The organism is Streptomyces sp. (assembly GCF_035563135.1).
Taxonomy (GTDB): Bacteria; Actinomycetota; Actinomycetes; order Streptomycetales; family Streptomycetaceae; genus Streptomyces.
Window position 1 is genome coordinate 1 of record NZ_DATMVN010000020.1, and the last position, 47,415, is coordinate 47,415.

General features: G+C 71.3%; 39 protein-coding genes and 2 tRNA genes. 12 read left to right on the plus strand and 29 right to left on the minus strand.

Annotation, left to right across the window (positions count from 1 at the left end):
• The first annotated feature begins 182 nt into the window (after positions 1 to 182).
• Both hisN and VN520_RS01045 read left to right on the plus strand, forming a co-directional pair.
• Positions 183 to 983, plus strand: coding sequence for a histidinol-phosphatase (gene hisN / locus VN520_RS01040; protein WP_325744898.1), 801 nt, complete (start codon positions 183 to 185; stop codon positions 981 to 983).
• Positions 984 to 1,109: 126 nt separating this feature from the next.
• The gene (locus VN520_RS01045; protein WP_325744899.1) at positions 1,110 to 1,511 is read left to right on the plus strand and encodes a cyclic nucleotide-binding/CBS domain-containing protein; all 402 of its coding nucleotides are present in this window, start codon (positions 1,110 to 1,112) and stop codon (positions 1,509 to 1,511) included.
• A gap of 105 nt (positions 1,512 to 1,616) precedes the next feature.
• On the opposite strand, the gene VN520_RS01050 is transcribed toward VN520_RS01045, so the two are convergent.
• Positions 1,617 to 3,071 (minus strand): catalase, encoded by a 1,455-nt coding sequence (locus VN520_RS01050; protein ID WP_325744900.1) that lies wholly within the window; start codon positions 3,069 to 3,071, stop codon positions 1,617 to 1,619.
• Between the two features lie 176 nt (positions 3,072 to 3,247).
• Between VN520_RS01050 and VN520_RS01055 the strand changes: the two genes are divergently transcribed.
• Positions 3,248 to 3,667, plus strand: a complete 420-nt coding sequence (locus VN520_RS01055; RefSeq protein ID WP_325744901.1) for a Fur family transcriptional regulator — start codon at positions 3,248 to 3,250, stop codon at positions 3,665 to 3,667.
• A 219-nt stretch (positions 3,668 to 3,886) separates the two neighbouring features.
• Here the strand turns inward: VN520_RS01055 and VN520_RS01060 are convergent.
• The 4 genes from VN520_RS01060 to VN520_RS01075 all read right to left on the minus strand — a co-directional run bounded on the left by VN520_RS01060 (position 3,887) and on the right by VN520_RS01075 (position 9,364).
• Positions 3,887 to 3,960: transfer RNA gene (locus VN520_RS01060), tRNA-Met, on the minus strand.
• Between the two features lie 93 nt (positions 3,961 to 4,053).
• A complete protein-coding gene (locus VN520_RS01065; RefSeq protein WP_325744902.1) occupies positions 4,054 to 6,120 on the minus strand; it encodes a tetratricopeptide repeat protein in 2,067 nt (688 codons plus the stop codon).
• Positions 6,121 to 6,332: 212 nt separating this feature from the next.
• Positions 6,333 to 6,406 (minus strand) — tRNA-Met (locus tag VN520_RS01070).
• Positions 6,407 to 6,448: 42 nt separating this feature from the next.
• Positions 6,449 to 9,364: a UPF0182 family protein gene (locus VN520_RS01075; protein WP_325744933.1), complete on the minus strand. Its 2,916-nt coding sequence runs from the start codon at positions 9,362 to 9,364 to the stop codon at positions 6,449 to 6,451.
• 127 nt (positions 9,365 to 9,491) lie between these two features.
• Between VN520_RS01075 and VN520_RS01080 the strand changes: the two genes are divergently transcribed.
• On the plus strand, positions 9,492 to 10,061 hold the full coding sequence (locus tag VN520_RS01080) for a PPA1309 family protein (protein ID WP_325744903.1): 570 nt from the start codon (positions 9,492 to 9,494) through the stop codon (positions 10,059 to 10,061).
• Between the two features lie 21 nt (positions 10,062 to 10,082).
• Here the strand turns inward: VN520_RS01080 and VN520_RS01085 are convergent, their stop codons facing one another.
• The 4 genes from VN520_RS01085 to VN520_RS01100 form a co-directional block, all read right to left on the minus strand.
• Positions 10,083 to 11,189: a YlbL family protein gene (locus VN520_RS01085; RefSeq protein WP_325744904.1), complete on the minus strand. Its 1,107-nt coding sequence runs from the start codon at positions 11,187 to 11,189 to the stop codon at positions 10,083 to 10,085.
• Between the two features lie 165 nt (positions 11,190 to 11,354).
• Positions 11,355 to 11,525, minus strand: a complete 171-nt coding sequence (locus VN520_RS01090; RefSeq protein ID WP_325744905.1) for a hypothetical protein — start codon at positions 11,523 to 11,525, stop codon at positions 11,355 to 11,357.
• A gap of 127 nt (positions 11,526 to 11,652) precedes the next feature.
• Positions 11,653 to 12,114 (minus strand): molybdenum cofactor biosynthesis protein MoaE, encoded by a 462-nt coding sequence (locus tag VN520_RS01095; RefSeq protein WP_325744906.1) that lies wholly within the window; start codon positions 12,112 to 12,114, stop codon positions 11,653 to 11,655.
• 109 nt (positions 12,115 to 12,223) lie between these two features.
• On the minus strand, positions 12,224 to 13,366 hold the full coding sequence (locus VN520_RS01100; RefSeq protein WP_325744907.1) for an SDR family oxidoreductase: 1,143 nt from the start codon (positions 13,364 to 13,366) through the stop codon (positions 12,224 to 12,226).
• Between the two features lie 191 nt (positions 13,367 to 13,557).
• Between VN520_RS01100 and VN520_RS01105 the strand changes: the two genes are divergently transcribed.
• Both VN520_RS01105 and VN520_RS01110 read left to right on the plus strand, forming a co-directional pair.
• Positions 13,558 to 15,018: a zinc-dependent metalloprotease gene (locus VN520_RS01105; RefSeq protein WP_325744908.1), complete on the plus strand. Its 1,461-nt coding sequence runs from the start codon at positions 13,558 to 13,560 to the stop codon at positions 15,016 to 15,018.
• Positions 15,015 to 15,560: an NUDIX hydrolase gene (locus tag VN520_RS01110; RefSeq protein ID WP_325744909.1), complete on the plus strand. Its 546-nt coding sequence runs from the start codon at positions 15,015 to 15,017 to the stop codon at positions 15,558 to 15,560. Before VN520_RS01105 ends, VN520_RS01110 begins: the two co-directional genes overlap by 4 nt.
• A gap of 118 nt (positions 15,561 to 15,678) precedes the next feature.
• Here VN520_RS01110 and VN520_RS01115 read toward each other — a convergent pair whose 3' ends face one another.
• From VN520_RS01115 to VN520_RS01130, 4 genes are all read right to left on the minus strand, one after another.
• Positions 15,679 to 16,434, minus strand: coding sequence for an AIM24 family protein (locus tag VN520_RS01115; RefSeq protein ID WP_325744910.1), 756 nt, complete (start codon positions 16,432 to 16,434; stop codon positions 15,679 to 15,681).
• An 18-nt stretch (positions 16,435 to 16,452) separates the two neighbouring features.
• On the minus strand, positions 16,453 to 17,133 hold the full coding sequence (locus tag VN520_RS01120; protein WP_325744911.1) for an AIM24 family protein: 681 nt from the start codon (positions 17,131 to 17,133) through the stop codon (positions 16,453 to 16,455).
• 11 nt (positions 17,134 to 17,144) lie between these two features.
• Positions 17,145 to 18,776, minus strand: coding sequence for a TerD family protein (locus VN520_RS01125; RefSeq protein WP_325744912.1), 1,632 nt, complete (start codon positions 18,774 to 18,776; stop codon positions 17,145 to 17,147).
• A 106-nt stretch (positions 18,777 to 18,882) separates the two neighbouring features.
• Positions 18,883 to 19,506, minus strand: a complete 624-nt coding sequence (locus tag VN520_RS01130; protein ID WP_325744913.1) for a M48 family metallopeptidase — start codon at positions 19,504 to 19,506, stop codon at positions 18,883 to 18,885.
• Between the two features lie 181 nt (positions 19,507 to 19,687).
• Between VN520_RS01130 and VN520_RS01135 the strand changes: the two genes are divergently transcribed.
• Together VN520_RS01135 and VN520_RS01140 are read left to right on the plus strand one after the other, a co-directional pair.
• Positions 19,688 to 20,833 carry a ThiF family adenylyltransferase gene (locus tag VN520_RS01135; RefSeq protein WP_325744914.1) on the plus strand — a complete coding sequence of 382 codons (1,146 nt, stop codon included), beginning with the start codon at positions 19,688 to 19,690 and terminating at the stop codon, positions 20,831 to 20,833.
• A gap of 61 nt (positions 20,834 to 20,894) precedes the next feature.
• Positions 20,895 to 22,319, plus strand: coding sequence for an AarF/ABC1/UbiB kinase family protein (locus VN520_RS01140; RefSeq protein ID WP_325744915.1), 1,425 nt, complete (start codon positions 20,895 to 20,897; stop codon positions 22,317 to 22,319).
• A gap of 375 nt (positions 22,320 to 22,694) precedes the next feature.
• On the opposite strand, the gene VN520_RS01145 is transcribed toward VN520_RS01140, so the two are convergent.
• From VN520_RS01145 to VN520_RS01160, 4 genes are all read right to left on the minus strand, one after another.
• Entirely contained in the window at positions 22,695 to 22,997 is a 303-nt protein-coding gene (locus tag VN520_RS01145; protein WP_414719746.1) for a hypothetical protein, read from the minus strand.
• A 383-nt stretch (positions 22,998 to 23,380) separates the two neighbouring features.
• Positions 23,381 to 23,578: a hypothetical protein gene (locus VN520_RS01150; RefSeq protein WP_325744916.1), complete on the minus strand. Its 198-nt coding sequence runs from the start codon at positions 23,576 to 23,578 to the stop codon at positions 23,381 to 23,383.
• A 184-nt stretch (positions 23,579 to 23,762) separates the two neighbouring features.
• Entirely contained in the window at positions 23,763 to 24,104 is a 342-nt protein-coding gene (locus VN520_RS01155) for a DUF3140 domain-containing protein (protein WP_325744917.1), read from the minus strand.
• Positions 24,101 to 24,343, minus strand: coding sequence for a DUF2945 domain-containing protein (locus VN520_RS01160; protein WP_325744918.1), 243 nt, complete (start codon positions 24,341 to 24,343; stop codon positions 24,101 to 24,103). Before VN520_RS01160 ends, VN520_RS01155 begins: the two co-directional genes overlap by 4 nt.
• Positions 24,344 to 24,563: 220 nt before the next feature.
• Here VN520_RS01160 and VN520_RS01165 point away from each other — a divergent pair, with 220 nt between their 5' ends.
• Complete coding sequence (locus VN520_RS01165) at positions 24,564 to 24,704, plus strand: hypothetical protein (protein ID WP_325744919.1); 141 nt, start codon at positions 24,564 to 24,566, stop codon at positions 24,702 to 24,704.
• Positions 24,705 to 24,930: 226 nt separating this feature from the next.
• On the opposite strand, the gene VN520_RS01170 is transcribed toward VN520_RS01165, so the two are convergent.
• The 4 genes from VN520_RS01170 to VN520_RS01185 form a co-directional block, all read right to left on the minus strand.
• Entirely contained in the window at positions 24,931 to 25,290 is a 360-nt protein-coding gene (locus tag VN520_RS01170; RefSeq protein ID WP_325744920.1) for a hypothetical protein, read from the minus strand.
• Positions 25,287 to 25,655 (minus strand): WhiB family transcriptional regulator, encoded by a 369-nt coding sequence (locus tag VN520_RS01175; protein WP_325744921.1) that lies wholly within the window; start codon positions 25,653 to 25,655, stop codon positions 25,287 to 25,289. Before VN520_RS01175 ends, VN520_RS01170 begins: the two co-directional genes overlap by 4 nt.
• 169 nt (positions 25,656 to 25,824) lie before the next feature.
• Positions 25,825 to 26,151 carry a hypothetical protein gene (locus VN520_RS01180; protein WP_325744922.1) on the minus strand — a complete coding sequence of 109 codons (327 nt, stop codon included), beginning with the start codon at positions 26,149 to 26,151 and terminating at the stop codon, positions 25,825 to 25,827.
• A 167-nt stretch (positions 26,152 to 26,318) separates the two neighbouring features.
• A complete protein-coding gene (locus VN520_RS01185; RefSeq protein ID WP_325744923.1) occupies positions 26,319 to 28,541 on the minus strand; it encodes an ATP-dependent DNA helicase UvrD2 in 2,223 nt (740 codons plus the stop codon).
• Positions 28,542 to 28,727: 186 nt separating this feature from the next.
• Here VN520_RS01185 and VN520_RS01190 point away from each other — a divergent pair, with 186 nt between their 5' ends.
• On the plus strand, positions 28,728 to 28,985 hold the full coding sequence (locus VN520_RS01190) for a mycoredoxin (RefSeq protein WP_325744924.1): 258 nt from the start codon (positions 28,728 to 28,730) through the stop codon (positions 28,983 to 28,985).
• Between the two features lie 65 nt (positions 28,986 to 29,050).
• Here VN520_RS01190 and nudC read toward each other — a convergent pair whose 3' ends face one another.
• From nudC to VN520_RS01215, 5 genes are all read right to left on the minus strand, one after another.
• Positions 29,051 to 29,998 carry an NAD(+) diphosphatase gene (nudC, locus tag VN520_RS01195; protein WP_325744925.1) on the minus strand — a complete coding sequence of 316 codons (948 nt, stop codon included), beginning with the start codon at positions 29,996 to 29,998 and terminating at the stop codon, positions 29,051 to 29,053.
• Between the two features lie 44 nt (positions 29,999 to 30,042).
• Positions 30,043 to 31,437 carry a dipeptidase gene (locus VN520_RS01200; protein WP_325744926.1) on the minus strand — a complete coding sequence of 465 codons (1,395 nt, stop codon included), beginning with the start codon at positions 31,435 to 31,437 and terminating at the stop codon, positions 30,043 to 30,045.
• A gap of 10 nt (positions 31,438 to 31,447) precedes the next feature.
• A complete protein-coding gene (locus VN520_RS01205; protein WP_325744927.1) occupies positions 31,448 to 35,044 on the minus strand; it encodes an ATP-dependent DNA helicase in 3,597 nt (1,198 codons plus the stop codon).
• A 60-nt stretch (positions 35,045 to 35,104) separates the two neighbouring features.
• Entirely contained in the window at positions 35,105 to 38,467 is a 3,363-nt protein-coding gene (locus VN520_RS01210) for an ATP-dependent DNA helicase (RefSeq protein ID WP_325744928.1), read from the minus strand.
• A 311-nt stretch (positions 38,468 to 38,778) separates the two neighbouring features.
• Entirely contained in the window at positions 38,779 to 39,378 is a 600-nt protein-coding gene (locus VN520_RS01215) for an MGMT family protein (RefSeq protein WP_414719747.1), read from the minus strand.
• A gap of 117 nt (positions 39,379 to 39,495) precedes the next feature.
• On the opposite strand from VN520_RS01215, the gene VN520_RS01220 reads away from it, so the two are divergent.
• Positions 39,496 to 42,249 (plus strand): lysylphosphatidylglycerol synthase domain-containing protein, encoded by a 2,754-nt coding sequence (locus VN520_RS01220; RefSeq protein WP_325744929.1) that lies wholly within the window; start codon positions 39,496 to 39,498, stop codon positions 42,247 to 42,249.
• Between the two features lie 131 nt (positions 42,250 to 42,380).
• Positions 42,381 to 43,979: an alpha/beta hydrolase gene (locus VN520_RS01225; RefSeq protein WP_325744930.1), complete on the plus strand. Its 1,599-nt coding sequence runs from the start codon at positions 42,381 to 42,383 to the stop codon at positions 43,977 to 43,979.
• Positions 43,980 to 44,292: 313 nt separating this feature from the next.
• Here the strand turns inward: VN520_RS01225 and moeZ are convergent, their stop codons facing one another.
• The 3 genes from moeZ to VN520_RS01240 all read right to left on the minus strand — a co-directional run bounded on the left by moeZ (position 44,293) and on the right by VN520_RS01240 (position 47,336).
• Positions 44,293 to 45,471, minus strand: coding sequence for an adenylyltransferase/sulfurtransferase MoeZ (gene moeZ, locus VN520_RS01230; RefSeq protein ID WP_325744931.1), 1,179 nt, complete (start codon positions 45,469 to 45,471; stop codon positions 44,293 to 44,295).
• A gap of 84 nt (positions 45,472 to 45,555) precedes the next feature.
• Complete coding sequence (locus VN520_RS01235) at positions 45,556 to 46,383, minus strand: spherulation-specific family 4 protein (protein WP_325744932.1); 828 nt, start codon at positions 46,381 to 46,383, stop codon at positions 45,556 to 45,558.
• Complete coding sequence (locus tag VN520_RS01240; protein WP_325744936.1) at positions 46,371 to 47,336, minus strand: NAD-dependent epimerase/dehydratase family protein; 966 nt, start codon at positions 47,334 to 47,336, stop codon at positions 46,371 to 46,373. The genes VN520_RS01235 and VN520_RS01240 overlap by 13 nt, the downstream gene beginning before the upstream one ends.
• Positions 47,337 to 47,415 lie beyond the last annotated feature (79 nt).

Below are 47,415 nucleotides of genomic sequence, written 5' to 3' on the forward strand. Positions count from 1 at the left end.
GCGGGGAGCGCCGGGTGCACGGAGTCCGACGCGGCTTCTCGCGCCGAGGGCACCGCCGCCTCCCGCCCCGGGAGCCCGCGCATCAGCGTCGACGCGGCCGGGGCGCTGTCAAGGGCCAGCGCATCGCGGGCGCCGCCCGGGTCCGTGTAGCCCGGTCGGGTGGCTGTGGATACTGTGACGGCATGCCCGATTACCACGATGATCTGCGCCTGGCCCACGTACTGGCGGACGCTGCCGACGCGGCGACGATGGACCGGTTCAAGGCTCTGGACCTCAAGGTCGAGACCAAGCCGGACATGACTCCGGTGAGCGAGGCCGACAAACACGCGGAGGAGCTGATCCGGGGGCATCTGCACCGGGCCCGTCCGCGCGACGCGATCCTGGGTGAGGAGTACGGGATCGAGGGCAGCGGACCACGGCGCTGGGTCGTCGACCCGATCGACGGCACCAAGAACTACGTACGGGGCGTCCCCGTCTGGGCGACGCTGATCTCCCTGATGGAGGCGGGCGAGGACGGCTTCCAGCCGGTGGTGGGCGTGGTGTCCGCCCCCGCGCTGAACCGCCGCTGGTGGGCGGCGAAGGGCGCCGGTGCCTTCTCCGGCCGCAGCCTGACCTCCGCGACGCGGCTGCACGTGTCGAAGGTCGAGAGGATCGCGGACTCCTCGTTCGCGTACGCCTCGATGACCGGCTGGGAGGAACAGGGCCGGCTCGACGGCTTCATGGAGCTGACACGGGCCTGCTGGCGCACCCGGGGCTACGGGGACTTCTGGCCGTACATGATGGTCGCCGAGGGGTCGGTGGACATCTGTGCGGAGCCGGAGCTCTCCCTGTGGGACATGGCGGCGAACGCGATCATCGTCCAGGAGGCGGGCGGACGGTTCACCAGCCTGGACGGGGTCTCCGGTCCGGGCGGAGGCAACGCGGCGGCGTCCAACGGGCTGCTGCACCACGAACTGCTCGGTTACCTCAACCGGCGTCACTAGGCGGCGTCCGCCCTCTTGTTGAGGCCCCCTGCGGGTGCGACTCTGGGAGCCCCCCACTTGTGAACTTGTGAACCGGCTCACGAAGGCCGCTCCACAGCTCACGTCCCGAAGGAGGCGGCTCCCCAGATGCTTGTCCGCGACGCCATGAGCACCCTGGTCCTCACCATCGGCCCTGCCCATACGCTCCGTCAGGCGGCCCGGCTGATGTCGGCCCGACGTGTCGGAGCAGCTGTCGTCCACGACCCGGACACCTGCGGGCTCGGCATCCTCACCGAGCGCGACATCCTCGACGCGATCGGCTCCGGGCTGGATCCCGACACCGAGACCGCGTCCGCCCACACGACCACCGACGTGGTCTTCGCCACTCCGGTATGGACCCTCGCGGAAGCCGCGGAAGCCATGGCGCACGGCGGCTTCCGGCATCTGATCGTGCTGGACGGTGACGGCCCCGTGGGTGTCGTCTCGGTGCGCGACCTCATCAGGTGCTGGATACCGGCCGGAAGGCGTGCCGCCGGCCTGGTCGCCTGACTCCCCTGCCCCTCCGAGCCGCGGGCGCCTTCCGGCCCTGCCGACGCCGGTGGGCCGGACCCCCCGGAAAACCCGGGGGGTCCGGCCCACCGCCGACGACAAGGGCTACTGGCCGCGCAGGGCCTGGACCGCGACCTCCAGCCGCTTGCCGAAGTCTCCGTCGGCCTGACGGAAGTTGTTGACCGCGCGGTCGGCGATGTCGTCGCGCGAGACCTTGGAGATGAATCCGGCGAGGTTGTCGACCAGCCGGACCTTCTCGTCCTCGGACATGAGCCGGTAGAGGTTGCCGGCCTGCACGAAGTCGTTGTCCTCGGCGTGGACGGGCGCCTCGTGGTTGCCCGTTCCGCCCGTGACGGGGACGGGCTGCCAGAGCGGCCGGTTCGTCTGGACGGGACCGCCGAAGCTGTTGGGCTCGTAGTTCTTCGACCCCTTGTGCCGGCCGTCGTACAGATAGCCGTCACGGCTGTTGGTGCGCGCCTCGGTGGCGTGCGGGCGGTTCACCGGCAGGTGGTCGGCGTTGATGCCGACGCGGTAGCGGTGGGCGTCGCCGTACGCGAAGAGGCGGCCCTGGAGCATCTTGTCGGGGGACGGGCCGATACCGGGCACGAAGTGCGCCGGGCTGAAGATCGACTGCTCGACCTCGGCGAAGACGTTCTCCGGGTTGCGGTTGAGCTCCAGCTTGCCGATCTCGATCGGCGGGTAGTCCGCGTGGGGCCACACCTTGGTCAGGTCGAACGGGTTGAAGCGGTAGGTGGCCGCCTCTGCCGCCGGCATGATCTGGACCTGCACCGTCCAGGACGGGAAGTCACCGCGCTCGATGGACTCGCGCAGGTCGCGCTGATGACTGTCCGGGTCGACGCCGGAGAGGCGGACGGCCTCCTCGGTGGTGAGGTTCTTGATGCCCTGGTCGGTCTTGAAGTGGTACTTGACCCAGAAGACCTCGCCGGCCTCGTTGTTCCACTGGAAGGTGTGCGAGCCGAAGCCGTCCATGTGGCGGTACGAGGCGGGAATGCCGCGGTCACCGAAGAGCCAGGTCACCTGGTGCGTGGACTCGGGGGACAGCCCCCAGAAGTCCCAGACGTTGTCCGCCTCCTGCGACCCGGTGTACGGGTCGCGCTTCTGGGTGTGGATGAAGTCGGGGAACTTGATGGCGTCCCTGATGAAGAACACCGGGGTGTTGTTGCCGACGAGGTCGTAGTTGCCCTCTTCGGTGTAGAACTTCAGCGCCCAGCCACGGGGGTCCCTTGCCGCGTCCGCCGAGCCGAGGTTGCCCGCCACGGTGGAGAAGCGCAGGAAGGTCTCGGTCTGCTTGCCGACCTCCGAGAGGAACTTCGCCCGGGTCCACTGCGAGACGTCCCGGGTCAGCGTGAAGGTGCCGTACGCACCGGCGCCACGGGCGTGCACGACGCGCTCCGGGATGCGCTCGCGGTTGAAGTGCGCGAGCTTCTCGAGAAGCGCCTGGTCCTGGACGAGAACCGGTCCACCCGGGCCAGCGGTCTCGCTGTTCTGATTGTCGGCAACCGGAGCGCCGGCCTCCGTGGTGAGCGGTCCCTGAGTCACGCGCGCCTCCTGCGTCATGTCCTGCACAGCGTTCTTCCCTGTGCAGACCGTCTTCGGCCGCAGCCTGTCCTTGGCCGATATGTCAACGATCCTACAATAGACTTCGTCTAAGTCAATGCGGCATCCAAAGTCACACCTACTCGGAACTTGCCCCTTCCACTGCTAGGCTGGGCCTCATGAGTGACCTCTTGGAACGACTTCGTGGACGCGGCTGGCGTATGACGGCACAGCGGCGCGTGGTGGCCGAGGTTCTCGAGGGGGACCATGTGCACCTGACGGCGGACGAGGTCCACGCGAGGGCCGTCGAGCGGCTGCCCGAGATCTCCCGCGCCACCGTGTACAACACCCTCGGCGAGATGGTCTCCCTCGGAGAGGTCATCGAGGTCTCCACCGACCGCCGGGCGAAGCGGTACGACCCGAACGCCCACCGCCCCCACCACCACCTGGTGTGCGGGCGCTGCGGAGCGATCCGTGACGTGCACCCGGCCGGCAATCCGCTGGCGGACCTGCCGGACGCCGAGCGCTTCGGCTTCACGGTCTCGGACGTCGAGGTGACCTACCGCGGCACCTGCCCGAACTGCGTCGCCACGGCCTGACGGGGCGGGCAGCCCCGCACCGGGCTTTCCGTTCCGGCCGTTCCGCACCGGCCGTTCCGCACCGGGCTTTCCGCGCCGGGCTTCCCGCGCCGGGCGGCGTCCGCACGGCGCGGACTTCCACGTGCCACGGATGGCCGGCCTTGTACGGGCGAGCACTCTTTGCGCGGGCATACGTCAGAGGCCCGGATCCTTTGAAGGATCCGGGCCTCTGACTTTCAGTAGCGGGGACAGGATTTGAACCTGCGACCTCTGGGTTATGAGCCCAGCGAGCTACCGAGCTGCTCCACCCCGCGTCGTTGTGAGTGCAACACTACGGCACCCCCACCGACCTGAGCAAATTCATTCGCCGGCCACCCCCGCGCAGCCGTGGACCGGCAGGCCCGTCATCACGCGGTGAGCTCCTGCTGCAACGCCTCCAGCAGACGTGCGGCCCGCTCGGCCACCTCCGCCGGCCCCAGCTCGACCGCCCTGGCGCACCAGCGCTGCCCCTCGGTGAGCTCACCACGGCGGGCGGCGAGGAGGGCGAGACGCAGAGCGGCCCGGCCGTGCCCGTCGTTGGCGGCACGGCTCCACCACAGCGCCGCCTCACGCTCGCTGCCCTCACGGGCGAGCAGCAGGCCGAGGTTGAAGGCCCCGTTGCGGCTGCCCGATTCCGCCGCCTCGCGGTACCAGCGCGCAGCGCCGGCCATGTCACCACGGGCGGCAGCGAGCATCCCGGCCCTGACCTGGGCACGGCGGTGGCCCTGCTCGGCCGCCCTCTCGTACCACTCCTCGCATTCCGTCCTCTCCGGCATCGGCTCCCCCAGCGTCGGCGGTCCCGGTGCCGGCTGGCGCAGGTCGAGGAGTCCCGCCAGCCGGAAGGCGGCCTCGGCGCTGCCGCCGCCCGCGGCGCAGCGCAGGTGGCGCTCGGCCTCGTGCTCCTTGCCGTCCTGGAGCAGAGCCATGCCCACCTGGAGTGCGGCGTCGGTGTGCCCGGCGGCCGCCGCCCGCTGGTACCAGCCGAGCGCCGCGCCTCCCTCGTCCCGTCCGGCGTACAGAATTCCGAGATTGAAGGCGGCGTCCACGCTGCCCGCCTCCGCCGCCTTGGAGAACCAGGGTTCGGCCCCGGTCGCGTCCCCTGCCTGGAGCAGCAGCACGGCCAGCGCGTTCGCCGCCTCGCGGTGCCCTGCGTAAGCGGCGCGGCGGTACCACTGCTCGGCCTGCGGTATCCGGTCCTGGGCGGCGCAGAGCAGGCCGAGGTTGTACGCCCCGTTGACGTCACCCGCGTCCATGGCGGCCCGGTACCAGCGCTCGGCGGTCTGCTGCTCACCCCTGGCCGCGTGCAGTGCGCCCAGCGCGTTGGCCGCGTTGCCGTCGCCGTCCTGGGCGGCACGCAGCCACCACACGGCGGCGCTCTCCTCGTCACCCGCGTCGCGCAGCAGGAAACCGAGGGCGCAGGCGGCCCGGGGCTCGCCGTCCTTGGCGGCGGTGAGATACCAGCGGCCGGCCTCCTTCAGCTCGCCGCGCTGTTCGAGGATGGCGCCGAGGTGCAGTGCGGCACGGCGGTGACCGCGCGCCGCGGCCTGGCGGTACCACTGCTCGGCCTCGCCGACCCGTCCGGAGTCCGGGCCCGCGACGGGACTGTCCCGCTTCACGGGCGTACCGGCATCCAGCCCCCGGCGGCCGTCACCCACGACACGGCCCAGGCCGAAGGCGTCATGCGCGTCGCCGACGGCGGTGCGCTCGATCATCCGCGCCAGGCGGTACGCCGCCTCCCGGTGCCCCTGCTCCGCGGCGGCGCGCAGCCAGCGCTCGGCGCCGGCGTCACCGCGGTGCTCCAGCAGGTCGGCCAGTGCGTACGCGCCCAGCGCGTGGCCCTGCTCGGCGGACTGGCGCAGCCAGTACTCGGCTCCGGGCTCGTCCCCGCGCTCCCGGAAGTGCCGCCCGAGGGCATGGGCCGCGGCGGCGGAGCCGGCGACAGCGGCGATACGCCACCACCCGGCCGCCTCATCCGCGTATCCCCTCTGGTGGAGGAGCACACCGAGATTGTTGGCCGCGGCCCGGTCGCCCTCCGCGGTGGCCGCGCGCAGATAGGTCTCCGCACCGTCCAGGTCACCGCGTCGCAGCAGGAGAGCGCCCAGGACGCTCATCGATGCCGTGTCACCGGCTTCTGCGGCACGCCGGTGCCGCGCCTCGGTCTCGTCCGCGTGGTCGGCGGTGTCCGTGGTGTCGGTGGTGTCGGTGCTCTCGTCGGCATCCGCGCCTTCAGTGGCGCCGGCGCGTTCGATGAGGCCGGTCGTGCCGGCGATGTCCGCGGTGAGGACGGCGGCCGCGCGGGCGCCGTCGGCGGTGTCAGCGGTCCCGGCCAGGGCAGCGGCGAATGCCGTATCTGCCGCATTTTCCGTCGTCCGGCCGCGTCGCTGCACAAACCGCCCTGTCTCCAACAGAGTTGCCCTGTCCCCCATAAATACCATCGTCGCACCACCTGTAACCCGCGTACACCTGGTATACCGCGGCCAGTGAGGTCACTTCAGCGTTTTATCGACATGCCCACAGAGAGACAAGTGAAACACGACCGAGTCCAACTCGTGCCCCGTGAACCACACTTCACTCCGACAACTTGAGAAAAGGCCTCACGGCACGACGAAGGCCCGGATCCCTTGGGATCCGGGCCTTCGTCTTTCAGTAGCGGGGACAGGATTTGAACCTGCGACCTCTGGGTTATGAGCCCAGCGAGCTACCGAGCTGCTCCACCCCGCGTCGTTGTGTTCAAACAGTACCACGACGCGGGGTGGAGATTTCTCAGCTGCCCTGGTCGCCGCCGCCCTCCGGCTTTTCGGCGCCTTCGGCGCCCCCGGGCTCGGGCTGCGCCGCCGCGGCCCTCCGAAGGGCGTCCTCCAGAGCCGTCTGGGCCTTGCCGTAGGCCTCCCAGTCCTGCTCCTTGAGAGCCGTCTCGCCCGCCGTGTACGCCTTCTGGGCATCGGCGATGGCCTGCTTCAGAGCAGCCTCCCCGGTGGCCGGAGGTTTCGTCGGCTCCCCCGGCTCGGTCGGCTCCGCCGGCGGAGTGGTCGTATCGGACTCCTCGACCCCGAAGACCGCGTTGAGTGCCTCACCGAGGCTGTTCTCGAAGACGATCTTCGACCCGTACGAGGCGGCCACCTTGCGCAGCAGCGGATAGTTCTGCGTGCCACCGCGCGTGTAGACCGGTTCGATGTAGAGGAAACCTCCGTCGAGCGGCACGGTCAGCAGATTGCCGTACTCGATGTCCGAGTCGGTGCCCTTGAGGTTCCTCACGAACTCGGCGACGTCGTCGTTGCCGTTGAGCTCGCTCTGCACCTGGCCGGGGCCCTTCACGGTGGTGGTGACTCTCAACAGCCTTATCGTGCCGTAGTCCTTGCTGGCCGCGTCCGCGTCGACCGCCATGAACGCCCCGAGGTCGGGCCGCCCTCTCGGTGTGAACGTCGTGGTCAGCGAGAACTTCTGGGCGTCCTGGCCCGGCATCTTCATGCTCAGGTAGTACGGCGGGACGGCCCCGGGTTCCTTGTTGGTCGGGTCGTCCGGCACCTGCCAGGCGTCACTGCCGCTGTAGAACTGGGCGGGGTCCTCGACGTGGTAGCGCGTGAGCAGCTCCCGCTGGACCTTGAACAGATCCTGCGGGTAACGCAGGTGGTCCATCAGGTCCTGCGGGATGTCACCGCGTGACTTCACCGTCCCGGGGAACGCCTTGCGCCACGTCTTGAGCACCGGGTCCTCGGTGTCCCACTCGTAGAGGGTGACCTTGCCGGTGTACGCGTCGACGGTGGCCTTCACCGAGTTGCGGATGTAGTTGACCTGGTTCTGCTGGGCGACGACCGCACGCTGGTTGGTGGTCAGCGAGTCGGCCGTGGTGGAGCCGAGCGTCGTACGCGAGGCGTACGGATAGCCGTTGGTCGTGGTGTAGGCGTCCACGACCCACTGGATGCGCTTGCCCACCACCGCCGGATAGGCGTCGCCGTCGATCGTCAGCCAGGGAGCGACCGCCTCCACACGCTCCTTGGGCGTCCGGTTGTACAGGATGCGCGAACCGTCTCCGATGGCTCCGGAGTACAGGATCTGCGGCTCGCTGAAGGACACCGCGTAGGCGGCGCGGTTGAAGGCGTTGGAGAGACTGACCCCGCTCCTGCCCTTGTAACTGGTGGTCTTCTCGCCGTCCTCCTCGTAGTCGAGCTCCTTCTGGGGCCCGCCGACGATGGAGTACTGCTCGGTCTTCTCACCGTAGTAGATCCGCTGCTCGTACTCCCCCAGCTCGCCGGTGGTCGGCAGGCCCGACTCCGTGAAGTCCGGGGAACCCGCCGGGTTGGTGCCCGTCGTGGTGCCGCGGGCCGCGATGGCGCCGTAGCCGTGGGTGTACGTGAAGTGGTCGTTGATCCAGTTCCGCTTGGGGAGACCGCCGAGGTTGAGCTCGCGCAGGCCGATGACGGTGTCCTGCTCCTTGCCGTCCTCACCCTTGTAGCGGTCGACGTCCAGCGTCTTGGGGAACTGGTAGTAGTTCCTCTTCTGCTGGAGCTGCTGGAAGGCCGGCGAGACGACGTTCGGGTCCATCACCCGGTAGCTCGCCGCTTCGCCCGCGGAGGCGCGGAGCTTGGCCTCGTCCGTCGTCGTGCCCTTGCCGGAGTAGTCGTCCACCTGCGCGTCGTCGATATCGTAGGCATCACGTGTCGCGTCGATGTTCTTCCGGATGAACGGCGCTTCCTTGGCCTGTTCGTTGGGCTGGACCTGGAACTTCTGCACGATCGCCGGGTAGAGCCCGCCGATCAGGACCGCCGAGAGGACCATCAGGCCGAAGCCGATCACCGGCAGCTGCCAGGTGCGCCGCCAGAGGGTCGCGAAGAAGAGCAGCGCACAGATCACGGCGATGCAGAACAGGATCGTCTTCGCCGGCAGATAGGCGTTGGCGTCGACGTACCGCAGGCCCGTCCAGTTGTCCGTGGCCTTGAAGTCACTGGACTTCACGGCCAGGCCGTACCGGTCGAGCCAGTACGCCACGGCCTTCAGCGCGACGAAGACGCCGAGCAGCACGGAGAGATGGCCCGTGGCCGCACCCGTGGCCCGCGCGCCGGGACTCGTGATGCGCAGCCCGCCGTAGAGGTAGTGGGTCAGCGCCGCCGCGATCAGCGACAGCACCACCGCGGCGAAGCCGAACCCGAGCATGAAGCGGTACCACGGCAGGTCGAAGGCGAAGAAGGCGACGTCCAGCTTGAACTGGGGGTCCTTCTGCCCGAACGGCACACCGTTGACGTACAGCAGCCATGTACGCCACTGGCCGGACGCGGAGGCGCCGGCGATCAGCCCGACGAGGGCGGTGACCGCGAGCAGCACCCACTTCTTGTACGGGGCGACGCTCATCCGGTAGCGGTCCAGGCTCTGCTGCTCCAGCGACATCGCGCTCAGCGGCGGCCGGAGCCGGTGCGCGAGCCAGATGTTCACACCGATGGCGAGGGCCATCAGCAGTCCGAAGACGAGGAACAGTCCGATCTTGGTCCACAGAGTGGTGGTGAAGACAGACGAAAAAGCGACCGACCTGTACCAGAGCCAGTCCGTCCAGAACCCGGCGAACATGACGAAGGCCATGGCGAGAACCGCCAGGACACCCAATGTCATGAGCAGGGTACGGACGCGCCGGGACGGGCGGCCGACTCTGATCCGTGGCCCGGTCGGGCCTCCGCCGCGGTCCGGCATCTGGAAAGCCAACGTGCGCACCTCGAAGTTCGCGGTCGTGTGAAGCAGGCCCAGCGATCGTAGAGCCCACCTATGCAACTTACTGAGGCTTTACCTAGTTCCCGTTCCCGGGGCACAAGGAGGCAGGATGTTGTCCATGCCCAATGTTTCCCCCTCAGGCCCTCCGATGGCCGCCAGCCCGCTCACCGTCGCCGTCCTCGAGATCGACGCCTATGCCTCAGGTCTCGGCTGGGACCAGCCGGCCCGGCTGTTCGCCCTGGTCGACACGGCCCGGCTGCGCGCCCACGAGCCGGGGCTCGCCGCCCAGCTCGGCCTCGACGACACCGCTTCCACGACCGCCGCCCTCACCCCTGTCGAGCAGGAGGAGCTCCCCGAAGGCACCGCCCTGGACGAATTCCTGGCCACGATCGCCTGGCCCGACGCCGTGGTCGGCTGCGCCATGACCGTGGAGCGCATGATGCTGCCGCCTTCCGCGGAGGCGTCCGTACCGGACGGGCTGACGGACGCCCAGCTGACCGAGTGGGTCGCCGGGCACCCTGACCGGCAGGAGGTGCGGATGACCGTGGCGGTGCTGCGGGACGGGGCCCGGGAATCCGCCGTGCGACTGCGGGAGAAGGATTCCCCGACCGAGGTCCTGACCGGCGCGGGGCTGGTCCCGGGCCTGGCCGAGGCTCTCGCGGCCACCTTCGAGTCCTGACCTCTGCGGCGGGGGCCGGCCTCAGCCCGTCGAGCAGCTCGGCAGGCCGGCCGTGTCCCCCGCGCGGATCTTCTCCAGGGACTTCTTGGCGTCGTGGAGCGTCTTCACCCTCACCAGGGTGAGGCCGCTCGGGGTGTCGGACGCCGCGGCGGCGCAGTTGTCGTCCGGGGTCAGGAAGTACCGGGCGCCCGCGTCGCGCGCGCCCACCAGTTTCATGCTGATCCCGCCGATGGGGCCGACCTCGCCCCCGTCGTCGATGGTGCCGGTGCCGGCGACGAACTCGCCGCCCGTGAGCTTTCCGGGCGTCAGCTTGTCGATGATGCCCAGGGAGAACATCAGACCGGCGCTCGGGCCCCCCACGTCGGCCAGCTTGATGTCGATCTCGAACGGGAACGTGTGGTCCGTCCCGGCCTGGATCCCGACGATCGCCCGGTCCTCCGAGGGGTTCGCGGGGTCCTCGGGGGCCTTTCGCGTGGTGAGGGTGATGTCGTGTGCGCCCTTGGGCTCCTTGCCCGCCTTCTCGGCGGCGGCCGCGGCCTTGGCCGGGATGACCGTGAAGACGACGTCCTCGCCCGGCTCGTGCTCCGTGACGAGCTTCGCGACGTCCGCCGGCTTCTCGACCGCCGTGCCGTCGACGGCCTCGATCACATCGCCCGCGTGCAGCACGCCCTCGGCGGCGCCGTCCTTGACGACCGTGGAGACCACCACCCGGGAGGTGACGGGGATCTTCAGCTCCTCCAGGGCGGCGACCTTGGCGCTCTCCTGGGACTGACTGAACTCCTCGGCGTTCTCCTGCGTCGACTCCTCCTCGGTCTTGCCGTCCGGGTAGAGGGTGTCGTGGGGCACGATCACGCTGTCGTGGGCCAGCCAGCCGTAGACGGCCTCGACGATGTTCATGTCGTAGTCCGCGCCGGTGACGCGAACCGTCGTCATGTTGAGGTTCCCGGAGGTCGGATACGTCTTGTGCCCGCTGATGTGCAGAACCGGCTCGCCACGTGCGTCGCCGAGCGTGTTCACGGTCGGACCGGGAGACATCTCCGAATACGGCACGCGAATCAGCACGCCTGCGCAGAGCAGCGCGATCAGGATGAGGGTGGAGGCGAGCATCGTCGCGGTGCGGCGTGGCATGGAACGACAGTACGGGAACGGCCTGTCAGTGCACCGTCGGGGCCGGTCCGTACGGGGCGCACGGCCGGGCGGGCCGGAGGCCCGGGGCACCGCGGTTCGCTCGCTGCGCGGACTGCGCCTGCGGGAAGCGGGGCGGAGCGGGCGACTGCGTACGGTCGCGGAGTCTCAGGCGGCCTCGGAACCGGAGTGCGACTTCTCCATCACTTCACGGAACCTGGCGTAACCGGCGAGTTCGTTGACATCGCCGCTGGTCCGGTTGCGGGCTGCCCACCCGCCCCATATCGCTGCGCCAAGAGCAGCTATGAGTGGAATCAACAGCCAAGCGAGTGCTGCCATCACGACCTCCCTACCCCGTGAGCGACCGCAATTGACGATCAGAAGATTAACCACCTGCAGAACCAACGCTCACGGCAGGGGTGCGGTTACGCAAATCGGGGCTGATGCCCCCCGGGGCGGTTTGCGCTCAGCAGGCGCCGACCCACTCCTCCGTGCCGTCGGAGAAACGCTGGTGCTTCCAGATCGGGACCTCGTGCTTGAGGTCGTCGATCAGCTTGCGGCAGGCGTCGAAGGCCTCACCCCGATGGGCGCAGGACACGGCGACCACCACCGCCAGATCGCCGACGTCCAGTTCACCCACCCGGTGGACGGCGGCCAGGGCCCGCACCGGGAACTCCGCCACCACCTTCTCGGCCACTCGGCGGAGCTCGTCGCCCGCCGTCGGGTGACAGGAGTATCCGAGGGAGCCGACGTCCTGGCCGTCGTCATGATTGCGCACCGTGCCGACGAAGAGCGCCGTGCCGCCGGCCGCGTCGTCCCCGACGGCGCGGAAGATCTCGTCGACGGAGAGCGGTGTGTCACGGATGTCCAGAAGCCGGATGGGGTCCTGGGCGGTCTGCTCGCCGGGGTGGTCGTGGGTACGTGCCATGGGGCCATCGTGCCGCACGGCACCGACATCCCGGAATAGCCCTTTCGACCGGTGGCGTGCCTGCCCGCTTGGAGTCTCCTACCAGGCGGGGAGAGCGGGCACCGTCCGCCTAGAACCGACGGCGGGCCTTGCGGGCCCGCCGGACCAGCGCCGCGGTGCCGAGCAGCGCGACCGTGGCCCCCGCCGCACCGGCTGCGGTCGCGTCCTTGCGGCCGAGCCGCCGGCCGGCGACCGTGTGGCGCCCCTCCACCTCTTCCAGGAGCGCTGCCAGGACCTCTTCGTTGGTCCACCGGGGACGCCATCCCGCGTCGTGGAGCCGGCTCACGCTGACCACCCAGGGGTGCATGGTGTAGGCGAGATCGCCGACCGGTGACGGAGTGAGACCGATCCGGTGCAGCCGGGCCGCGGCGCCGAGAGCGACGGCGGACGGGAGCTCCATGCGCCGCACTCCGGACAGCTCCTCCACCTCCTCCTGTTCGAGCCAGCCGTCACAGCCGACCGCGAACTCGCCCTCGATCTTTTCGAGGGCCGCGTACTCCAGGGCGCTCACCAGGTCGTCGACGTGGCAGAACTGCCAGGCCGGGCGCGAACCGGCGACGACCAGGAGCCTGGGGGACTCGAAGTACCGGGTGAGCGCCGTGTCCGTGCCGCCGACCAGAACCGTGGGGCGCACCACCGTGACGTTGAGGCCGGGGTGGGCGCGAGGGGCGCGGCGGCCGAGCCTTTCGATCTCCAGCAGGTCGCCGACGCCGGTGGCCTCCGCCGTGGCGCGCAGTTCCGCGTCCTCGGCGAGCGGGATGTCGTTGTCGGGCAGAGCGCCGTAGACCATCGCCGAGGTGCACAGCACCACCCGGTGGACGCCCACGGCCGCCGCCGCCGTCAGCACGGTCTGGGTACCGCGCACGTTGTACGCGGTACGGGCGGCGGGGTCGGTCTCCAGGTCGAGGTCGAGCGCCATGTGCACGACGACGTCCGCGCCACGCAGTTTCTCGGCGATGGCGGGGTCCCGGACGTCCAGGATGTGCCAGGTCGCCTCGGAGACGTCCCCCCGGCGCTCGTCGATGGCGATGACCTGCTTGACCTCCTCGGATGCGGCGAGGTGGGCGGTGAGCAGTTCACCGACGCCGCTCGCGGCACCGGTGACCGCGACGACGGGGCCGCGGCTTCGGGAAAGATTTTTCGTGGGCTTGCTTTCGGGCGAGGGGTCGGCCAGGTTTCGCGCTGCGCGAACCTGCGGATCTGGGGAACTCACCGGGCGTCTCCAGCGGTTGTCTTCAGTACGTACCCGAATGACGTGTGCGTACCAGGTGGCGTCCATCCTGCCGCAGGCCCGGAGCCGGCGGAGCACTGAGGCCCCGAGCGGTCTTCGGTGTCTACGCTGGATGGTGATGTCGGGCAGTCGCCGTCGGTTCGAGCCGGCGGCCCTACGAGCCGAGGAAACCCGTGAGTGACACCCCATTCGGATTCGGCCTTCCGCCGGAGGAGCCGGAAGACGGCGACGAAGGCAAGAAGAAGGACCCCACCGGTGGTGGGCAGGGCCCGGGCGGGCCGGCGAACCCGTTCGGCTTCGGGCCCGGCGCGGGCGGGGACAACCCGTTCGCCGCGATGTTCGGCTCGATGAACCCGAACGACCTGGGCGCCGCCTTCCAGCAGCTCGGCCAGATGCTGAGCTACGAGGGCGGTCCGGTCAACTGGGACATGGCCAAGCAGATCGCCCGCCAGACGGTGTCGCAGGGCACCACGGACGGCAGCAAGGACGCGAGCGTCGGCCCCGCGGAGCGGTCCTCCGTCGACGAGGCGCTGCGTCTCGCCGACCTCTGGCTGGACGGCGTGACCTCGCTGCCCTCGGGTTCCGTCTCGACGGTCGCGTGGAGCCGTGCCGAATGGGTCGAGGCGTCGCTGCCGGCCTGGCAGCAGCTGGTCGACCCGGTGGCCGAGCGCGTCGGCCTGGCCATGGGCGATGTCCTGCCGGAGGAGATGCAGGCCATGGCCGGCCCGTTGATCGGCATGATGCGGTCCATGGGCGGTGCCATGTTCGGCCAGCAGATCGGGCAGGCCGTGGGCGTGCTCGCCGGCGAGGTCGTGGGCTCGACCGACATCGGCCTCCCGCTGGCGCCGGCCGGCAAGGCCGCGCTCCTTCCGCTGAACGTCGAGCGGTTCGGCAAGGACCTGAGCGTGCCGCAGGACGAGGTGCGGCTGTATCTGGCGCTGCGCGAGGCGGCCCACCAGCGGCTCTTCGCCCACGTTCCGTGGCTGCGCTCGCATCTGTTCGGCGCGGTGGAGGCCTACGCCCGCGGTATCAAGGTCGACACCAGCAAGCTGGAGGACGTCGTCGGGCAGTTCGACCCCTCGCAGCCCGAGCAGTTGCAGGACGCTCTTCAGCAGGGCATGTTCCAGCCGGAGGACACCCCGGAGCAGAAGGCGTCGCTGGCCCGGCTGGAGACCGCCCTCGCCCTCGTCGAGGGCTGGGTGGACGCGGTGGTGCATGAGGCCGCGAAGTCCCGGCTGACCTCGGCGGACGCACTGCGGGAGACGATGCGCAGGCGCCGGGCCTCCGGTGGTCCCGCCGAGCAGACCTTCGCCACGCTGATCGGGCTCCAGCTGCGGCCGCGCAGGCTGCGGGACGCTTCGCGGCTGTGGGCGTCGCTCACGGACGCCCGGGGCGTCGACGGCCGTGACGGCCTGTGGGAGCACCCTGACATGCTGCCGACGGCCCAGGACCTGGACGACCCGGACGGTTTCGTCCATCACGAGCAGCTGGACTTCTCCGAGCTGGACAAGATGCTCGGCGAAGCCGCGAGGGGCCCGCAGAAGCCTGCCGCCGAAGACCAGGGCGAGGACCAGGGCAAGGGCGGGCCCGGGGACGGCCCGAAGAGCGACGACGAGGACGACACCGGCCGGTGAGCCTGCACGACGACGCCGTTTCGGTCCTCGACGGCTACGACGGGGGTGACGCTCAGCAGGCCGAGCTGCGCCTGGCATATCTGGACCACCTCGCCGGACACCCCGACGGCATGTGGAAGGCGTGCGGAGCCGGGCATCTGACGGCCAGCGCGCTGGTGATCGACCCGCAGCGCGGCCGGGTCCTGCTGACGCTGCACAAGAAGCTGCGGATGTGGCTGCAGATGGGCGGGCACTGCGAGCCCCAGGACACCACCCTCGCGGCGGCTGCCCTGCGCGAGGCCACGGAGGAGTCGGGGATCGCCGGGCTCACCCTGCTGCCCGGCGGGCCGGTGCGGCTGGACCGGCATCCCATCCCGGCGCCCTGTCACCGGCACCTCGATGTGCAGTACGCGGCGACGGCGTCGCCCGGGGCGGTGGAGCAGATCAGCGACGAGTCCCTCGATCTGCGCTGGTTCCCGTACGACGAGGTGACGGGGGTGGCGGACGCCTCGGTCGAGCGGCTGCTGGAGGACACCCGCGCACGGCTGGGCCAAGGCCGCTAGGGCCGCGGCAGGCGACGTCCGCCCCGTCACCGGACGCCGGTGAGGGGGCGGTTCGGTGAGGGGCGGTTTCCGCGGGAAACCGCCCCTCACCGCCCATGCTCCACCGGAGCGGGGCGGCTCAGTTCCAGGCGTTGTTCTGGTTCTGGCTGTGCGCGCCGTGCTGGCCCACACCGAACTGGGCCGCGGCCCCCTGGCCGATCTGGGCGTTCTGCGGCGGCAGCACCTCACTCGGCTGGACCAGGGCGAAACCCTGGCCCAGGAAGCTCAGTTCCCAGCCCTCCCCCGTGTTGCCCCGGCGCCGGAGGACGCCCGTGGAGTGGGTCTGGGCCTGCATCTGCACCCTCAGCCCGCTCGACCAGGCGACGATCGCGTCGGCGTCGGCATTGACGTACTTGTCGGGGGTGACCTGCATCATCAGCGGCTGGCCGGAGGTCATCAGCGCGACCTTGCCGTTCCCGGAGATGTTGAGCTGGTACTTGCCGGTGCCCGAGATCCCGTAGTGGCTGTCCACCGCGATGACCTCGGTGTGCAGCGAGGAGTCCAGCGCGAGGACGTAGGCGCTGTCGACCGTCATGCCCTCGGGGTCGATGTCGACCACATGGATGTACTGGGCGAGGTTGGCCAGGTAGACCGTGCCTTGACCCGAACAGCGCATGAGGTCGAGGCCCTCGCCCGTGTTCCTGCGGGCGCGGCGCTGGCCCTGCGACTGGTACTCCCCGTCGAACTCCATGAGCCCCTGGTAGGCGACCATGGCGCCCTTGCGGGCGAGGACATCGTCGTGACCGGTCAGCGAGACCCGCAGGAGCTGTGGGTTCTGGACGGTGTAGCGGTCCTGCGACTGCTGTTCGGTGTGGCTGAAAAGCGGACTCTGCATGGTGTGTTCCTCCCCCGCTCAGTTCCGGATCCGGAGGCGGTCGGTACTGTCCTCGCTCGGCTGGACGACGACGATGCCCTGGCCCGAGAAGGCCATCTGGTACGCCTCTCCGCTGCCCCGCCCGATGAGCGAGCCCGCCTTGAAGCTGCGCTTGCCCTTCACCTTGAGGTTCGGGGACCACGCGACGAGGGCGTCGGGGTCGACGTACGTCTCGTCCTCACCACGGCCGCAGTCGACGACGATCGGGGTGCCGCGCGAGGTGATGGCGACCCACCCGGTGCCCTGGATCCTGACGTTCCACAGACCCTGACCTGCGAACTTGGCCAGTCCCTTGACCCGTTCCACCCCCCAGGCGAGGTGACCGTCGAAGGCCAGGAGATTGGTGCCGTTGACCGAGATCGAGTCGTTGTCGAGATTGATGACGACCACGTCGGCGCCGTAGTCGGCGAGGTAGAGCAGTCCGTCACCGGCACATTTCATCAGGGGCGCGCCCTCGCCGCTGATCCACTGGGACGCGATCTGACGGACGGCGGGCGGGTTGGGTTCGTACTGGATGAAGCCCTCGTAGGCCACCATCGAGCCGGTGCGCGCGTAGAGGTCCTGGCCGGTGGCCATGGCGACCTTGAGCATCGTGCGGCCGTGGTTCTCCATCCGGGCCGTGACGGGGGTCGGGGCGTAGCCCGCGAGCTGCTGGTTCATGACGGGCTCCCTCAGACCTCGTAGGGCTGGACGACGACGAAGTTTCCGGGTGCCCCCCGGAACTGGAGGTTCACGGTCTCCCCGCTGTGCCCCGGGTACGCGTTGCGGCGCAGCCGGACCTGGCTGGAGATGATCACCTGGGACGCGGACGACCAGGCCACCACGGCGTTGCAGTCGGCGAAGGTGGTCGGCGTGACCGGCAGCACGACCGGCACACCGTGGGTCTTGACGACGACGGTGCCGGTGCCCTGGAACTGCATGGTGAACAGGGCGCCACCGGGAATCCCGTGCCCTTCGATCCTGCGGACCTCGTACTGCAGGGACTCGTCGAAGGCGAGGACGCTCTCCGCGGAGACACAGATGCCGTCGCCCTGCAGCTCGATGGGATGCAGATGCGCCCCCTTTTCGGCGAGGAAGACCTGGCCACGGCCGGTACAGCGCATCAGCTGCATTTCCTGGCCCGTGGCGTTGCCGACCATGCGGCCGGCGAAACCGGCGCCCTTGTAACCGAAGTCGACCTTGCCCTGGTACATCACCATGCTGCCCTGACGGGCCAGCACCGGTGCACCGCCCATGGTGAGGTCGACGCGCATGAGCTGCTGGTTCTGCGAGGTCCAGCGCTGCCCGGTGGCCGCTTCCTTGTAGGGCCGCAGGGCGGCCTGCAGGCCCGCGCCGCCCGCCGGGACACCCTGGGGCACCCCCTGCGGCATACCGGACTGCATGCCCGGCGGCTGCTGACCGAACGGGGCCGGGGGCTGCTGACCGAACTGGCCCGACGTGTCCTGGCCGAACGGCGGGGCGGCCGGGGGCTGCTGACCGTAGGGCGGGGTGGCGGGCGGTGCTCCCTGCCCCGGGACCTGCCCGAACTGCGGCTGCTGGGGCGGCTGTCCGTACGGAGCAGGCGCCTGCGGTGCCGGCGTCACAGGTGCCGCGAGGGTCGGTGCGGCGTGCACCGGCTGCTGCGGGGCGGGGGCGGACTCCGCCGGAGCACCGAAGGCCGGTGCGGGCTGCGGGGCCTGGGGGGCGGCCGGGGCGCCGAAGGCAGGAGGCGCGGAGGCCTGGGCGGGCGGTGCGAACGAAGGAGCGGCTCCCTGGGGCGGCGCGGCGGGAACTTCCTCCGCGACCTCCCCGCCGAAGTTCTTCAGCAGTGCGTCGAGTCCGCCGTCGAAACCCTGGCCGACCGCGGCGAAACGCCAGACGTCCTTCAGATAGAAGTCGCCGAGCATGACCGCACGCTCGGTGGTGAACTCCGAGCCGGTGAAGGCGTACCTCACCACCTCTTCGCCGCCCGCGACGATCCGGATGTATCCCGGGCCGGCCTGCGACATCTGCCCGGCACCGTCGAGAGTCGCGGTGAAGGACAGTTTGTGGATGTTCGCCGGAATGCGGTCGAGGGTGACGCGGAACGACTCGGTGTCACCGGCCTGGGCGCCGAGAAGCTGAATGGACTCCTCCGGCGATTTCGGCTGGTTGAAGAAGATGAAATACCGGTCGTCGGAGAGCTGCTCATCGGCATCGAGACCGAAGCAGCTGATGTCGAACGTCAGGCCCGGGCCGGCGATCTGCACACCTACGTACAGATCCGTCCCTGCCGTGAGATCACTGATCTTGGCCTTGTGGCCGCGTTGGAATTCCCTGGCCATGCGTAACGACCGTCCCCCATCCGGAAGGTGAATGCGTCGCGTCAGGCTAACCGCAAACCACGAGATCGAGCCAAGCCGGTACAGACCCGGTACAGAATCGGCGACGTCACTCCTCGCGGGCGGCAGGCAGATGCGGAAGCCGGGGGGCCGCCACGACTCCTTCGAGGTAGCCGCGCGCACGCTCGGTACGGGGATACGCCTCCAGCAGCTGCCAGAACCGCGGCCCGTGGCCCGGAACCAGCAGATGGGCCAGCTCGTGGAGAAGGACGTAGTCGAGGACGTACTCCGGCATGCCCTGCAGCCGGTGCGAAAGACGGATGCTGCCCTCGGCCGGGGTGCAGGAGCCCCAGCGGGTGTTCTGGTTGGTCACCCACCGCACGGTGGCCGGCCGTGCCCGGCCACCGAGGTACTGGCCGGAAAGCCGCTCGGCGCGGTCGCCCAGCTCGCTGTCACCGATGACGCGCTTGCTCTCCTGCGCAGCGAGCTTGTCGAGCATCACACCGACCCAGCGCCGCTCCTCGGCCTCCGACATCCGGGCCGGGATGAGCACGATCGTGCGATCGCCTTCCCGGTAGGCGGAGACCGTTCTGCTGCGCCGGGTGCTCCGGCGGACCTCGACCGCACTCGTCACCGCTGCGCGGGGCTGCTGGGCGGCTGCGCCGCGCTGCCGGCGTCCGGCGCTGCGCGCGGGGGTCTCCCCGGCGAGATCGGGAGGGGAGTCTGCGGGCACGCCACGACGTTACCCGCCGGCGGTGGGGGAAGTCCCGCCCCCTCGACGGTTCGCTGTTGATCCACTTCTCGGCTCGCACCATTTGAACGACTAACGCCCCGGCCTGTGGATAACTTTCGGCCCGTTTCGCCGCCGCGCTGCATTCTGGCAACAGACCTCGACACACCGAGCTGGAGAAGTCATGCACCCGATGTTGAAGCCCGCACTCCGCCGGGCTTGGCGTGGACGGAACACCGTGCAATTCGGTGTCACGCCCGCACACGCGGTAACGCTGGGCCCGATGGATATCGCCACCGGCAGCTTTCTGGAACTCCTCGACGGAACACGCGGACTTCCTCTGCTCCGTGAAGAGGCCAGGGCCCTGGACCTTTCGGACCGTCACGTGGACATTCTGGTATCGCGCCTGGCGGAGGCCGGTCTGCTGGACGATCCGGACGCGGGCGGCCCGGAGGCCGACGCCTTACGCCGGCGGGCCGAGACCCTGGAGCGGCAGCGACCCGACGCGGCGGCCCTGTCCGTGGTGCATCCGGCGCCCGGCAGCGGGCTGCGCAGGCTCGCGGCCCGGCGCGCGATGCGGGTGCAGGTGCGCGGTGCGGGGAGGGTCGGTGCGTCGATCGCCGCGGTGCTCTCCGGGTCGGGAGTGGGTCACGTCGAGGTGCTCGACGGGGGCCGTGCCGAGCCCTGGGACGTGGCACCGGGCGGGCTCCCGGCTTCCTCGGTCGGTGAGCGCCGGGACACCGCGGCCCGGCAGCTGGTGCGCAGGTCCGCGGTCGGCGGGCCTCCGCGCCCGGGCGGAGCCGGCGCGGCTCCGGGAAGCGGTGAACCCGCACTGTCCCTGATCGTGGTGGCCCCCAGGGACGGCCTCTCCGTCTACGCCCCCGACCCGGACACCGCCGCACCCTGGATCGCTGCGGGTACACCGCATCTCTATGCCGGAGTGATCGAAGCCACCGGAGTGGTGGGGCCGTTGGTGCTGCCCGGTGGCACCGGCTGCGCGGGCTGCCTGGCGCTGTGCCGTGCGGAGGCGGACCCCCAGTGGCCACGGATGCTCGCACAATGGAAGTCAGGACGGCGCACATGCGTGCAGGCGTGCGATCTGGGACTGGCGACAGCGGTGGCCGGTCTCGCGGCAGCCCACGCGCTGTCCTTTCTCGACGGAGAGCTCCCTGCCAGCACCGGGACGCGGTGGGAGGCCGCCATGCCATTGCTGGACTGGCGGTCGGAGCGGCTGGGGCCGCACCTCGACTGCGCCTGCGGTGCGGCGGGGCACACTGAGGTGGAGCTCACCCCCGCGGCCGGTGCCTCGCAGGACACAATGGCCGGGTGACCGCCGACGGAGCGGAGCCGGATTTTCACGTGGCACGGCAGTCTGGGAACTGGAGGGGCACATGTCTGATCTTCCCCGGAAGGCGGTCACCCGTACCGCGAAGCTGGCAGCGCTGCCGCTCGGCTTCGCCGGCCGTGCCACATGGGGTCTGGGCAAGCGGATCGGCGGGAGATCCGCCGAGATAGTGGCACGCGAGGTCCAGCAGCGCACGGCCGATCAGCTCTTCAAAGTGCTCGGCGAACTGAAGGGCGGTGCGATGAAGCTCGGGCAGGCGCTGTCCGTCTTCGAATCGGCGCTGCCCGAAGACGTCGCGGGCCCCTACCGGGCGGCACTGACCAAACTGCAGGAGGCAGCCCCGCCCATGCCGGCCCGCACCGTCCACGCGGTACTGGCGGAGCGGCTCGGCGAGGACTGGCGGGAGCTCTTCAACGAGTTCGAGGACCGGCCCTCCGCCGCGGCCTCGATCGGGCAGGTCCACCGCGCCGTGTGGCACGACGGACGCGACGTCGCCGTGAAGGTGCAGTACCCCGGCGCCGGGGAGGCGCTGCTGTCCGATCTCACCCAGCTCAGCCGCTTCGCGCGGCTGCTCGGCCCGCTGGTTCCCGGAATGGACATCAAGCCGCTCATCACGGAGCTGCGCGACCGGGTGTCCGAGGAGCTGGACTACGAACTCGAGGCCCGGGCCCAGCAGGAGCACGCGGCGGAGTTCGAGGACGATCCGGATGTGGTGGTCCCGGGAGTGGTGCATCAGTCCGAACAGGTTCTGGTGACGGAGTGGATCGAGGGAATTCCGCTGTCGGAGGTGATCGCTGACGGCACGACGGAACAGCGCGACCGGGCGGGCCAGCTGCTGGCGCGTTTCCTCTTCTCGGGGCCCGCGCGCACCGGTCTGCTGCACGCCGACCCCCATCCGGGAAACTTCCGGCTGCTCCCCCCGGCAGCTGTGCCCGCTCCGGATGTGCCTGCCGGTGAGATGGACGAGCAGGAGGGGGGTTCGGGCCTCTGGCGTCTGGGAGTGCTGGACTTCGGTACGGTGGACCGGCTTCCGGACGGTCTGCCGCAAACCATCGGCAACGCCCTGCGGATGACGTTGGACGGGGACGCCGACGCCGTCTACGCCATGCTTCGTGAGGCCGGCTTCGTCAGGGAGTCGGTCGATCTCGAACCGGACGCCGTGCTCGACTACCTGCTCCCCATCATCGAGCCGGCGCAGGCGGACGAATTCACCTTCACCCGCTCCTGGCTGCGCGGCCAGGCCGCCCGGATCGCCGACCCCCGCTCCCCGGCACATCAGTTGGGCAAGCAGCTGAATCTGCCTCCGTCCTATCTGCTGATTCACCGTGTGACGCTGAGCACGATCGGCGTTCTGTGCCAGCTGGGCGCCACCGTCCGTCTCCGGGACGAACTGGAGTGCTGGCTGCCGGGATTCCTGGAGTACGAACCGGACGAGGACAGCGCCGAGGAGGGTGCGGCGGTCGAGGTGTAGGAGGCGGCCCGCCCTCTCATACGCCCGACGGCCGCCACCAGGCGGAGTCGAGCCGGCTCTCGATCGCCCTGATGCGGGTGTGTGCAGTCGTCACAGATGTACTGACGGCTGCCGTTCTCCATCGAGCACAGCCAGGCCTCAGGCGAGGAGCCCGGCCCTGCGACGGCGGCGCTGCGGGCACACGCCCGGGGGCGGCCTCGACCCCGTTGCCCAGGGCTGCACAGTGCCGGCCGACAGCCACCACTGCGGCTCATTCCGAATGATCCACGACTCGGGCGAAGGGCGGTGTGGACGCGGACCACCGGGCTGACGGGAGGGGCCTGGACCCGCCCAGGCACGTGACGTCCTCAGCGGCGGACCGGGCCCTGCCGGGCCCTACGGACGTGGATTGATGCGCTGCCAGGGGGGCCGGGCGTCAGGGCCTCGGCGCCCCACGGCAGCGCCGCAGCGGGGGCAGACGCGCTGCACGCGGTCCGCGGCGCCTCCGGACTCAGGGAATGTCTCGTGCCAGACGATGTGCGGGAAACGTACGAGTTCGGAACGGCTCAGGGACAGCCCGCACACAGTCCCGTTCCTCCCCTGCTCCCATGCGTGCACCTCACCCGAAGGAATCCGCTGGTTGCTCTCCTCGTCCCACCACTGCCCGGAGGCAGCCACGGCGTAGCGCTTCGTCGACATGATGTGTGCTGACCTCCTCGTGCACCGGGGCGACTTTGACCGGCATGTCGTTCCGGCGCTCTTCCTGCCCCGGACGAAGGTGACCCATCCGGTCGAGGAAGTGCCGGGAGCGGCTGGTCATCCCAAGGACGCGTCTCTCGGAGGACAGTGGCCAGGTCCACGGGATGAGCAGCGTCCGCCCCTCCCCCGGTGCGGCAGGCCGTTCGGCCACGGGCAGATCCGGCCCTCGCCCCGGGCCGGGAGACTCGTGGATCAGCCGCTCGGAGCCCCACTGCGGGAGCCCGGGACGGCGGGCCGTACGGCATCGGGGTGCCGCTTGCGCATACAGCGGCGAATCGACGGCGTGCGGGGCTCGCGCAGCGGTCAGCTGCTCGACGGTGTGGTCACGGATGGCCGGGCTGCTGCTCGGGCGGAGTACCGCCGCCGCGGCCGCCGCCCTTCGCCCCTTCCTTGTCCGAGCCGTGTGCCCGGCCGCCGCCCCCGGGCGTCCCCGGTTGCTTCGCCTTCAGCTCGGCACTGTCCTGAGGCGTGGCCCCGCCCTTGTCACTGCGCCTCTGCTCGGGCTGCTGCGGTTTCGACATGGTGATCGCTCCCTCGCTCCGTACGGAGGAATCAGGTCAGCTTGCCGGGAATCCGGCTTCCCGGCCGAACGCCCTCGAAATCCTCTTCCTCCAGCTTCGGCCTCAATCGTCCTTCACGCAGCGGGAACGCTCGCGACAGCCAGGCCTTCGTCCCTCCCCCAGGCGGGCCGGCGGCGTACGGGATCTATTTCTCGGGGTCGCAACCCCAGTTCATCAGCGAGTAGCGCCACGGGGTGTCGGCGGTGTCCCCCTCGGGGCGCTGTTCCTTGTGCCTGTGCACATAGCCGACGACCTTGCGCATATGCGCGAGGTCGTCGTCACTCAGGTCGGCCTTCTTGGTGCGCAGCAGTTCCACGATCCGGCGACCGGAAGCGTGGCCGGTGGACTCTTCGCCGCCGTTCTTCTGCCCCACCGCCTGCGACTGCTCCGTCTCCAGCCACTTCTCCAGCTCGCCGGGGGACATGTTGACGGCTTCACCGAAGCGGTCGAGGGTCTCCTGCCGCTCTTCGTCCCGTGCGCCGCTCACGAGCCGCCGCCCTTCTTGCGCAGCGACCCGGGCTTGTGGACCGCGGTCCTGCCTGTCTTGTCGCTCTCCACCTCGTACTGCGGCTCGTCCGGGGACGCGTCCACGGTCCGGCCGGCGGCCTCGGTCCGCTCGGCGACCTTCCGGGTGACGGTGCCGTCGACCTCCTGGCCGTGACTCCTCCACGTGACATCGTCCCCACGGGACAGCTTCTTGTCCTTGTTCTTGTCCTTGTCCGCCATCGGACGTCCTCTCTCTCGTCAGGCACAGGGTTCAGCCCCACCGAACAGCGCCCGGTTCCCGTCAGCATCACGGGTGATCGGCGTTCTCGCATGTGGGGCGCTTCCTCCGGTCCGTCGCGGGCCGGCAGGCCACCCGGCCGACTGTGATCGGAGCAGCAGCGTCAACAGACCATGAGAGTGCCGCGCCGGCTCCCCGGATGTCTTCACGGCCGGATCTCACGTGGTCGCCGCGCGGTGCTTCGCGCCGACACCCCCGGCCCGCGACTGCGAGGCCTTCCCCGCCCACTCCGAAGCCACGTTCCGCATGGCCGTGACCGACCGCATGGCCCGCCGCTCCACCAGCGAGCACACCCTTGCGTGACGCGACCCGGCCTCACGGGTGAACCAGCCGATATCGCGATGAAACACCGGGGCGAAGCGACCTCTGAGTCTCCTCGGCCGCGTCGGGGCCGTACCTCCGTGGACCGGGCGGCTCACGCGGGCGACGCACTGCGGGGCCGGCCCGACCGGGCCGGCCCCGCAGCAGGGGAGAGTGGCTGCCTGAGAGGCCGAGCGGTGGCCCGGCAGCCGTACTGCTGGTGGATCTGTCAGTGCATGACGGCCATGGCGAGCGCACGGCGGGCGCGCATCGAGGCACGCTCCGCACGGCGCTGCATCCGCCGGGCGGCCATCAGGCGGACTGCCTGACGTCCCTCCTCGGCCTCCCTCAGGCGGTCGTGCATATGCGCACGGGCCAGGGCTTCTGGGATGAGTTGCATTTCGCGGGTCCTGTTCTGACGCGAGTCGTTCGCGCCGATGATGGTGGCGTCCGGGGTCGCGGAGCCGACGGGCTCCCTCGTGGTGGTGGTCATTGGTGCCTGATTCCGGGGGTCATGAGTCTGGGGACGGTCGATGGTTCCGATGCGCTTGCTTCCTGCGGGGGCCGTGACCCCCAGGCCGGCGGTCACGCCGCGACCGGGTTCTTGCGCGGACGGCCACGCGGACGCTTGCGGGCGACGACGACACCCTGGACGAAGAGCTCGCCGCCCCAGACACCCCACGGTTCGCGCCGCTCCTTGGCTCCGGCCAGGCAGGCCTCGACCAACGGGCAGGTCCGGCAGAGGGACTTGGCGTACTCGACGTCGGCCGGCGACTCGGCGAAGAAGACCTCCGGGTCGTAGGAACGGCAGGGCACGGGCACGCCGAGGTTCTCGATGGCGTCGTCGAGCGCGGTGAGCGCGGTGAGGGGGAGCAAGGTGGAGTCCTCCGTGAGGCCGGGCGGGGAGATCGTGTCGGAAGGCGGTACGGACGGGGCGTGCGTCTCGAGTTGCACGGTGGCGTTGTCCTCGTCTGGTCGTGCCGGCCTGTTGGCCGGTTGGCGGCTGGTACCAGGTCCTGCTGTCCCGAGGCTCCTTCGTCTCGTCTCGTCCGTTCGGACAAAACAAAAGGGCCGCGGATCCCGAGTGGGGTTCCGCGGCCCTGAAGGCGCCGGCCTGATCGGATCAGGCTGGATCACTCCAGGGTTCAGGCCCACGGAAGGCCCACATCGTGTGGTGGTGCTGCGTCGTCTGCTTCTTGGCTCCGGCACCGGCTGCCGCAAAGGCATAGGCCGAGGCCTGTCCCTTCACTACTGCTGCTTCCGGTGCCTCGGTCGGTCGCTCATTGCGCTCCCGCACGGGCAGGCTCGCCAGGGACAGCGGGCTGACGGCGGAGACGCCGGACACACGGATGCCACGAAGCGAGAGCTCCGAAGAGCGGACGAGGCCGAGCGAGCAGGCGGAGACGACCGACGGATCGGTCATTTTGATGGTGTTGATGATGCTGATCACGACAATCGCCTCCTCTCGGCGTCTCAAGGGACCGGCCGGGGCCGATCCTGCGGTATTCGGATAAGTACAGCACGGAGTCAGGGCTTCAGAGAAGTCGCTGTTCCCGTGGTTAAGAACCTATGGTGCTTGCCGCTGCGGGCGCAAACTATTTTTTCGACGAGTTCTTCTCACACATCGACGCCACCTTCCTCCGGCTCCTGACCCACCGTCCGGCCTGCGCAGATGGCCAGCACGTCGGCCCCGAACCTGGTCAGTTTCCGGTTGCCGACACCGGGGATGACGACGAGCTCGCCCTCGCTCCCCGGCGCCGCCTCGGCGATCGCCATGAGTGTCTTGTCGGTGAAGACGCAGTAGGCGGGCTGGCTGATCTCCTTCGCCCGGTCGGCCCGCCACTCACGCAGCCGCTCGTACAGCGCCTCGTCCATGTCCGAGGGGCAGTCCTCGCAGCGCATCAGCTTCATCTCACCGGCCTCGGTGAGCGTCCTGCCGCAGACCCGGCACCGCACCGGGCCCCTCCGGCCGGGCCGGGCCGGCGCCTCCGTGCCCGCGCCGCCCGCACCCGCACGGGAACCGCGGTCGATGCCGCCGGCCCCCCCGGCGCCCCCCCGCGTGCCGAGGGCGGTCGAGCCCGGCCGCAGCCCGTTGAGGAAACGGGTCGCGCGGCGGTTCCCGCGGCCACCCGGCGACCGGGACAGGGCCCAGGACAGCGAGAGGTGGAAACGGGCCCTGGTGACACCGACGTACAGCAGCCGGCGTTCCTCCTCGACCTGTTCGTCCGTCCTGGCGTAGGCGATCGGCATCATGCCCTCGGTGAGGCCGACGAGGAACGCGGCATCCCACTCCAGCCCCTTCGCCGAGTGCAGCGACGCCAGGGTGACGCCCTGCACCGTGGGAGCGTGCTGGGCGGCCGCCCGCTCGTCCAGCTCGGCCACGAGATCGGAGAGCGTCGCGCCCGGCCTGGCCTGTTCGAAGTCCTCGGCCAGTCGCACCAGCGCGGCGAGGGATTCCCAGCGGTCCCGCACCGCTCCCGAGCCGGCGGGCGGCTTGGAGGCCCAGCCCTTGGTGGAGAGCACCGCCCGCACCTCGGAAGGCAGATCGTCGGCTCCGTCGAGCAACGAGTCGTTGCCTCCCGCGCGGGCGGCACCCCGCAGGGCGACGCCCGCTTCCCGCACCTCCGGACGGTCGAAGAAACGCTCGGCGCCGCGCAGCTGGTAAGGCACGCCTGCGTCCGCGAGGGCCTGCTCGTAGACCTCGGACTGGGAATTGACCCGGTACAGCACGGCGATCTCACCGGCCGGGACCCCGGCGGCGATCAGATCACGGATCCGGCGCGCGGTGCCCTCCGCCTCCGCGGGCTCGTCGGCGTACTCCGTGCAGACGGGCTCGGGGCCCTTGTCACGCTGCGAGACCAGCTCCAGCCGGTGCTCGGCGGCCTTGCCCCGGGCCTGGCTCAGCAAGCCGTTGGCCAGGTGGACGACCTGGGGCGTGGAGCGATAGTCCCGCACCAGCTTGACCACCGTCGCGTCCGGATGACGGGTGCGGAAATTCAGCAGGTGGTCCGGGGTGGCGCCGGTGAAGGAGTAGATCGTCTGGCCGGCATCGCCGACGACGCAGAGATTGTCCCGGTCGCCCAGCCACAGGTCGAGGAGCCGCTGCTGGAGCGGGCTGACGTCCTGGTACTCGTCGACGACGAAGTGCTGGTACTGGCGGCGCACATGATCGGCGATGTCGTGGCGGTCCTGGAGGATGCCGACGGTGAGCAGCAGCACGTCCTCGAAGTCGATCACCGACCGGTCGCGCTTCAGCTGCTCGTACATCGCGTAGATCTGCGAGAGCTCGGCCGGATCGCGCGGCGCGTCCCGCTGGGTCTTCACCACCGCGGCCGGGTAGTCGGCGGGGACGGTCTGGGTGACCTTGGCCCATTCGATCTCACTGGTGGCGTCCCGCAGCTCGTTGCGGTCGAGCCGGATCCCGCAGCGGGCCGCGGCCTCGGCGACCAGCTGGACCTTGCGCTCCACCAGACGCGGAAGCTCACCACCGACTGCTTTCGGCCAGAAGTACTGGAGCTGACGCAGTGCTGCGGAGTGGAACGTCCGGGCCTGGACACCGGTCGCGCCGAGCTGGCGGAGCCGGCCCCGCATCTCCCCGGCCGCCCGGTTGGTGAAGGTGACGGCGAGCACGGTCGCCGGCTGGAGGATCCCCGCGCGCACCCCGTAGGCGATGCGGTGCGTGATCGCCCGCGTCTTGCCCGTACCGGCTCCGGCCAGCACGCACACGGGTCCGTCGAGGGCCAGCGCGACCTCGCGCTGCTCCGGGTCGAGCCCGTCGAGTACGGCGTCCGCGGAGTCGGGGACCTGTGGGAAGAGGGTGGAGTGCGTTGCTGCTGTCACCCCGCCATGCTGCCAGGTCGCGAGGGGCCGCTGCGGCGGTTGTCCACAGGGGGTGCCGTTCGTCGTACCGGCGGGAGGCCGCGGGGAATGGTGGTCCGTTCCCGTGCGTTCCCTCCATGCGGGAACGTACGCGTGCGTGCGCCCCGCGTTCAGCGGGACGGACCAGACAGAAGGAGCGCCGACGACATGCCGGGCACTGTGACGATGTACAGCACCACGTGGTGCGGCTACTGCCGCCGGCTCAAGGGACAGATGGATCGCGAAGGCATCGCGTACACCGAGGTCAACATCGAGCACGACCCGGCTTCGGCAGCTTTCGTCGAGAAGGCGAATGGCGGAAACCAGACGGTTCCGACCGTTCAGGTGGTTCCCTCCGGCGGTGGCACCGAGATCGTGATGACGAACCCGAGCCTCGCCCAGGTGAAGCAGGCGCTCGGCGTCTGACCGCGCTCCCTGTGACGAAGGCCCCCGCCGTGGCGGGGGCCTTCGCGTCGCACACCGGCGGCCGCTCAGGCCGCGTTGCCCGGCCTGGGGAGCGGCTTGCCGTACCAGAGCTCGATCAGACGCGCCGCGATCGAGACTCCGAACGGGGGCAGCACCTCGCCCGAGTCGAAGGCGGCCGTGAGGTCCTCGCGGGAGAACCAGCGGGCCTCCTCGATCTCCTCACCGTCCACGGTGATCTCCGACGACACGGCGCGTGCCATGAAGCCGAGCATGAGGCTGGAGGGGAACGGCCAGGGCTGGCTGGCGATGTACTCGACCTCGCCGACGGTGACCCCTGCCTCCTCGAACACCTCGCGGGCCACGGACTGCTCGATCGACTCCCCGGGCTCGACGAAGCCGGCGAGGGTCGAGAAGCGGCCCTCGGGCCAGTGGACCTGGCGTCCGAGCAGGGCGCGGTCCTGCTCGTCCGTGACCAGCATGATCACCGCGGGGTCGGTCCGCGGGTAGTGCTCCGCCCCGCAGGCCTGGCAGCGACGGATGTGCCCGGCCGCCGCGATGACGGTGCGCTCGCCGCAGCGTGAGCAGAAGCGGTGCAGCCGCTGCCAGTTCTCCAGTGCCACCGCGTGCACCATCAGCCCGGCGTCGCGCGGGCCGAGGAGCATCCCGGCCTCACGCAGACCGGCGGGCCGTGCGGACTGGTCCATGCGGCCCGGGAGGGAGTCCTTCTGGAGCGCGAAGTAGCGTACGCCGTCCTCGTCGGTGCCCAGGAAGTAGCGGTGGGTCTCGGTGACCGGCGCCTCGAAGGCGGGCGTCATGACGAGCTCGGTGCCACCGTCAGGGGTGTCGTCGATGAGCGCCTGGCCTCCGGAGACGACGAAGACCCTGGTCGTCGGGTGGCTCCAGGCCGCGGCGAGCCAGGCCTCGTCGAGCCGGTGGTGCGCGGCGCGGTCGATGCCGCTGGGCGCGGTGAGACCGATCGGGCGGTCTGCGGTGGCGTTGTCGAAGGTGCTCACAGGTGCTTCCTACTCCCCCGGGGGCGGATCGGGCGTTCAGAGATTCAGCGGAGTGCGTCGGCCAGCTCGCTCCACAGGTGGGCGGTGGTCTCCACGCCCTTGAGGAGGAGGTCGAGCTCGACCTTCTCGTCGGGGCCGTGCCAGCCGTCGGACGGTACGGAGATGCCCAGGAAGAGGACGGGTGCGCCGAGTACGTCCTGCAGGTCGGCGGCGGGGCCCGAGCCTCCCTCGCGGGTGAAGAGGATCTTCTTCCCGAAGGCCCGGCCCATCGCGCGGGCCACCGCCTGGAGGGCGGGGTGGTCCAGGGGTGTCAGACAGGGGCGGGTGGCGGGGGCGAAGGCGATCCGGTGGCGGACTCCGGCCGGGATCCGGGCCTCGGCCCAGGCGCGGACCGCTTCCTGGACGCGCTCCGGGTCCTGCCCGGCGACCAGCCGGAAGCTCAGCTTCACCAGGGCGGACGAGGGAATGACGGTCTTGCTGCCCGCCCCCTGGTAACCGCCGCCGATGCCGTTGACCTCCGCGGTGGGGCGGGCCCAGACGCGCTCCAGGGTGGAGTAGCCCGCCTCGCCCGCGGTGGCGTGCGAGGCGGCCGTACGCAGCCAGGTGTCCTCGTCGAAGGGCAGCTCGGCGAAGAGGGCGCGCTCGGTGCCGGTGAGTTCGGCGACCCCGTCGTAGAAACCGGGGACCGCGACCCTGCCCTCCGTGTCGTGGAGAGCGGCGACGAGCCGGGCGAGCGCGGTCGCGGGGTTGGGGACGGCGCCGCCGAAGGACCCGGAGTGGATGTCCTGGCCGGGGCCGAACAGTTCGATCTCGCATTCGGCGAGGCCACGCATGCCGGTGCAGACGGTCGGGGTGTTCTCGTCCCACATGCCGGTGTCGGAGACGATCACGACGTCGGCCGCGAGGCGGGCGGCCCGCTCCTCGGCCAGCGCGCGGAAGTGCGGCGAGCCGGACTCCTCCTCGCCCTCGACCAGGAGCTTGAGATGCACCGCGGGGCTCGTGCGGCCGGTGGCGGCGAGGTGGGCCCGGACGCCGAGTGTGTGGAAGAACACCTGGCCCTTGTCGTCGGCCGCGCCTCGTCCGTACATCCTGCCGTCGCGGATCACCGGGTCGAAGGGGTCGCTGTTCCAGCCGTCCTCGCGGGCCGCGGGCTGCACGTCGTGGTGGCCGTAGACGAGGACGACGGGCGCGTCCGGATCCTGTGACGGCCACTCGGCGAAGACCGCAGGGGCGCCGGCCGTCTCCCAGATCTCGGAGACCGGGAACCCGGTCTCCTTGAGCTTGTCCGACAGCCACTCGGCGCTGCGCCGTACGTCCGCCTCGTGCTCCGGCTGGGCGGAGACGGACGGGATGCGCAGCCACTCGGCGAGGTCGTCGAGGAAGGCCGTGCGGTGCTGCTCGGTGTACGTACGGACGGCGCTGTCCGGGGTGTCGCTCATGCTCATGAGCCTATCGGCCCTGCGGAGGTGGCTCGTCCAGCAGGAGCTTCTCCAGCTCCTCCCGGCCCGGCAGGCCGGCGGGGCGGGACGTCTCCCCGGTGCGTACGTACAGGAAGGTCGCGGTGACCGCCTCCAGCGGCAGGCCGTGCAGTTCGGCCCAGGCCAGGCGGTAGACGGCCAGCTGGAGCGGGTCGGCCGCGCGGTGCCGGCCGGTCTTCCAGTCGACGATCTCGTAGGTGTCGCCCGTGCGGTAGACCGCGTCGATCCGGCCGCGGATCACCCGGCCCCCGAGCGTGATCTGGAACGGTGTCTCGACGCGGTACGGGGTGCGCCGGGCGTACGCGGTGCGCCCGAAGGCTTCCTTGAGTTCGGCGAGGTCGCGCTCGTCGGCGATCTCCGCGTCGCTCCCGTCGCCGCCGGGGAGTTCGTCGGGGCCCAGCATGGGCAGCGGCAGTTCCTCGAACCGGGACTCCACCCAGGCGTGGAAGCGGGTCCCCCGGCGGGCGGCGGGCTGCGGGGGGCGGGGCATGGGCCGGGCGAGCTCCCGTGCGAAGCCCTCGGGGTCGTCGGCGAGGTGCAGGAGCTGGGTGGCGGAGAGTACGGCGGGCACGACGACGTCCCGTACGGCCGCACGGGCACGGCGCAGCTCCCCGGCGAGGGCGTCCAGATCGCGGTCCCAGGAGGCGAGCGTGCGCGACTCCTCCGGGGTGAGGCCCGCGTCCTCCTGGGTGATACCCGCGTCCGCCGGGGGGAGGAGCGCGTCCGCCGGGGCGCGGGCGGCCGGGACGTACGGCGCGGGGGCCGCTGGGCGCGGGCCGGGCCGGGGACCGTCCGCGGCCTGCTCGGCGTCGCGGTACGGGGCGCCGTCCGGTGACGGCCCCTCCTCGGTGGACGTGGCGGGCTCACCGTCCGGGAACGGGTCGTCGTACGGAGCGTCCACCTCGTCGTACGGCGGCACCTCTTCCTCGTACGGGGGCTCGTCCTCGTGCGGGGGCTCTTCCTCGTACGGGGGCTCGTCCTCGTCCGGCGGCTCCTGGGCGTACCGGAGGTCCCCGGTGTGCGCCGGCTCCTCGTACGCCTCCGGTACGGGCGTGGCCGCCAGGGCCTCCAGGTGGGCCAGCACCGTGTCCCGGGCGGCGCGGCGGCGGGCCGTCGCCGTGGCGTCGAGCGGGAGCGGCCAGGCCTGGTCGGCGTCCTTCTCCTGGAGCGCCGGGTTCTCCTCGTCCTCGCCGGGCTCGTCCGCCCAGGCCTCGATCTCGCCGTACCCGGCCGCGCAGTGCTCGTACAGTGCGTCCAGGAAGGCGGACGGGCCGCGGGGCTCCTTCTGGGAGGGCCCCCACCAGTGGCCGGAGCCGAGCAGCAGGCTGCGGGGGCGGGTGAAGGTGACGTAGCCGAGGCGGAGCTCCTCGGTGTGCTGATGCGCCTTCATCTCCTCCTTGAACGCCTTGAGGCCCTTGGCGTCGAAGGAGTGGAGATCGGGGAGCGTGGCCGCGTCGCCGCGCAGGGCGTGCGGGAGCACCTGGGGCTGCGAGGTCCACGCGTCCCGGGACTGTGTGCTGGGGAACTGTCCGCCGACGAGGCCGGGGACGGCCACGACGTCCCATTCCAGGCCCTTGGACTTGTGGGCGGTGAGGACCTTGACGGTGTTCTCGCCGCCGGGCAGGGCGTTGTCCAGGCCCTTCTCGTACTGCGCGGCGGTGCGCAGGAAACCGAGGAAGGCGAGCAGGGTCGCTTCCCCGTCCACCGCGGCGAAGCCGGCCGCGACGTCCAGGAAATTGGCGAGGGTCTCGCGGCGGCGTGCGGCCAGGGCGTGCGGTGACGCGGAGAGTTCCACTTCGAGGCCGGTGGTCGCGAGGACGCGGTGCAGTACGTCCATGAGGGGGTCGGCCAGGGAGCGGCGCAGGTCACGGAGTTCGGCGGCGAGGCGGGCGAAGCGGATGCGTGCCTGCGCCGAGAACGGCAGCTGGTCGTCCTCGGCCCCGCCGGACTCCAGGAAGGTGTCGAGGGCGTCGGCGAGCGAGATCACCTCGGCGGGGTCGATGCCCTCGACGGCCTCGGCGAGACGCCGGTCGGGGTCGGCGCCGTCACCGGAGGCGGCGCGGTGGACGAGGAGGCGGGCGCGGCGTCCCAGGAGGGCGAGGTCCCGCGGCCCGATGCGCCAGCGCGGTCCGGTGAGCAGCCGGACCAGGGAGGCGTTGGCCCCGGGGTCCTGGAGGACCTCGCAGACGGCGACGAGGTCGGCGACCTCGGGGAGGTGCAGCAGTCCGGACAGGCCGACGACCTCGACGGGGATGTCCCGGGCGACGAGGGCGGCCTGGATGCGGGGGAAGTCTCCCGCGGTCCGGCACAGGACCGCGATCTCTCCCGGTGCCGTGCCTGTCCGTACGAGGTGGGCGAGCGAGTCGCCGAGCCAGTCGATCTCCTCGGCGTGGGTGCGCAGGAGGGCGCACCGGACCGTGCCGTCCCTCTCCGCTCCGGGGGCGGGGCGCAGTGCTTCGACTCCCTCGTGCATGGCGCGCAGGGGTTCGGCGAGGCCGTTGGCGAGGTGGAGGAGGCGGCCTCCGCTGCGGCGGTTCTCGCTGAGGGAGTAGCGGGTGGCCGGGGTGCCGTCGGCGTGCGGGAAGTGGTGCGGGAAGTCGTCGAGGTTGGCCACGGAGGCGCCGCGCCAGCCGTAGATGGCCTGGCAGGGGTCGCCGACGGCGGTGACGGCGTGGCCTGCCGTGCCGCTCTCGCCTCCCCCTCCGAACAGCGCGGCCAGGAGCAGGCGCTGGGCCACCGAGGTGTCCTGGTACTCGTCGAGCAGGACGACCCGGAATTCGTCGCGGAGGATGGCGCCGACCTCGGGCCGGGTGAGGGCCAGCTCGGCGGAGAGGGCGATCTGGTCGCCGAAGTCGAGGAGGTCGCGGCTGCGCTTGGCGGCCCGGTAGCGGCGGGTCAGTTCGAGGAGCTCGCGGCGCGCCCCGGACGTCTCGGGGATCTTGCGCAGTTCGGCGTTGGTGAGCCGTGCCGTCTCCAGGGCCTGGAGGAGCCCGGTCTCGTGCTCCGCGAGCTGCTCGGGGCGGACCAGGTGTTCGGCGAGCTCGGCGTCCAGGGCCAGCAGATCGCTGACGAGGGTGGGGAAGGAGCGGGTCAGCGCGGGGTAGGGGCCGGGTGCCTCGCGCAGCACGCGGGCCGCGAGCTGGTGGCGGGTGGCGTCGGCCAGGAGGCGGGTGGTGGGTTCAAGGCCGATCCGCAGGCCGTGGTCGGTGAGGAGGCGGCCTGCGAAGGCGTGGTACGTGGAGATGCTGGGCTCGCCCGGGGGGCTGTCCGGGTCGATGACGTCCGGGTCGGTGACCCCGGCCGCGACGAGGGCCTTGCGGACCCGCTCGGCGAGCTCACCGGCGGCCTTGTTCGTGAAGGTGAGGCCGAGGACCTGTTCCGGGGCGACCTGCCCGGTCCCGACCAGCCACACCACCCGGGCGGCCATCACGGTGGTCTTCCCGGAGCCGGCTCCGGCCACGATCACCTGCGGGGCGGGCGGCGCGGTGATGCAGGCCGTCTGCTCGGGGGTGAAGGGGATCCCGAGGAGCTCCTTGAGCTGCTCGGGATCACTGATACGGGAGGACATCCCGAAGAGGCTATCCGGACTCACCGACAAGGCGGTCCCGCGCGGTCCGCGCCGGGGCGGTCATTCGATGATCTGCCGGCCTTCGGGCTGTGCGCTGCACGAGGCCTTGAAGGCGCAGTGCGTGCAGTGCCGGCCGGTCGTGGGGGTGAACCGTTCGTCCAGGACCCGGCCGGCGGCCGTGGCCAGCAGGCCGGAGACCCATTCCCCGGAGAGGGGTTCCTGCGCCTGCACCTTCGGAAGGGCGTCGCCGCCCTCCTTCTTGGGGGCGGGCTGGCGCAGCTGGACGAGTTCGGCGCCTCCTGGTTCCGGGCGGCGGCCGTCGAAGACCTCGTCGACGGCGCCCTCCCTGACGGCCAGCTGGTACACGGCGAGCTGGGGGTGGGAGGCCACCTCGTCCTTGGTGGGCGCTCCTTTGCCGGTCTTGAAGTCGACGACGTAGGCCCGGCCCTCGGCGTCCTGTTCGACGCGGTCCATGGAGCCGCGGATGCGTACCGCGTACTCGCCCGCTTCGAGGGTGACGTCGAAGTCGTGCTCGCTGGCGGCGGGGGTGCGGCCGGCCCGGTCCATGACGTGCCAGCGCAGGAAGCGTTCCAGTGCGGCGCGTGCCTGGTCCTTCTCCTGCTGCGACTTCCAGGGGGCGTCGAAGACCAGGCCGTCCCACACGGAGTCCAGGCGTTCCATCAGGACGTCCAGGTCCGCGGCGGTACGTCCGGAGGCCACCTCGTCGGCGAGGACGTGGACCACGTTGCCGAAGCCCTGCGCCGCCGTCGCCGGGGCGTCGGCCTTCACCTCCCGGCCCAGGAACCACTGGAGGGCGCAGGTGTTGGCGAGCTGGTCGAGCGCGCTGCCGGAGAGCGCGACGGGACGGTCCCGGTCGCGCAGCGGGACCTCGGAGCGGGTCGGTTCGTCCAGCCCCCACCAGCGGTACGGGTGCGCCGCGGGCACGAGCGGCTGGCCCTCGTCGTCGGTGAGCGCCGCGAGCCGGGCGAGCCGGCGGGCGGCTGCGTCACGCAGGGCTTCCGAGGCGGCGGGGTCGACGGTCGTCGCCCGGAGTTCGGCGACGAGCGAGGCCACCGCGAGCGGACGCCGGGGGCGCCCGGTGACGTCCCGGGGCTCGACGCCGAGCTCGGTGAGGAAGCGCGAGGGCTGGTCGCCGTCGTCGGCGGGCGCCTTGACCGCGGTGACGACGAGGCGTTCACGGGCCCGGGTGGCGGCGACGTAGAACAGCCGGCGCTCCTCGGCCAGGAGGGCCCCGGGGGTGAGGGGCTCGGCGAGACCGTCGCGTCCGATCCGGTCCGCCTCCAGGAGTGAGCCCCGGCGGCGCAGGTCGGGCCAGAGCCCCTCCTGCACCCCGGCGACGACGACCAGGCGCCACTCCAGGCCCTTGGAGCGGTGCGCGGTCATCAGGCGTACGGCGTCGGGGCGTACGGCACGCCGGGACAGGGTGTCGGCGGCGATGTCCTGGGCGTCGATCTCCTCCAGGAAGTTGAGCGCGCCGCGCCCCCCGGTGCGCTCCTCGGCACGTGCGGCGGTCTCGAAGAGGGCGCACACGGCGTCGAGGTCCCGGTCGGCGTTCCGGCCGCCCGCACCGCCGCGCAGTGCGGCCCGCTCCAGGCGGCCGGGCCAGGGGGTGCCGTTCCACAGGGTCCACAGGGCCTCTTCGGCGGTGCCGCCGCCCTCGAGGAGCTCCCGGGCCTTGCGCAGGAGCGCCCCCAGCCGCTGGGCTCCGCGGGCGTACGCCGGGTCGTGCGTGACGAGGCGTTCGGGCTCGGCGAGCGCCCGGGCGAGGAGTTCCCCGGACGGTGGCGGCAGACGGTTCCCGCCGGCTCTCTCCTCGTCGCGCAGGGCGCGGCCGAGCCGGCGCAGGTCGGCGGCGTCCATGGAGCCGAGGGGCGAGGTGAGGAGGGCGAGGGCGGTCTCGGTGTCGAGCCGGCCGGGTGCCGCCCGGTCGCCGTCGGTTCCGGCCCCGTCCTGCGGGTCTCCGGGCTCGGTGGGGTGCAGCGCCGCCGTGGCGACGGTGCGCAGGGCGGTCAGGAGCGGGGCGACGGCCGGCTCGTGGCGCAGGGGGAGGTCGTCGCCGTCGACCTCCAGCGGGACCCCGGCCGAGGTGAGCGCCCGGCGCACGGCGGGCACCGAGCGGCCGCCGGCGCGTACGAGGACCGCCATGTCCCTCCAGGGCACGCCCTCTTCCAGGTGTGCGCGCCGGAGCAGATCCGCGATGTTCTCCAGCTCGGTGGAGGGCGTCGGATAGGTGTACGTCTCGATGCGGCCGCCCCCGCGCACGGCGGACAGCTCGCGGTGGGCGCGGACCTTGTCCGAGGGCAGGCGGGTGAGCGGCATCCGGCGGGTGAGCAGCCGGGTGGCCTCGATCAGCTTCGCGCCGGAGCGGCGCGAGGTGGTGAGGACCCCGACGGGGGCGGGCGCCCCGTCGGCGCGGCGGAAGGCGTCCGGGAATTCCAGGATGCCGTTCACATCGGCGCCCCGGAAGGCGTAGATCGACTGGTCGGGGTCGCCGAAGGCGATGAGCGTCCGGCCTCCGCCGGCGCCCGGCGCGGTGCTTCCCCGGTTCCCGGCCAGCGCGTGCAGCAGCCGGACCTGGGCGGGGTCCGTGTCCTGGTATTCGTCGACGAGGACCGCGTCGTAACTGCGGGCCAGTGCCGCCGCCACCTCCGGGCGTTCGGCGAGCAGGACCGCCCGGTGGACCAGTTCCGCGTAGTCGAGGACGCCCTGGGCGTCGAGGACGTCCAGGTACTCGGCGAGGAACTGGGCGGCGGCGCTCCAGTCGGGGCGGCCGGTGCGGCGGGCGAAGGCTGCCAGCGCGTCCGGGCCGAGGCCCAGTTCACGGCTGCGGGCCAGCACCGCGCGCACCTCGTCGGCGAAGCCCCGGGTGGTCAGGCAGGCCCGCAGCTCGTCGGGCCAGCGGACATGGGCCAGCCCTGCCTGTTCCAGGCCGAGCTGGCCGGCGAGGAGTTCGCGGACGGTGACGTCCTGCTCGGGCCCGGAGAGCAGGCGCAGCGGCTCGGCGAACAGGTCGGCGTCCTGGTGCGCGCGGACCAGGGCGTAGCAGTACGAGTGGAAGGTGGTGGCCTGCGGGCCCCGGGTGCCGCCGAGCCGGGCCGCCATCCTGTCGCGCAGTTCGACCGCCGCCTTGCGGCTGAAGGTGAGGACGAGGATGCGGGCGGGGTCGGCCCCCCGCGCCACACGCCGGGCGACCGCCTCGACCAGCGTCGTGGTCTTGCCGGTGCCGGGTCCGGCGAGGACCAGCAGCGGGCCGTCCCGGTGATCAACCACGGCGCGCTGCGGTGCGTCCAGGAGAGGGGGGTCCACGGAGCCCGGCGGTGTGCGCACCAGCCGGTACGCGCCCGGGGCCCGCCGTCGTGCCTGACGGTGCGGGCTGTTCCGGGTGGTGGAGGAGGAGCTCACGTGGATCGCCGGTCCTGGTGGGTGTACTGGGTCTGCGCGGTCACCGGCCGTGGGGTGACGGGCCGGGTGCGATGGTTGCTGGACGGTGCTGAGCCGGGGGCCTGGTGGAGACGGTCCGAGGGTGAGGGGGACGGATGAGGGAGCGGAGCGTGCCGCGTGTGGACGACGCTACGCCAGCGGGGAGGCGGAAATCAGGCGGCGGGACGCGTCCCGCGTCACATCGCCCCCCGCCCCGCGTGGAGTCCGCCGCGGCGGTGCGTCCCGTTCACCGGCCCGGCGCCCGTCCGGACGCGGCACGGGGGCGGACGCTGTCAGGCGTGGGCTTCCCCGCCCGGGCGCCCGGTCACGCCGTCCCATCGCGCGCGCTTCATGTCGAGGCGCGGAACGTGCCCGTCCGTGTCGCGCGGCGACGCGCGCAGCGGGGTGCCCTCCTCGCGGTAGTGGGCGAGTGCCCGCAGTTCATGGCCCGGCAGCAGGAGCCCGTCGGCGCGCACCACACGCCACCAGGGCACCGCGGAGCCGTACAGGGCCATCACCCGGCCGACCTGTCTCGGCCCGCCGTCACCGAGCCATTCCGCGACGTCGCCGTACGTCATGACGCGGCCGGGCGGAACGAGGTCCGCCACGTCCAGGACCCGCTCGGCGTAGACGGGCAGCTCGGCGGTCACGGGGGCGGCGGGCGCGGCCCCGGTCCGGCTGCCGCTGGTCCGGTCTTCGCTCATCCGGCCCATCCTGCCGTATGCCACCGACAACCGGCCGTATCCGGTCCACCGGCCGTGCCCGGTCAACCGGCCGTGCCCGGTCGACCGGCCCTGCCCGGTCAACCGGCCGTATCCGGCCGACCGGCCCTGCCCGGTGCCGTGCCGGTCACACGCCGTGCGCGTGTCGGCGAAGCTGCGTATGTTGCGCATCGCGCCCGTGCAATGCACCCTGATGCCCCCCTCTGTCTGCAGGCCGTGCCACCATCATGCGGGCGGTGACCGGTGATACGAGAACACGAAGATTCATCAGAGGCTAAGGAGCAGGGCGTGCAGCCACCGAAGGCGGCGGACGCCTCTGACGCCGAGCCGCGCCCGGACGCGCCCGGTGTCCCGGACACCCGGACCGCAGGCGCTCCGGAGGCCGAGGGCGCTCCGGAGCACTCCCAGGAACACCTCTCGGGTTCGACCCTCGCGTCGGACGGTGCCGGTCTGACCGACCGGGTCTCGGGCGACGAGCCCCTGCTGCCTGCCCGGGTCCACCGCCCCTCCGATCTGCTGCGGCTCCTCGTCGGAGTCCTGGCGATCGCTCTGCTGTTCTTCCTCGCCGCGTTCGCCCAGGGAACCACCACCGGCCTCGAGGACGACATCTCCAAGGGCACCGACCAGGCCCCGGATCTGCTGATCAAGATCGCGGGCCTGGTGTCCAGCATCGCCGTGCTCCTCGTGCCGGTCGCCTTCGCGATCGAGCGTCTGGTGAAACGCGACGGGCTGCGGATCGCGGACGGGGTGCTGGCCGCCGTGCTGGCCCACGGGGTGACCCTGGCCACCGACCTCTGGGTCGCCCGGTCGGCTCCCGGGACGATCCGGGAGGCCCTGACCCAGCCCCAGCCGGGTGACGCGCTCACCGATCCCGTGCACGGGTATCTCGCGCCCGTCATCGCCTACATGACGGCGGTCGGGATGGCCCGCAGACCGCGCTGGCGGGTCGTGCTGTGGGTGGTGCTGCTCCTGGACGCCTTCGCCATGCTGGTCGGCGGCTACACCACCCCGTTCTCGATCGTCCTCACGGTGCTGATCGGCTGGACCGTGGCCTACGGCACGCTGTACGCGGTCGGCTCACCGAACGTCCGCCCGACCGGCCAGCACCTGATGGCCGGTCTGCGCCACGTCGGTTTCCGTCCGGTCGCCGCGATGCGCACCGAGGACGGCCCCGACCACGTCGAGCAGAGCGACCGGGGCCGCCGATATCTGGTCACCCTGGAGGAAGGGCCACCGCTGGACGTCACGGTCGTCGACCGTGAACAGCAGGCCCAGGGCTTCTTCTACCGGGTGTGGCGCAGGCTCACCCTCCGCAGCATCACCCAGCGCCGCTCCATCCAGTCGCTGCGCCAGGCCCTGGAGCAGGAGGCGCTCCTCGCGTACGCGGCGATCGCCGCCGGTGCCAACGCGCCCAAGCTGATCGCCACGTCCGAGCTCGGACCCGACGCCGTGATGCTCGTGTACGAGCACATCGGCGGGCGCTCGCTGGACGCGATGGAGGACGAGGAGATCACCGACGACCTGGTGCGGGGTGCCTGGCGGCAGGTGAAGGCGCTCCAGTCGCGGCGGATCGCGCACCGCAGGCTCACCGGGGACGCCATTCTGGTGGACCGTTCCGGCACGGTGTTCGTCACCGACCTCCGGGGCGGCGAGATCGCGGCCGGTGACCTGATCCTGCGCATGGACGTCGCCCAGCTGCTCACCACCACCGGTCTGCGGGTGGGCGCCGAACGGGCCGTCGCCGGGGCGCTCGCCGTGCTCGGGCCCGATGCCGTCGCCGACTGCCTGCCGCTGCTCCAGCCGATCGCGCTCAGCCGCTCCACCCGGGCGACACTGCGCAGGCTCGCCCGGGAGCGTTCGCAGCGCGAGCGTGAGGCGGTGCTGGAGGCCTCGCAGGCGGCGAAGCAGACCAAGGCCGGGGAGCAGGGCTCGGAGACCGGCGACCGCAAGGCCGTCCGCAAGTCGCTGCGCACGGAGAAGCAGGCCGAGAAACGGGCGATGGACGATGCCCTGGAAGAGGCCCGCGAGGAGGACATGCTGGCCCAGATCCGCCGCGAGGTGCTGCTGATCAGGCCGCAGGCGCCGGTCGAACCGGTCCGGCTGGAGCGCATCAAGCCGCGTACGCTCTTCAGTTTCATCGCGGGTGCGATCGCCGCCTACTTCCTGATCTCGCAGGTCACCGAGGCCGACTTCGGCACGGTCGTGGAGCAGGCCGAGTGGGGCTGGGTGGCTGCGGCGCTGGGCTTCTCGGCCCTGAGCTACGTCGCCGCCGCCATGAGCCTGCTCGGTTTCGTGCCCGAGCGGGTGTCTTTCGGGAAGACCGTGCTGGCGCAGGTGGCCGGGTCGTTCGTGAAGATCGTGGCCCCCGCGGCGGTCGGCGGTGTGGCGCTGAACACGCGCTTCCTGCAACGTGCCGGGGTGCGCCCGGGGCTCGCCGTCGCGAGCGTGGGCGCGTCCCAGCTGTTCGGGCTCGGCTGCCACATCGTGCTGCTCGCCCTCTTCGGATATCTGACCGGTACGGAGAAGACCCCGGACTCGCTCACCCCGTCGAGGACGGTCATCGCGGGCCTGCTCACGGTCGCCGTCCTCGTGCTGGTGGTGACCGCGATCCCGTTCATGCGGAAGTTCGTCGTCACCCGGGTGCGGTCGCTGTTCGCCGGCGTGGTGCCCCGCATGCTCGACGTGGTGCAGCGTCCGCAGAAGCTGGTCACCGGCATCGGCGGCATGCTGCTGCTGACCGGCCTGTTCGTGCTCTGTCTCGACGCGTCGATCCGCGCGTTCAGCGGCCCCGACGTCCCCCAGCTCAGCTATGCCAGCATCGCCGTGGTCTTCCTCGCGGGCAACGCCCTCGGTTCCGCGGCGCCCACCCCGGGCGGTATGGGCGCGGTCGAGGGCGCGCTGACCCTGGGCCTGATCGCGGTGGGCCTCCCGAAGGAGGTCGCGGCTCCGGCGGTGCTGCTGTACCGCGTGATGACGCTGTGGCTGCCGGTGCTCCCCGGCTGGATCTGCTTCAACCAGCTGACCCGTAAGGGAGAGCTCTAGAACACGGGCTCCGGAACACGGCTCCGGAACACGGGCTTCGGAGCACGGCTCCGGAACGCACCTGCGGGGGCGCGCCACTCGCATGGACCGCGCCCCGCGCGTTCCCCCGCGCCCCGCCGCACGATGGGTCCATGAGGACCTCTCCCGCTCTGCGTGCCGCTGCCCTCGCCGCCACCGCCACCGTGCTGCTGCCGCTGGCCGCGTGTTCGGACGACGGCGGCGACGGGGACACGGAGAGGTCCGCCCCGTCGGCCGCGTCGACGGCGGCCCCCACCGCGACGACACGGGAGCTGACCTCCCAGAAGCTCGACTGGAAGCCCTGCCCGGCCCCCAACCAGGCCCAGGGCAGTGGCGCGTCCCCTTCACCGCTGCCGGGCGGGGCCGCCTGGGAGTGCTCCTTCATGGACGTCCCCCTCGACTACGCCGACCCCGGGGGCCGGACCATCGAACTGGCGCTCGTCCGGGCCGCCGCCAGGGACCAGGACCGGCGGATCGGCTCGCTGATCTTCAACTTCGGCGGACCGGGCGCCTCCGGTGTCGCCACGCTGCCGTCCTTCGGTACCGCGTACGACACGCTCCGCACCCGCTACGACCTGGTGAGCTTCGACCCGCGCGGGGTCGGGCGCAGCGAGGGTGTGGAGTGCTCGGACGACAGGACGCTCGACGCCCGGTACGAACAGGACGGCACGCCGGATGACGCCGAGGAGGAAAAAGCGTTCGTCGAGGACCAGAAGTCCTACATCGCCGACTGCGAGGAGAACTCCGGGGACGAGCTGCCCTACCTCGGCACGACGAACGCGGCCCGGGACATGGATCTGATGCGCCAGGTGCTCGGCGACGACAAGCTGTACTACTTCGGGATCTCGTACGGCACCGAACTCGGCGGCGTCTACGCCCATCTGTATCCCGGGAACGTCGGCCGGGCCGTCCTGGACGCCGTGGTCGACCCGGGGGAGGACTCGTTGCAGTCCTCGCTCGGCCAGGCCAAGGGTTTTCAGCTCGCCCTGGACAACTTCACCGCCGACTGCGCCGAACGCGACGACTGCAAGCTCCCCGGCTCCTCCGCGCAGGAGGTCCAGGAGTGGATCGCCGGTCTCCTCGCCCAGCTGGAGAAGAAGCCCGTCCCCGGGCTCGGTGAGCGGAAGCTGACGCAGACCCAGGCCACCACCGGCATCGCGTCGGCCCTCTACTCCGAGGAGACCTGGCCGCTGCTCGAACAGGGCCTGGACGAGGCGGACGGCGACAACGGCGGTCTGCTGCTGGCGCTCGCCGACTCCCTGAACGGCCGCTCCGAGGACGGGCGCTACGACAACTCCAACGCCGCCAACACGGCCATCAACTGCGCGGACTCCGAGCAGCGGTTCACCCTGGAACAGACCAGGAAGGCCCTCCCCGAATTCCGCAAGGCCTCCCCCGTGTTCGGGGACTACCTGGCCTGGGGGCTGATGTCCTGCACCGGCTGGCCCGTCGCGGGCGCCTGGGACACCCCGGACGTCAGCGCACCCGGTTCGGCCCCGGTCCTGGTCATCGGCAACACCGGGGACCCCGCGACGCCGTACGCCGGCGCGAAGGCGATGGCCGCCGAGCTCGGCGAGGGGGTCGGGATCGAGCTCACCTACAAGGGCGAGGGCCACGGGGCGTACAACGGCGGCAACACCTGCGTGCAGCGGGCTGTGGACGGTTATCTGCTCGAAGGGAAGGTCCCGGAGCCGGGAACGGTCTGCGGGTGACCGGCCGCTGGACGGCCGGAGACCGGCGCCACCCGGGACGCTCCGGTGGCGGCCTCCGGGCACGGAGGAGGCGGCGCACCTGCGCGTACGGGGACGGTCCCGGGCCGGCGCCGCGGCCCTGCTGACGGCGTTCCTCGCGGACGACGCGGACTTCGGCGCCGGCTGCCGGCGCCTCTCCCCCGTCCCGCTCCCCCGCCTCGGCACGACGAACGCCGTCAGGGACACGGACGCGATCCGCAGGTCACGGAGGCCGGATGCGCGAAGGGGCCGGCTCCGCGGAGGAACCGGCCCCTTCGTACATCACGCCGCAGGTCTAGTAGACCGGCTTCTCCGGCTCGACCTGGTTGACCCAGCCGATGACGCCGCCGCCGACGTGCACCGCGTCGGCGAAGCCCGCCGACTTGAGGACCGCGAGGACCTCGGCACTGCGGACACCGGTCTTGCAGTTCAGGACGATGCGCCTGTCCTGCGGAAGGTCCTGGAGGGCGCTGCCCATCAGGAACTCGTTCTTCGGGATCAGCCGGGAGCCCGGGATCGAGACGATCTCGTACTCGTTCGGCTCGCGGACGTCGATGATCTCGATCTTCTCGTCGCCGTCGATCCACTCCTTGAGCTGCTTGGGAGTGATCGTGGAACCGGCCGCCGCCTCCTGGGCCTCCTCGGACACGACGCCGCAGAAGGCCTCGTAGTCGATGAGCTCGGTGACGGTGGGGTTCTCGCCGCAGACCGCGCAGTCGGGGTCCTTGCGGACCTTGACCTGGCGGTACTGCATCTCCAGCGCGTCATAGATCATCAGACGGCCGACCAGCGGGTCGCCGATGCCGGCGAGCAGCTTGATGGCCTCGTTGACCTGGATGGAGCCGATCGACGCGCAGAGCACGCCCAGGACACCGCCCTCGGCGCAGGAGGGGACCATGCCGGGGGGCGGCGGCTCCGGGTAGAGGCAGCGGTAGCAGGGACCGTGCTCGGACCAGAAGACGGACGCCTGACCGTCGAAGCGGTAGATCGAGCCCCAGACGTACGGCTTGTTCAGCAGGACCGCGGCGTCGTTGACGAGGTAGCGGGTGGCGAAGTTGTCCGTGCCGTCCACGATCAGGTCGTACTGGGCGAAGATGTCCATCACGTTGTCGGCTTCGAGCCGCTCCTCGTGAAGGACCACGTTCACCAGGGGGTTGATCCCCTGCACGGTCTCCTTGGCCGACTGGGCCTTGGACTTGCCGATGTCGGCCTGGCTGTGGATGACCTGGCGCTGCAGGTTCGACTCGTCGACCTCGTCGAACTCGACGATGCCGAGCGTGCCCACGCCGGCAGCGGCCATGTACATCAGAGCCGGCGAGCCGAGGCCGCCGGCGCCGACACAGAGCACCTTCGCGTTCTTCAGCCGCTTCTGTCCGTCCATCCCGACATCCGGGATGATCAGGTGGCGGGAGTACCTGCGGACCTCGTCGACGGTGAGCTCAGCAGCTGGCTCGACCAAGGGTGGCAGCGACACAGGAACCTCAACAATGCAGGTGGTCGGTTTCTACGTACTTCATCTACGTACGGTTGTTCTCCCGTAACACTGCCACGCCGCTCCTCATTCCGAGATACCGGGTCCGATCCGCGAGACGAATTCGTCCCAGTAGCTGGGCAGTGCCGCGAATGGGTCGGTTTGCCCGTGCGTGCCGTCCCGGTCCGTGAAGAAGATCGTGCCGGCGCCCTGCCAGCGGGCGATGCGCATGGCCTCCTCCAGGTGCGTGCGCGGGAGTCCGTGGACGAAGTGCGCGAAGCGCCCTGGTTCGTACGCCGCGGTCCACTCGGCCACCTGCGACCAGCGGTAGTCGGTCCACGGGCCCCTGAAGGTGACCAGCTGGTCGGCGGCCTCGGCGTAACCCGGGTGCGGGTGGGTGCCGTGGCCCAGGACCATCCGTCCGCCCTCCTCGTCCGCGCTGTCGCTGTCGGCCAGGAGCGCGAAGAGCGTGCTGGTCAGCCGGCGGACCGCCGGGAGCTCGCCGCGTTCGGCCGGGCAGTGCTCCAGGTAGAAGCCGCCGACGCGGTACCGGTCGAGGTAGGACTGGGCCTCGGCGACCAGTTCCCCGAAGGGGCGGCTGCCGAAGGCCAGGTCGATGTGGCCCAGCAGCCTGCCGCCCGAGGCCCGGACGGTGTCCTCGGGCGCGTCTCCGTGCAGAGCCCGTTCGCGGGCGTTGCGGAGCCGGCCGGCCGCCTCCAGGCAGTACGGGTCGGGCCGGGCGCCCGGCCCGTTGTCGATGTTGAGGACGGCCCAGTGCAGCGGGGTGCCCGGCCGGCTGAGCCGGGCCCATGCGGCGGGCGCGAGCAGCGGATGGGCGTAGCCGGGCACCCCGACCCCGAAGTGTTCCGTGCCGCCGGTCCGCAGGGTGGAGCCGGCGCTGGTCAGATGCGGCACGCCGCCTCCATCCAGATGTCCGCGAGGGATTCCTCCAGATTGATGCGGGGACGCCAGCCGAGCCGGTCCCGGGCGGTACGCACATCGGCCTGCTGCCAGGCTCCGCAGCCGTCGGGGTAGGGGGACGGGGTCGCCGCGAGGTGCTCCACGACCGATTCCGTCGACGCACGGGGGGCACCGATGGGCAGCCGTCCGGGGGGCGCGTCGAGCTCGTGGAGTGCGCCCGCGTAGCCGGCGACCCTGGCGAGGACCGCCGCCGCGTCGCGCAGCCGTACGGCCCTGCCGGTGCCGATGTTGACGACGCCCTGGGCCGCGGAGAGCGAGGCGGCGTGCACGGCACGCGCGACATCGCGTACGTCGACGAAGTCGCGCTGCACCCCGAGGCCGCTGAGCCTGAGCTCGGGGTCGCCGGTCTGCATGGCGCGGCGCATCGTCTCGGCCAGCCTGCCGAGCGGGGAGCCGGCCGGGGTCCCGGGCCCCACGGGTGAGAAGACCCGCAGCACGACCGCGTCCAGACCGGAGCCGAGGACCAGCTCGGTGGCGGCGAGCTTGCTGACGCCGTACGGGCCTCCCGGGCGGGGCACCGCGTCCTCGGCCGTGGACGAACCCGGCTGCGAGGGCCCGTATTCGGACGCGCAGCCGACCTGGACGAGCCGTGCGCTGCAACCGCTGCGGCGCATGGCCTCGCAGACGGTGGCCACGGCGACGGTGTTGTGGCGGGTCAGGTCGCGGGCGCCACCGCGGGTGGCGCCCGCGCAGTTGACGACGACCCCGGGGTGGACGGCGTCCAGGAAGCGGGTGAGCGCTCCGGGGCTGCCGCCCGCGAGGTCGAAGCGCACGTCGGCGTCGTCGCCGCGGCCGAGTGCCGTGAGGTGCACGGCGGGGTCGGCGAGCAGGCGGTCGGCGACGAAGCGGCCGAGGAATCCGTTCGCTCCGAGCAGCAGAACCCTCATCGCGCGCCCCCTCGGTGCCGACGGCGGGCTGCCGGTGCGGGGGATCGGGGGATCATGTCCGGTGTCTCCTTGGGTGTGT

Coding starts and splice junctions, on each gene's coding strand:
- hisN (WP_325744898.1), top strand. CDS start 183: ATGCCCGATTACCACGATGATCTGCGCCTGGCCCACGTACTGGCGGAC.
- VN520_RS01045 (WP_325744899.1), top strand. CDS start 1,110: ATGCTTGTCCGCGACGCCATGAGCACCCTGGTCCTCACCATCGGCCCT.
- VN520_RS01055 (WP_325744901.1), top strand. CDS start 3,248: ATGAGTGACCTCTTGGAACGACTTCGTGGACGCGGCTGGCGTATGACG.
- VN520_RS01065 (WP_325744902.1), bottom strand. CDS start 6,120: ATGGTATTTATGGGGGACAGGGCAACTCTGTTGGAGACAGGGCGGTTT.
- VN520_RS01075 (WP_325744933.1), bottom strand. CDS start 9,364: ATGCCGGACCGCGGCGGAGGCCCGACCGGGCCACGGATCAGAGTCGGC.
- VN520_RS01080 (WP_325744903.1), top strand. CDS start 9,492: ATGTTGTCCATGCCCAATGTTTCCCCCTCAGGCCCTCCGATGGCCGCC.
- VN520_RS01085 (WP_325744904.1), bottom strand. CDS start 11,189: ATGCCACGCCGCACCGCGACGATGCTCGCCTCCACCCTCATCCTGATC.
- VN520_RS01090 (WP_325744905.1), bottom strand. CDS start 11,525: ATGGCAGCACTCGCTTGGCTGTTGATTCCACTCATAGCTGCTCTTGGC.
- VN520_RS01095 (WP_325744906.1), bottom strand. CDS start 12,114: ATGGCACGTACCCACGACCACCCCGGCGAGCAGACCGCCCAGGACCCC.
- VN520_RS01115 (WP_325744910.1), bottom strand. CDS start 16,434: ATGCAGAGTCCGCTTTTCAGCCACACCGAACAGCAGTCGCAGGACCGC.
- VN520_RS01120 (WP_325744911.1), bottom strand. CDS start 17,133: ATGAACCAGCAGCTCGCGGGCTACGCCCCGACCCCCGTCACGGCCCGG.
- VN520_RS01125 (WP_325744912.1), bottom strand. CDS start 18,776: ATGGCCAGGGAATTCCAACGCGGCCACAAGGCCAAGATCAGTGATCTC.
- VN520_RS01135 (WP_325744914.1), top strand. CDS start 19,688: ATGCACCCGATGTTGAAGCCCGCACTCCGCCGGGCTTGGCGTGGACGG.
- VN520_RS01140 (WP_325744915.1), top strand. CDS start 20,895: ATGTCTGATCTTCCCCGGAAGGCGGTCACCCGTACCGCGAAGCTGGCA.
- VN520_RS01145 (WP_414719746.1), bottom strand. CDS start 22,997: ATGTCGACGAAGCGCTACGCCGTGGCTGCCTCCGGGCAGTGGTGGGAC.
- VN520_RS01150 (WP_325744916.1), bottom strand. CDS start 23,578: ATGTCGAAACCGCAGCAGCCCGAGCAGAGGCGCAGTGACAAGGGCGGG.
- VN520_RS01160 (WP_325744918.1), bottom strand. CDS start 24,343: ATGGCGGACAAGGACAAGAACAAGGACAAGAAGCTGTCCCGTGGGGAC.
- VN520_RS01190 (WP_325744924.1), top strand. CDS start 28,728: ATGCCGGGCACTGTGACGATGTACAGCACCACGTGGTGCGGCTACTGC.
- VN520_RS01200 (WP_325744926.1), bottom strand. CDS start 31,437: ATGAGCGACACCCCGGACAGCGCCGTCCGTACGTACACCGAGCAGCAC.
- VN520_RS01205 (WP_325744927.1), bottom strand. CDS start 35,044: ATGTCCTCCCGTATCAGTGATCCCGAGCAGCTCAAGGAGCTCCTCGGG.
- VN520_RS01215 (WP_414719747.1), bottom strand. CDS start 39,378: ATGCGCAACATACGCAGCTTCGCCGACACGCGCACGGCGTGTGACCGG.
- VN520_RS01225 (WP_325744930.1), top strand. CDS start 42,381: ATGAGGACCTCTCCCGCTCTGCGTGCCGCTGCCCTCGCCGCCACCGCC.
- VN520_RS01240 (WP_325744936.1), bottom strand. CDS start 47,336: ATGAGGGTTCTGCTGCTCGGAGCGAACGGATTCCTCGGCCGCTTCGTC.